The organism is Sphingobacterium multivorum (assembly GCF_039511225.1).
GTDB lineage: Bacteria > Bacteroidota > Bacteroidia > Sphingobacteriales > Sphingobacteriaceae > Sphingobacterium.
This window is the reverse complement of record NZ_CP154261.1, coordinates 2,189,078-2,246,748: the sequence shown is the minus strand read 5'-3', so window position 1 is coordinate 2,246,748 and position 57,671 is coordinate 2,189,078. Positions and strand designations below refer to the sequence as shown.

The 57,671-nt window shown below is 41.8% G+C and carries 50 protein-coding genes (2 of these 50 running past the window's edge); 20 read left to right on the top strand and 30 right to left on the bottom strand.

The window, feature by feature from the left end:
* Positions 1-2: a 2-nt sliver of an RluA family pseudouridine synthase gene (locus AAH582_RS09120; RefSeq protein ID WP_046675800.1), read on the bottom strand. Its footprint begins 1,045 nt before the window's first position; a 2-nt sliver of its 1,047-nt coding sequence is all that appears in the window; only part of the start codon is in view: it crosses the left edge, with 2 bases visible at positions 1-2; its stop codon lies off the left edge, out of view.
* Between the two features lie 18 nt (positions 3-20).
* On the opposite strand from AAH582_RS09120, the gene AAH582_RS09115 reads away from it, so the two are divergent.
* The 7 genes from AAH582_RS09115 to AAH582_RS09085 all read left to right on the top strand — a co-directional run bounded on the left by AAH582_RS09115 (position 21) and on the right by AAH582_RS09085 (position 6,780).
* Complete coding sequence (locus AAH582_RS09115) at positions 21-968, top strand: 1-aminocyclopropane-1-carboxylate deaminase/D-cysteine desulfhydrase (RefSeq protein WP_343321900.1); 948 nt, start codon at positions 21-23, stop codon at positions 966-968.
* Between the two features lie 188 nt (positions 969-1,156).
* Complete coding sequence (locus AAH582_RS09110; protein ID WP_075991933.1) at positions 1,157-1,720, top strand: NADPH-dependent FMN reductase; 564 nt, start codon at positions 1,157-1,159, stop codon at positions 1,718-1,720.
* Positions 1,721-1,798: 78 nt separating this feature from the next.
* Entirely contained in the window at positions 1,799-2,377 is a 579-nt protein-coding gene (locus tag AAH582_RS09105) for a DJ-1/PfpI family protein (RefSeq protein WP_312741862.1), read from the top strand.
* Between the two features lie 10 nt (positions 2,378-2,387).
* The gene (locus tag AAH582_RS09100; RefSeq protein WP_046675797.1) at positions 2,388-2,765 is read left to right on the top strand and encodes a hypothetical protein; all 378 of its coding nucleotides are present in this window, start codon (positions 2,388-2,390) and stop codon (positions 2,763-2,765) included.
* A 247-nt stretch (positions 2,766-3,012) separates the two neighbouring features.
* Positions 3,013-5,082 (top strand): polyphosphate kinase 1, encoded by a 2,070-nt coding sequence (ppk1, locus tag AAH582_RS09095; protein WP_343321899.1) that lies wholly within the window; start codon positions 3,013-3,015, stop codon positions 5,080-5,082.
* A gap of 124 nt (positions 5,083-5,206) precedes the next feature.
* Positions 5,207-5,887 (top strand): M15 family metallopeptidase, encoded by a 681-nt coding sequence (locus AAH582_RS09090; RefSeq protein WP_201303506.1) that lies wholly within the window; start codon positions 5,207-5,209, stop codon positions 5,885-5,887.
* Positions 5,888-5,889: 2 nt separating this feature from the next.
* Positions 5,890-6,780, top strand: a complete 891-nt coding sequence (locus AAH582_RS09085) for a helix-turn-helix domain-containing protein (RefSeq protein WP_053003926.1) — start codon at positions 5,890-5,892, stop codon at positions 6,778-6,780.
* On the opposite strand, the gene AAH582_RS09080 is transcribed toward AAH582_RS09085, so the two are convergent.
* The 6 genes from AAH582_RS09080 to AAH582_RS09055 form a co-directional block, all read right to left on the bottom strand.
* On the bottom strand, positions 6,763-7,470 hold the full coding sequence (locus AAH582_RS09080; RefSeq protein ID WP_343321898.1) for an HAD family hydrolase: 708 nt from the start codon (positions 7,468-7,470) through the stop codon (positions 6,763-6,765). The two genes, AAH582_RS09085 and AAH582_RS09080, sit on opposite strands and share 18 nt — an antisense overlap.
* 1 nt (position 7,471) lies before the next feature.
* Complete coding sequence (locus AAH582_RS09075; RefSeq protein ID WP_046675793.1) at positions 7,472-8,461, bottom strand: lysylphosphatidylglycerol synthase transmembrane domain-containing protein; 990 nt, start codon at positions 8,459-8,461, stop codon at positions 7,472-7,474.
* The gene (locus tag AAH582_RS09070; protein ID WP_046675792.1) at positions 8,454-9,404 is read right to left on the bottom strand and encodes a CDP-alcohol phosphatidyltransferase family protein; all 951 of its coding nucleotides are present in this window, start codon (positions 9,402-9,404) and stop codon (positions 8,454-8,456) included. Before AAH582_RS09070 ends, AAH582_RS09075 begins: the two co-directional genes overlap by 8 nt.
* The gene (locus AAH582_RS09065; protein ID WP_343321897.1) at positions 9,385-10,269 is read right to left on the bottom strand and encodes a hypothetical protein; all 885 of its coding nucleotides are present in this window, start codon (positions 10,267-10,269) and stop codon (positions 9,385-9,387) included. Before AAH582_RS09065 ends, AAH582_RS09070 begins: the two co-directional genes overlap by 20 nt.
* A gap of 13 nt (positions 10,270-10,282) precedes the next feature.
* On the bottom strand, positions 10,283-11,008 hold the full coding sequence (locus tag AAH582_RS09060) for a nucleotidyltransferase family protein (RefSeq protein WP_343321896.1): 726 nt from the start codon (positions 11,006-11,008) through the stop codon (positions 10,283-10,285).
* A gap of 168 nt (positions 11,009-11,176) precedes the next feature.
* The gene (locus AAH582_RS09055) at positions 11,177-12,505 is read right to left on the bottom strand and encodes an inositol-3-phosphate synthase (protein WP_046675789.1); all 1,329 of its coding nucleotides are present in this window, start codon (positions 12,503-12,505) and stop codon (positions 11,177-11,179) included.
* A gap of 637 nt (positions 12,506-13,142) precedes the next feature.
* Here AAH582_RS09055 and AAH582_RS09050 point away from each other — a divergent pair.
* Positions 13,143-15,002 carry a CocE/NonD family hydrolase gene (locus AAH582_RS09050; RefSeq protein WP_343321895.1) on the top strand — a complete coding sequence of 620 codons (1,860 nt, stop codon included), beginning with the start codon at positions 13,143-13,145 and terminating at the stop codon, positions 15,000-15,002.
* A gap of 84 nt (positions 15,003-15,086) precedes the next feature.
* On the opposite strand, the gene AAH582_RS09045 is transcribed toward AAH582_RS09050, so the two are convergent.
* Complete coding sequence (locus tag AAH582_RS09045) at positions 15,087-16,298, bottom strand: CynX/NimT family MFS transporter (RefSeq protein ID WP_343321894.1); 1,212 nt, start codon at positions 16,296-16,298, stop codon at positions 15,087-15,089.
* 104 nt (positions 16,299-16,402) lie between these two features.
* On the opposite strand from AAH582_RS09045, the gene AAH582_RS09040 reads away from it, so the two are divergent.
* On the top strand, positions 16,403-17,197 hold the full coding sequence (locus AAH582_RS09040; RefSeq protein WP_343321893.1) for an AraC family transcriptional regulator: 795 nt from the start codon (positions 16,403-16,405) through the stop codon (positions 17,195-17,197).
* A gap of 411 nt (positions 17,198-17,608) precedes the next feature.
* On the top strand, positions 17,609-18,922 hold the full coding sequence (locus AAH582_RS09035; protein ID WP_343321892.1) for an NYN domain-containing protein: 1,314 nt from the start codon (positions 17,609-17,611) through the stop codon (positions 18,920-18,922).
* 206 nt (positions 18,923-19,128) lie between these two features.
* Here AAH582_RS09035 and AAH582_RS09030 read toward each other — a convergent pair whose 3' ends face one another.
* Positions 19,129-19,794, bottom strand: coding sequence for a DUF2625 domain-containing protein (locus AAH582_RS09030; RefSeq protein WP_046675785.1), 666 nt, complete (start codon positions 19,792-19,794; stop codon positions 19,129-19,131).
* Between the two features lie 201 nt (positions 19,795-19,995).
* On the opposite strand from AAH582_RS09030, the gene AAH582_RS09025 reads away from it, so the two are divergent.
* Positions 19,996-20,526, top strand: coding sequence for a YfiT family bacillithiol transferase (locus tag AAH582_RS09025; protein WP_046675784.1), 531 nt, complete (start codon positions 19,996-19,998; stop codon positions 20,524-20,526).
* A gap of 80 nt (positions 20,527-20,606) precedes the next feature.
* Here the strand turns inward: AAH582_RS09025 and AAH582_RS09020 are convergent, their stop codons facing one another.
* The 3 genes from AAH582_RS09020 to AAH582_RS09010 are packed head-to-tail and all read right to left on the bottom strand — an operon-like array spanning position 20,607 to position 25,878.
* Positions 20,607-20,831: a hypothetical protein gene (locus tag AAH582_RS09020; RefSeq protein ID WP_046675783.1), complete on the bottom strand. Its 225-nt coding sequence runs from the start codon at positions 20,829-20,831 to the stop codon at positions 20,607-20,609.
* A gap of 3 nt (positions 20,832-20,834) precedes the next feature.
* Entirely contained in the window at positions 20,835-23,381 is a 2,547-nt protein-coding gene (locus AAH582_RS09015; RefSeq protein ID WP_343321891.1) for an SEL1-like repeat protein, read from the bottom strand.
* 19 nt (positions 23,382-23,400) lie between these two features.
* Complete coding sequence (locus AAH582_RS09010; protein ID WP_343321890.1) at positions 23,401-25,878, bottom strand: SEL1-like repeat protein; 2,478 nt, start codon at positions 25,876-25,878, stop codon at positions 23,401-23,403.
* Positions 25,879-26,052: 174 nt separating this feature from the next.
* Here AAH582_RS09010 and AAH582_RS09005 point away from each other — a divergent pair, with 174 nt between their 5' ends.
* Positions 26,053-26,610: a hypothetical protein gene (locus tag AAH582_RS09005; RefSeq protein ID WP_343321889.1), complete on the top strand. Its 558-nt coding sequence runs from the start codon at positions 26,053-26,055 to the stop codon at positions 26,608-26,610.
* A 60-nt stretch (positions 26,611-26,670) separates the two neighbouring features.
* A complete protein-coding gene (locus AAH582_RS09000) occupies positions 26,671-27,231 on the top strand; it encodes a hypothetical protein (RefSeq protein WP_343321888.1) in 561 nt (186 codons plus the stop codon).
* Positions 27,232-27,368: 137 nt separating this feature from the next.
* Here AAH582_RS09000 and AAH582_RS08995 read toward each other — a convergent pair whose 3' ends face one another.
* The 5 genes from AAH582_RS08995 to AAH582_RS08975 form a co-directional block, all read right to left on the bottom strand.
* A complete protein-coding gene (locus AAH582_RS08995; protein ID WP_343321887.1) occupies positions 27,369-28,073 on the bottom strand; it encodes an NUDIX hydrolase in 705 nt (234 codons plus the stop codon).
* A gap of 3 nt (positions 28,074-28,076) precedes the next feature.
* On the bottom strand, positions 28,077-29,003 hold the full coding sequence (locus tag AAH582_RS08990; protein ID WP_197084137.1) for a hypothetical protein: 927 nt from the start codon (positions 29,001-29,003) through the stop codon (positions 28,077-28,079).
* 153 nt (positions 29,004-29,156) lie between these two features.
* Positions 29,157-29,939, bottom strand: coding sequence for an NAD(+) synthase (nadE, locus tag AAH582_RS08985; protein ID WP_343321886.1), 783 nt, complete (start codon positions 29,937-29,939; stop codon positions 29,157-29,159).
* Positions 29,929-31,425 (bottom strand): nicotinate phosphoribosyltransferase, encoded by a 1,497-nt coding sequence (locus AAH582_RS08980; RefSeq protein ID WP_343321885.1) that lies wholly within the window; start codon positions 31,423-31,425, stop codon positions 29,929-29,931. Before AAH582_RS08980 ends, nadE begins: the two co-directional genes overlap by 11 nt.
* A gap of 4 nt (positions 31,426-31,429) precedes the next feature.
* On the bottom strand, positions 31,430-32,242 hold the full coding sequence (locus AAH582_RS08975) for a hypothetical protein (RefSeq protein WP_286754385.1): 813 nt from the start codon (positions 32,240-32,242) through the stop codon (positions 31,430-31,432).
* Between the two features lie 688 nt (positions 32,243-32,930).
* Between AAH582_RS08975 and AAH582_RS08970 the strand changes: the two genes are divergently transcribed.
* Genes AAH582_RS08970 through AAH582_RS08960 form a run of 3 tightly spaced genes read left to right on the top strand, consistent with a single transcriptional unit; the run spans position 32,931 to position 35,074 of the window.
* Positions 32,931-33,422: a hypothetical protein gene (locus tag AAH582_RS08970; RefSeq protein WP_046675775.1), complete on the top strand. Its 492-nt coding sequence runs from the start codon at positions 32,931-32,933 to the stop codon at positions 33,420-33,422.
* A gap of 2 nt (positions 33,423-33,424) precedes the next feature.
* Complete coding sequence (locus AAH582_RS08965) at positions 33,425-34,381, top strand: hypothetical protein (RefSeq protein ID WP_343321884.1); 957 nt, start codon at positions 33,425-33,427, stop codon at positions 34,379-34,381.
* Positions 34,382-34,396: 15 nt separating this feature from the next.
* Positions 34,397-35,074 (top strand): YiiX family permuted papain-like enzyme, encoded by a 678-nt coding sequence (locus AAH582_RS08960; RefSeq protein ID WP_343321883.1) that lies wholly within the window; start codon positions 34,397-34,399, stop codon positions 35,072-35,074.
* A gap of 18 nt (positions 35,075-35,092) precedes the next feature.
* On the opposite strand, the gene AAH582_RS08955 is transcribed toward AAH582_RS08960, so the two are convergent.
* Genes AAH582_RS08955 through AAH582_RS08925 form a run of 7 tightly spaced genes read right to left on the bottom strand, consistent with a single transcriptional unit; the run spans position 35,093 to position 43,544 of the window.
* Positions 35,093-36,064, bottom strand: coding sequence for a Gfo/Idh/MocA family protein (locus AAH582_RS08955; RefSeq protein WP_343321882.1), 972 nt, complete (start codon positions 36,062-36,064; stop codon positions 35,093-35,095).
* Positions 36,057-37,268 carry a M20 metallopeptidase family protein gene (locus tag AAH582_RS08950; protein WP_343321881.1) on the bottom strand — a complete coding sequence of 404 codons (1,212 nt, stop codon included), beginning with the start codon at positions 37,266-37,268 and terminating at the stop codon, positions 36,057-36,059. Before AAH582_RS08950 ends, AAH582_RS08955 begins: the two co-directional genes overlap by 8 nt.
* 40 nt (positions 37,269-37,308) lie before the next feature.
* Positions 37,309-38,874, bottom strand: a complete 1,566-nt coding sequence (locus tag AAH582_RS08945) for an SLC5 family protein (protein WP_046675770.1) — start codon at positions 38,872-38,874, stop codon at positions 37,309-37,311.
* A complete protein-coding gene (locus AAH582_RS08940; protein ID WP_343321880.1) occupies positions 38,855-40,246 on the bottom strand; it encodes a hypothetical protein in 1,392 nt (463 codons plus the stop codon). The genes AAH582_RS08945 and AAH582_RS08940 overlap by 20 nt, the downstream gene beginning before the upstream one ends.
* Positions 40,247-40,249: 3 nt before the next feature.
* On the bottom strand, positions 40,250-41,017 hold the full coding sequence (locus AAH582_RS08935; protein WP_343321879.1) for an SDR family NAD(P)-dependent oxidoreductase: 768 nt from the start codon (positions 41,015-41,017) through the stop codon (positions 40,250-40,252).
* A gap of 16 nt (positions 41,018-41,033) precedes the next feature.
* A complete protein-coding gene (gene dgoD / locus AAH582_RS08930; protein ID WP_046675767.1) occupies positions 41,034-42,212 on the bottom strand; it encodes a galactonate dehydratase in 1,179 nt (392 codons plus the stop codon).
* Between the two features lie 9 nt (positions 42,213-42,221).
* The gene (locus AAH582_RS08925) at positions 42,222-43,544 is read right to left on the bottom strand and encodes an aspartate aminotransferase family protein (protein WP_343321878.1); all 1,323 of its coding nucleotides are present in this window, start codon (positions 43,542-43,544) and stop codon (positions 42,222-42,224) included.
* Between the two features lie 160 nt (positions 43,545-43,704).
* Here AAH582_RS08925 and AAH582_RS08920 point away from each other — a divergent pair, with 160 nt between their 5' ends.
* Positions 43,705-44,502 (top strand): SMP-30/gluconolactonase/LRE family protein, encoded by a 798-nt coding sequence (locus AAH582_RS08920; protein ID WP_343321877.1) that lies wholly within the window; start codon positions 43,705-43,707, stop codon positions 44,500-44,502.
* A 32-nt stretch (positions 44,503-44,534) separates the two neighbouring features.
* On the opposite strand, the gene AAH582_RS08915 is transcribed toward AAH582_RS08920, so the two are convergent.
* The 6 genes from AAH582_RS08915 to AAH582_RS08890 form a co-directional block, all read right to left on the bottom strand.
* Positions 44,535-45,173, bottom strand: a complete 639-nt coding sequence (locus tag AAH582_RS08915; RefSeq protein ID WP_046675764.1) for a GntR family transcriptional regulator — start codon at positions 45,171-45,173, stop codon at positions 44,535-44,537.
* Positions 45,174-45,239: 66 nt separating this feature from the next.
* Positions 45,240-47,888, bottom strand: a complete 2,649-nt coding sequence (locus AAH582_RS08910; RefSeq protein WP_343321876.1) for a hypothetical protein — start codon at positions 47,886-47,888, stop codon at positions 45,240-45,242.
* 4 nt (positions 47,889-47,892) lie between these two features.
* Positions 47,893-48,885, bottom strand: coding sequence for a DUF4466 family protein (locus AAH582_RS08905; protein ID WP_343321875.1), 993 nt, complete (start codon positions 48,883-48,885; stop codon positions 47,893-47,895).
* Between the two features lie 8 nt (positions 48,886-48,893).
* Entirely contained in the window at positions 48,894-49,289 is a 396-nt protein-coding gene (locus AAH582_RS08900; protein ID WP_046676362.1) for a hypothetical protein, read from the bottom strand.
* A gap of 25 nt (positions 49,290-49,314) precedes the next feature.
* Positions 49,315-51,147: a RagB/SusD family nutrient uptake outer membrane protein gene (locus AAH582_RS08895; RefSeq protein WP_046675762.1), complete on the bottom strand. Its 1,833-nt coding sequence runs from the start codon at positions 51,145-51,147 to the stop codon at positions 49,315-49,317.
* An 11-nt stretch (positions 51,148-51,158) separates the two neighbouring features.
* Positions 51,159-54,344: a SusC/RagA family TonB-linked outer membrane protein gene (locus AAH582_RS08890; protein WP_343321874.1), complete on the bottom strand. Its 3,186-nt coding sequence runs from the start codon at positions 54,342-54,344 to the stop codon at positions 51,159-51,161.
* A gap of 376 nt (positions 54,345-54,720) precedes the next feature.
* Between AAH582_RS08890 and AAH582_RS08885 the strand changes: the two genes are divergently transcribed.
* The 3 genes in view from AAH582_RS08885 to AAH582_RS08875 are tightly spaced (at most 7 nt apart) and all read left to right on the top strand, a layout consistent with a single transcriptional unit that may run on beyond the window.
* Positions 54,721-56,241 carry a PQQ-dependent sugar dehydrogenase gene (locus tag AAH582_RS08885; protein WP_343321873.1) on the top strand — a complete coding sequence of 507 codons (1,521 nt, stop codon included), beginning with the start codon at positions 54,721-54,723 and terminating at the stop codon, positions 56,239-56,241.
* Positions 56,242-56,246: 5 nt separating this feature from the next.
* Positions 56,247-57,479: an Nramp family divalent metal transporter gene (locus tag AAH582_RS08880; RefSeq protein ID WP_343321872.1), complete on the top strand. Its 1,233-nt coding sequence runs from the start codon at positions 56,247-56,249 to the stop codon at positions 57,477-57,479.
* 7 nt (positions 57,480-57,486) lie between these two features.
* Positions 57,487-57,671: the beginning of an NAD-dependent epimerase/dehydratase family protein gene (locus AAH582_RS08875; RefSeq protein ID WP_115048011.1), read on the top strand. The gene runs 838 nt beyond the window's last position; 185 of the gene's 1,023 nt are visible here — the first part of the coding sequence; its start codon is at positions 57,487-57,489; the stop codon falls past the right edge of the window.

Below are 57,671 nucleotides of genomic sequence, written 5' to 3'. Positions count from 1 at the left end.
ATGCTACAAAAATAAACCAAATGAAACAATTTTCGTTAAATTTGTTTTCATTTAATGTTATGTTGCCGTTCAAAATCCATAGTCCCGAAACTGAATTGTGCCTTCCGGCCTGGGAGAAGAAGCATATTAAAGTAACGCTTAAGCGGGATGACCTCATACATCCGTTTATTTCGGGCAATAAGTGGCGAAAATTAAAATATAATCTGGAAGAAGCAGTGCAGCTAGGGAAAAGCCATCTGGTTACTTTTGGCGGGGCATGGAGCAACCATCTTTTGGCTACTGCTTGCGCCGGCGCTACCTTCAAATTTAAAACAACTGCTTTTGTTAGAGGTGAAGAAGGGGTTAACAACCCTGTTTTAACGATGTGTCGTCTTTTTGGGATGCAGCTTATTTACGTCGACCGCGAATCTTACCGAAATAAAGAAAATTTATACGAGCGTTATTTTGGTCAGGATCCAACGACATTCTATATACATGAAGGCGGTTACGGTACGCTTGGAGCGAAAGGTTGCGCCGAAATCGTTGACGAACTCCAACATGAATATCAGCATATTTTTACAGCCTGTGGTACAGGAACAACATTAGCGGGAATAGGTAATGCTGTAGAAAAACGGGATCTATTTACCCATGTACATGGCGTTCCTGTTTTAAAAAATGGTGGCTTTATTCAAACGGAAGTCGATCAACTTTACCCCAACATCCCCCCGCCTATTTTACATCTTGATTATCATTTTGGTGGTTATGCCAAATCCAACGCCGACTTGCTCGCCTTCGTTCAACATTTTATAGCATCCACAGGAATAATGATTGAGCCTACTTATACCGGCAAATTGCTCTATGCCGTGGATGACCTGATCAAAAAGGACTACTTTACCCCCGCCGATCAGGTACTCGTAATACATACCGGCGGACTTACAGGCCTACTTGGCATGTACGAACGTTTTAATTTTCTTGATCTACATCAATAAATAGGCTAGAATGCTACACAGCGACATTTGATTGACAATTTTTCAGCAATTATATTGTAAGTTTGACCCGATTTAAAAATAAATCAAATCGAAAACATGCGAAAACCATGATTTTCCAAAGGTAACAGCGAGGCCAGTATGGGGTATTTTTAACCCTATGCAGCACCTCATAAATTAATGATATAAAGATGAAAATATTAGCATTTGCAGGCACAAGCAACAAAAACTCAATCAACAAAACATTTGTCACAAGTACTTCAAAATACTACAAGGAAGCAGACGACATCATCGAATTGCTAGACTTAAACCATTTTGAAATGCCGATCTATTCTTACGACAAAGAAGTCGAGTTGGGCATTCCACAATTAGCGCATGACTTTGCAGCTAAAATGGATGCCGCAGATTTCCTGTTGATTTCTTTGGCAGAACACAATGGATCCTATACCACAGCTTACAAAAATATCGTTGACTGGGTTTCACGGATCCCTAACCGTAAATTATTCAATGGCAAACCTGTTTTCTTATTGGCTACTGCCCCTGGTCCAATGGGAGGTGCCACAGTTTTGAACACTGCTGTCAATCGAATCACTTGGGACGGTGCCGATATATTAGATTCCTTTTCTCTTCCCGAATTCCACAAAAACTTTGAAGAAGGTAAAGGTATTATCGACCCGACTTTAAGAAGTCAATTAGAAGCTAAAGTACGTAAAACAAAACGTGCACTCGCCGAAAAATTATCCGTTCAGGGTTAACAAAAGATTAACAAATAATCATTGTAAAAACCTCTTTTAATATGTAAATTGAAAACCTATTAAAAGAGGTTTTTTGATATGGCAAAAAAAATATTACTACTTGTAGGAGACTTTGTAGAAGACTACGAAGCAATGGTTCCATTTCAGGCAATGGGTTCTATAGGGATAACGGTAGATGCAATTGCTCCAGACCGCAAAAGCGGGGATGTAGTTCCCACAGCAGTACATGATTTCACTGGTGATCAGACCTATAAAGAATTGCGCGGGCATAATTTCGCAATCAATAAAGATTTCGACCAGGTAAATGTCGAAGATTATGACGGACTATATATTGCTGGCGGACGATCGGCAGAATATATCCGACTCAACAATCGTGTTTTGGAGATTACGAAACACTTCTTTGAGCACAACAAACCTGTGGCAGCTATATGTCATGGTATCCAGGTGTTAACAGCTGCAAAAGTGCTCGCAGGTCGTACATTGACAGCCTATGTTGCTGTAGGTCCCGACATCGAACTAGCGGGCGGCACATGGAAAAATATCCCTGCCGATCAAGCGGTCGTAGACGGAAATTTGGTCACCTCTCCTGCTTGGCCAGGACATCAGGCAATTTTAAAAGAGTTTTATAAGTTATTAGGTATTACTATTACAATTTAAGTGTTTTTTAATGAAGAAGAATAAAAGGTTATGGCTTTTGGTCATACCGATTTTAGTGCTGCTGGGTTTTATTTTAAAAGATAGCTTCAATCAGAAAAGTATTGAAGATTTACCGGGAGGTTTTAAGGAAGTCGCTTTCGTCAGAAATGAACAAAATAAAGGCGGTATCATACGCATCTATGCCGTTACAGTAGGTGACCTGTTGAACGCAGATTATACAGGCTGTCTTGACTTGATGCCAGTTAATGATTACGGAAGTACAACAACCGTATATTTCTTCGATCGAAGTGCACCTTATCCAACAAGCTTGTCAATTGACACACCACATTTTGACACGACGAAATACAAAGCTATTCAAATTTCCAAAAAGTACGGAAAGAAGAAGTAGACGAAACCAAACATAATGACGTATCCCTCAAAGGCTGAATAGACCTTTGGGGGATTTTTTTTTGCCATGCTATGCTCTACCTTGTAGCGGTTATTTCTAGGGAAGAAGAATGACGGCAAAAATGCACCTTAAAACGATGCTCGAAATACATGAACAAAAAATAACTTAATAATTCTTTAACACAAAAAAGTTCGATTATCCCCTGCAGAGCTATAGTTTTGCTTTTTAAATTTACGTATATTTAGCTATGGCGAAAAAATTTATCCCTAGAGACGTTAGTTGGTTGAGCTTTAATGGCAGAGTACTTCAGGAAGCTGCGGATGAGACTGTCCCTTTACCCTTAAGAATCAAATTTTTAGGTATATTTTCCAATAACCTCGATGAATTTTTCCGTGTGCGTGTTGCTGGTCTAAAACGGGCTATTGACCTCAAAGATAAAAGTGCCAATCAATCCTTCTATGAAGATCCTCAGCTTATCCTAGAAGAGCTCAATATCCGGGTCATCAAGCAGCAAAAGAAATTTGACAGTACCTGGAATCGTATCCAAAAAGATATGGCCAAACAAAATGTCTATATTAAGACCAGTGAGGAACTCAACCCCGAACAACAGAAGTTTGTGAGCGACTATTATCAGGATGATGTGGAGTCGAACGTCATTCCGCTGATATTGGACGATGTGCGGCCTATGCCCTATATTCGGGATAAGAGCCTTTATTTGGGCATTGCGATGGGAAAACAGGAATGGCAGTACGAAACCAAATTTGCACTCATCGAAATCCCGACCAGTCAAAATGGACGCTTCGTCCAGTTGCCTTCGCCAAAAGATGAAAAACACATCATACTTTTGGAGGATGTTATCAAGTTTAATCTTCCTTTGATATTCTCCTATTTCGGTTTTGATGTATTCAATGCACATGTATTTAAAGTCACAAAAGACGCCGAATTTGACATTGACAATGACATCAACACGACGCTGGTCGAGAAGATAAGCAAAGGGGTAAAAAACAGAAGAAAAGGTAAACCTACCCGATTTATTTTTGATCAAGAGATGGACCATAAATTGGTAGAATTCCTGATCAAGAAACTTAACCTTTCAAAAAAAGACAGCATCATTCCAGGACAAAAAATACACAACTTCAAACACTTCATGGATTTCCCCAATGTGTTTAAATCCTACAATCAGCCCTTGGAACGGACGTCCTTTCCACACCCCTATTTCAAGAACTACGAACGTGTAACGGATACTGTATTGAAAAAAGATGTGCTGCTCTCCTTCCCCTATCATGAGTTTAGACCGATCATTGATCTACTTCGTGAAGCAGCGATGGATCCAGATGTGAAAACCATCCAGATTACGGCATACCGCTTAGCCTCGAATTCAAAAATTGCAAATGCCCTGATTAACGCGGCCCGCAATGGAAAGGAAGTCACCGTGATGCTTGAACTTCGGGCAAGATTTGATGAAGAAAACAATTTGGACTGGAAAGAGAAACTTGAACTGGAAGGCATCAAGGTATTGACCGGTATCCCAAATAAAAAGGTCCATGCAAAACTATGCGTCATCAAAAAACGTATCGGAATGAAAACGATCCAGTATGGTTTTGTCAGCACAGGAAATATCAACGAAAAAACGGCTAAATTATACGGAGATTACTGCCTGTTAACGAGTAATAGGGATGTTATTGCCGATATAAATAAGGTTTTCAATTACCTGAGACGTCCTAAGTCAAATCCGGCTGAAATTATCAAAAATTGCAAAAGTCTGTTGATATGCCCAACGGATATGCGCAGGGAACTTCTACACTACATCGATCAGGAGATTGCCGAAGCCAAGGCTGGTCGAAAAGCATATATTATTGTCAAGGTAAACTCACTGAGCGATAAAGAAATGATTAAAAAGCTCTATGATGCCGCAACAGCTGGTGTCAAAATAGACCTTATCATCCGGGGAATCTACTGTGCAACAAATCAAAAAACCTTTAAATTGCAAATGAATGCCATTTCAATCGTCGATGAGTATTTGGAACATGCACGTGTGATGTATTTCTACAACGCTGGCCGAGAGCAGCTATTTATTTCCTCGGCAGATTGGATGACAAGAAACTTGGATCATCGCATCGAAGCAGCGGTCAAAATAACAAGTAAAAAAATCAAGGAAGATTTAAAAGAAATGCTTCAGATCCAGCTCAATGATAATGTCAAGGCCCGTATACTCAACAATTCACTGAGCAATCATTACGTTGAGAATAAAAAGGCGCCATGCCGTTCGCAGATTGAAATATACAATTATCTGAGAAAAAAATTAGCGGATCATTAGTGGGCTGTTGATCAATATGAGCGCAAATTGGTCAATAAGCTGAATTCAAGATCGTTCTTGTCATTACGAACGAGAATAACGTTTTATATTATATTAATTAAGACACAAGTTGTATCTTCATTCCATGAAATTTAACTTGTGTCTTATATTTGCCTTAAGCCTTTCCACGCTTTCTCTCAGTGCGCAGGAAAAGACCATGCCTTCAGATTTTGTATACGTCAAGGACATTATTCCAACAATAAGTTTAGAAATGCGTTATTTTGGTAGCCACAACTTCACCGGAAGGCCAATTCAAGGTTATGAAAAACCAGTCGCTATTTTAACGAAGCGCGCAGCGCTAGCACTGCAACAGGTCGAGAACCATTTAAATAAAAAAGGTCTTGGCCTGAAAATATTCGATGCCTACCGTCCGCAACGTGCTGTTGACAACTTTAAAACATGGTCCTTAAACACCAATGATACTATCGCAAAAAGAGAATTCTACCCGCTTATCAATAAGAAGAACTTGTTCAATCTAGGCTTTATTGCCTCCAAATCAGGCCACAGCCGTGGCAGTACAGTCGATCTAACGCTCATTAGCTTAAAAGATCATAAGGAGATTGATATGGGTGGACCTTTTGATTTTTTCGGTGCGGTCTCCCATCATCACTATGCGCATCTGACCGTCCAACAGAAAGAAAACCGAAAGATTTTAAAAGAAGCGATGGCCAAATTCGGCTTCAAAGCTTATGATAAGGAATGGTGGCATTACACTTTGCAAGATGAACCCTATCGTAAAACCTATTTTGATTTTATCGTAAAATAATCATGTCTGTAAAGGAAACTCCCATCAAAAACAAGGGTTTTTATGTCTTTCATTTTAAGGGCAACAAATCGAAACCTGTATTTAGTTCCGAGCAGCAGCAGATTTTAACAAAAGGTGACCTCTATTCGCTCTGTTTAATAAAAAAAGGTGAAACTTCGTTCATGATTAATAATGAAAGGGTACAGGTTGCTCAAAATCACCTATTGTTAACCAATCCATCCTCCCGAGTGAATGGCTCTTCAGTCGTCAAATCTTGGGACTGTGAGGTATATTTGATTTTCTTTACGCTGGATTTTAGTTTCAAATTGGATTTTCAAGAAGATTTCTTTGAGGTCACCAAAAAGTCGCTTGCCTTAAGTGACAGTTACATCTGGTCGCTATCGAACCAAGATTCGACCAACTTATCCAACTTATTTAAACAGTTTATTCATTACGATCGACAAGAGTCTAGCTATCTTTTCAAGCATCAGATTATAAAGTCATTAACGGAAATATTATTTTGTGAAATAGCCCGTCTAGGAAGCCAAAATATGCGAAATACACCCGCTATTCCCTCCCGGAAAAGAGAGATTCTGGCCAATTTTCATTTGCTACTAAAAAAATCGTTTCATAAAGAACACATGGTGCAATTTTATGCGATGGAACTAGGCATCACAGCGAAACACCTATCGGTGATTACCAAGGAACTAACTGGAAAATCAGCAATAGAACTTATTCAGAACGTCTTGGTAGAGGAAGCAAAATCATTACTTTGCCAGGGCCTTCCCATCGGAGAAATTGCGGTGAAATTACATTTCTCGGATCAATCTTTTTTTGGTAAATTCTTTAAGCGAAATGTTGGAATCTCGCCTAAAGAATTTCGTCAGAATCTCTACTTAAACAAAGTCGATTAAATCGAAGATGCTTGTAAATTGCTGGTCTGCAGCTCCAGTATCCTGCAATTTATCCTCGCCCCAAGTCTGCCCTTTCAACCATAAGGTTTGGCAGCCAACCGCTTTGGCAGGTACCATATCTTTACTATAGGAATCACCCACCACCAATACCTCTTGTGCAGGAAGTCCTATTTTAGTTACACCTAAGGCATAAATGGCAGGATCAGGTTTGCGCACACCGACGACAGCCGACTCCACAATATCCTGAAAATAAGATAGGATCCCAAAATCATCAAGGACCGACTTTAAGTTACCATAAAAATTGGAAACCATGACAATCGGATATTTTTCATGGAGTGAATTTAACAGTGGTTTTACCTGTTCAACCGTATTCTCCGCCAGTGAATAACCGTCAAAGGCTATTCTATGCGCTAATGATCGGTCTAAGTCATACCCTGCAGCAATAAGATAATCAAATTGCACCTTGAGCTTTGCCTGAAGAACTTCCAAAAAATTAAACTGCGGTTTAATAATAGGTTGTAAGGCCATCTGCCGTTCCGCGTAGGTATAGGCTTCCTGAAAAGCGTTCAAATTTACAGGAACCTGATATTTTTCATAACCCGACCAGATAACAGCTCCCCAGTGGCCCCCATTGGTGTCTAAGGTTCCACCATAATCAAAAATAATCCCTTTAATATTAAACTTATTCATGTTATTTCTTTTTTACTAAACTCATCCACCCCAAACCGATCATAATCCACACAATTTCCCTAATTCGTGTCACAACACCCATAAAAATACCGACTTTCGCAGGCAATCCTATACTCATTACAGCCATTGCCAATCCACCTTCCCGGGTTCCCAACTGCATTGGAAAGAAAAAAACAAGATTGGCAAACAGGGAAGATCCTGAGCTAATGATCATAGCATCAATAAAATCAATATTGATATCTAAGGCCAAACCAATAAAATAAATCTCAAAACAGCCTACAACGCGTGCTACAAATTCCCAAAAAAGGGCCGTATAGAAACGACCGCGGCGATTTTGAAAAAGGTTTTTCACCTGTTGATCGACGTCATTCAAAGTTTCATATTTCGTCTCCAGTAAATTACCGACTTTCTTACCTACCAAGGGTAACTTAGATAAAGCTTTCAAGAGTGAAATTGTAATTCCCTTCTTATAAAACTTCGTAAATAGCCAAGTACAGATGATAGCCATCACAAAAATCGCAGCACAGGCCACATTGACCATCGTGCTAGCAGGCACAAACCAAAGAATTAGAAAAACAGAAGCGACCCAAAATAAAATATGCGATAGGATGTGCATGACACCGTATAACAGCACAGATGAACCTGCCTTCGAACCACCGACATAGTTTTTAAGCTCCATAATACGATAAGGCTCCCCTCCTAACGCAACAAATGGTGTTATATAATTGATGGCATACCCCGATATTGTCAATTGTAAGACCTTCCAAAAAGGGACGTTTGTCTGTGGCAATTCCGGTTCCTGAATAATTGCCTTAAATGCCATAGCATTCATCCAGTAGAGTACTGCCCAGCTACCAAGTACAGGCAGAAACCACCAGCCAATATTTTCAAGGTTGTTCCAAATCTCATCAATTCCCATTGCATGAATCATATAGGCCAGTGTACCTATACCGATCAGCATAAAGAGCACTTTATAGATTTTGCTACCCATAGGTTGGATCATTTGTTAATTTATCAACAAAATAGCCACTTACCTTTTCTTGTCGGTTACACATATAGATCAATATCGGATTTAGGACAAACATGTCAAAGAAAAAGTAAATCCAAGGTTGGCCGATAAACAACCAAACAAATAGGAAAATCACCCTTGTATTGAACTGTACAATATTTGTATACTTCATCAATGGTTTATTTTGAGTCCTAAAGTCGACCATTAATTGTTTTGGCAATTCGTCTTTATAGCGACTTTTCACTAGGTGCAGTAGCTTTTGCAGTTTTGGCGAAAGCTTTTCCTGGTTTCGTGTATAGCCCATATAGCCATTTAACACAAATTTGCTGAAAAAATTCTTGCGCCAGGACAAGGCATCGTAGTCAACTTTCAAATCACGAGTATTGTCCAGCTCACTTCCAGCTTTACCTTTTATAAAATACAAATGCACATTACGGTAATAATCAGCCATTGCTGACTGAAGCATATGCGATACACCTGCAAGCACACAAAATACCCACAGCCATTGTGGCCATCCTTCATTAATACTGCGTAAACAGATCGCAATATGAATAGAAGCAAACCAAAAATCGCCAGCAAAACCATCCAAGATACGACCAAAGCGACTTTTATTGTCCGTCATTCTGGCCAGCTGTCCATCGGCACTATCTAGAGAATTGGCAAAAACTAATAAAAGCATGCCGATCACATTAATCCATAACGCCGGGTAATAGAATAAAATACCCGCCGCAACGCCAAAGAAAATACTAATAATGGTTACAGCGTTGGGTGTAATACCAATTTTTGCACAGACTTGCGCAATGCGATAACCTATAGGTCGATAAAACCAAATATCAATTCGTTCCTCGGTATCATTAGATTTTAAAGATTGTTCGAATGCACTCAAATTATCTTCTTCGATTACATTAACTTGTTCTTTCTGCATTGTGGTTCTTTTCAGTAAATTTATGGTAAACCATTTGAGCAATGGCCTCTGCAGCCTCTGCCCGACAAGGCGCAAAACTTGGCCAGTCGTTTAAGTCAATAATATGGAAGTCTCCATTTGCATCAATAATCACATCGCCGCCATAGATATGTACATCCAGTACTTCTGCCGCACGATTGGCGACTTCTTTTAGCTTGTCGAGATCAAAAGGAAAGTGTACGACCTCATCATTAATTTGTTCATACAAATCATATTTGTGATGATTGTGTTCATAGGGGTAAAAATAAAAAAAGAAATCCGTTCCCCGCACCGCATAAAATTTTAGTAGGTCTCCGGCAAGATGTTCAGAAATCACCGCCTCTTTAATCCCGCGGAGCGCATATTCATTCAAGATATGTTGCGCTTCTTTCAGACTAGCGGCAAAAGTAACATCTTCTTTATGAATGGCGTGAAAGTCGCCACGTTTGATCCACACACCCTTTCCTTTCAGTTTCTCAAAAATAGATTGTATATCGGCAACCGTAGAGATCACGATACTTTTCGGATAAGGAACTCCACCTTCCAAAAGCTTAAGGGTCATATTTTTCCGAAAGCAATTTTCAATTCCAAATCCTGAATTCAAAACATTGACCCCATTATTTTGAAGAGATTGCAACTTTTTCACTAAAGTCTTTGTTCTCCCCATGGTCAGAATATTGTCCTGCTTCAAGGATGCTGAAGACAAAAATTCATCTTCATTACAAAGCTCTACCGAGGCACCTTTTTCAGTCAGTTTTAAAACTACTTCATTGAATATGGCGGCATCATTCCCCACATGGTTGGGTGAAAAGCGATTTTTTCGAGTTACGCCTAAAATAGAAATCATATCGCTCATTTTACTAACTAACCTCCTCACTCAAAAATTGTTCTGCAACAACACGATCTTTTAAATGATCAATATCGACCACCTTTTCAAATACAAACGCCTCTACTTGTAAATCGTTTTCCAATAGAGCACGCTGAAAATTACGCATTCTGGAATTACCTGCTTCGACGGAGCTTAACGCACAGTTCATCGCCGCCTGACGAAAGCAGTAAATTCCCCCAGAAACGTACTTCGTTTTGGCGGTTGCCGTATCCAAAAAAGCTTCCACCCGAAGCTGCGAATTGGTGTTCACATAGAGCGGACTCTCATCGTCAACAAAAGGAGTTACAGCCATAAAAGCATCGGCCTGTTGATGTTGCTGAAATGCTTCTAAATAGGCATGAAATTCATGTGGCCTAAAAACCGTATCTGTTGTGGTCAGACAACAGGACGACCAATTGGGGTTGTTTTTGACAAGCAAGGCAAAACTATGCAATGAACTTGCTGTATCCTCTTCTATCAGCACAATAGGTAATTCAAACGTCGTTGTTTCCAAAAACAATTTCAGTTCTGGAGATTGTTTATTGATAATAACATGAACACTTTGCGCCCCTTCTTTAACAAACACGCGAATCAATCGTTCAATTAATGGAACTCCATGTAATGGTAGCAAGGGTTTCGGTAAATTGAATCCCTCTTTTCGCAATCGAGAACCTTCTCCCGCCGCTATAATTGCAAATTCCATTTCTTCTAATTGCAAAATAAAATCATTTATAAAAAAAGCAAAACCCCCGTCACTATCTCAGCGTTCGTAAGCGCAAAAGTCTACAGAGGGTTATATCACAAATCTTCAATATCGTAAATATCTTGAAGAAAAAGGGGAAAAATTGCTTTTAAACAATTGTTTCCCCGCTCTTATAAAGGTAACTTATTGAATACTATCTACGAGCTCCTGGTAATAATCCAATCCCAAGTGTGTGATTAAATCTTCACCCATAATGTGGCGCAATGTATTTTGCAATTTCATCAATTGTTTGAAGATATCGTGTTCAGGAGGCAATCCTGGAGCTGTTTGAGGCGACTTCAAGTAGAATGACAACCACTCTTGAATACCCGACATACCTGCACGTTGAGCCAAATCAATGAACAACGCCAAATCCAAGGCAACCGGTGCAGCTAAAATTGAATCGCGACACAAGAAATTGATCTTAATCTGCATTTTGTAGCCTAACCAACCAAAGATATCAATGTTGTCCCAAGATTCTTTATTATCACCGTGTGGAGGATAATAGTTGATACGTACTTTATGGTAAAGGTCACCGTATAACTCAGGATTCTTTTTCGCATCTAAAATTTCTTCCAATACCGATAATTTAGATACTTCTTTTGTTTTGAAATTTTCAGGATCATCCAATACTAATCCGTCACGGTTACCTAAGATATTCGTCGAAAACCAACCTTCAACACCCAAAGCTCTCGCTTGAAGACCAGGTGCCACAATTGTCTTCATCAATGTTTGACCTGTTTTAAAATCTTTACCTGCAATTGCTACACCATTTTCATGCGCCAACTCAACAATCGCTGGAACGTCACATGTCAAATTCGGTGCACCATTGACATACGGAGCGCCCTCTTTCAATGCCGCATAACAATAGATCATACTTGGTGGAATACGTTGATCATCATTATCTAATGCTTCCTCTAATTTAGCTAAGGTTGAAAAAGCTTCGTTTGTTTCAATATAACGCTCCGTAGATCCACACCATACCAATACAACACGATCCAATCCGTTTTTCTCTTTGAATTCACGAATATCACGTTGTACAGCATCTGCCAATTCACGGCGAGTTTTTTCAGATTTGATGTGCGTTCCGTCTAAATTTTTCACAAAATTACGGTCAAACACAGCTTTCATTGGTTGGATAGCTTCCAATTCAGCCTTCACAGCATCCAATTGACCTTGCTCCAATACCTGTGCTTTTGATGCAGCCTCATATACGTTATCTTCGTATACATCCCAGCCACCAAAAACAACATCTTCCAGTTTTGCTAAAGGGACGAAATCTTTAATTAATGGATTTCTGTTCTCAGTGCGTTTACCCAGACGGATTCTGCTCAATTGAGAAACAGATCCGATTGGTTTTGAAAAACCTTTGTTTATAGATGCCACACCAGCGATTAATGTTGTAGCCACAGCACCTAATCCCGGAATAAGAATACCCAATTTTCCATTGGCATCTTTCACTTGTTGTCCCATATTAATTCTATATACTTAATTTGTTATTTAATTGATGTATTATGATAAAATAATTCTTAAAATTAGCTTAAAAAAACATATTTCATACCACCCCGCACTTAATTTATAAAATCGTGACAAATAGCGATACGAAGCCCTTTCGAAACCTTAAGAAATAATCCGAAAATGAATTATTATTTAGTATTCTACTAGTCCATCTAACTGGAATTTAACGTTTTTAGCTAAAGTTGTTAACCCAAAAAACAATTGTCCTTAATTTTACTCAATATATCAAGATTCGAAAACTAATCCAAATTCAATCCAAAAAAAGTTTTTCTTTCTTAAAAATTGGTCAATTTTTCTTTTTCTATTTCCCATAAATATGACAATAAAATTGGAAAATGGTTTTAGTAGCACTAACTTTAGCCTAGAATCTAAATACAGGCAATGAGTCTATCGTTCAATTTATAAACCAACAGCATTTGACCTGCGCATTGTTATTGGATAAATGCTCTGCCAATCGGTAGCGCGATGACAAATTTAACGGTATTCCCTATAGCCTAAGGTGCATAAGAGTATCCATAACATTGCAACGAACGAAACCAAGTGTAAAGTAGAGTTTTACACCAAAGAATGTACTGAACAAATAATTATCTGAATGAAAAATACAATTTCGTACCTAACTTTGGCGCTGTTAAGCGCAAGCCAGTTACATGCTCAAACCGCTGCCGACTCGGCTTATGTTAGAGATCATTATGAAAAGACCGAAGTAGCAATCCCCATGCGAGATGGGAAAAAATTATTCACTGCGATCTACAGTCCAAAAGACAAATCCAAGAAATATCCGGTTTTGCTCAATAGAACGCCATACACTGTCTCGCCTTATGGTCAAAACGAATACAAAAAAAGCCTGGGCAACTTTCCGGGAATGATGCGTGAAGGCTATATTTTCGTTTACCAGGATGTCCGTGGTAAATGGATGAGCGAAGGTAATTTTGAAGATATACGTCCGACCACCTACAGCAAAGATAAAAAAGCATTCGATGAAAGTACAGATACCTATGATGCGCTTGAATGGCTACAGAAAAATCTCAAAAACTATAATGGCAAAGCCGGACTCTATGGGATCTCCTATCCGGGCTTCTATTCTACCGTTGGATTGGTCAAAACGCACCCGAGCTTGAAAGCCGTCTCCCCACAAGCTCCGGTAACAGACTGGTATATCGGCGATGACTTCCACCATAATGGCGTACTGTTTCTTCAGGATGCATTCACCTTTATGTCAACCTTTGGTGTCCCGCGTCCAAAACCCATCACGCCAGATCAATTCAAGAGCAAAATTCAGATCAAAGAAGCCGATAAATACAACTTCTTTTTAGAAGCCGGAACAGCGCGGGAACTAAAGGAAAAGTATTTTGGTGACTCCGTACAGTTTTGGAATGATCTGTTTAAACATCCCGACTATGATGATTTTTGGAAATCGCGTGTGATCACCAATTCTTTACAGGAGGTAAAACCAGCTGTGATGGTGGTCGGTGGTTTCTTTGACGCGGAAGACGCTTATGGAACATTTAAGACCTATCAATCGATTGAGGATAAAAGCAAAAAAAACAACTCGATTTTAGTCGCAGGACCTTGGTATCATGGCGGCTGGGTTCGTGCAGAAGGAAACTATTTAGGTGATATCCAATTTGAGAAAAAAACCAGCGTTACCTATCAGGAACAATTTGAACAACCATTTTTCAAATATTATCTAAAAGATGAAGGGAACTTCGCACCATCGGAAGCGAACATTTTTGTCTCTGGAAGCAATGAATGGAAACATTTCGAACAATGGCCACCCAAAAATGTAGAAATAAAAAAACTATACTTCCAACCTCAGGGGAAACTTGGATTTGACAAAGTTCAACGTACAGATTCTTGGGATGAATATGTCACTGACCCCAATAAACCGGTTCCGCACCAGGGTGGGCTAATCCAAAACCGAACGCGGGAGTATATGGTAGATGATCAGCGTTTCGCCGCTAGTCGCCCTGATGTCATGGTTTATCAAACGGAACCGTTGACAGAAGATCTGACTATAGTTGGCCCCATCAAAAATTTCCTTAAGGTTTCTTCAACAGGTACAGATGCAGATTATGTTGTCAAACTGATTGATGTTTACCCGAACGATGCAGCAAGTTATCAAGGAAAAACAATGGCTGGATACCAGATGATGGTACGTGGTGAGATCATGGCCGGGAAATACCGAAATGGTTTTGAAAAAGCGCAGGCCCTGACTCCAGGAATGGTCGAAAAGGTGAATTTTGAAATGCCAGATGTTGCGCATACGTTCAAAAAAGGACATCGCATTATGGTTCAGGTACAAAACTCCTGGTTTCCGCTGGCAGAACGAAATCCGCAGGTGTTTTTAGCGCCTTATACAGCTACCAAAGCTGATTTCCGTAAAGCTACCCAACGTATTTTTCACGATGTGAACAATGCCACATACATCGAATTTTCTGTCCTCAAAGATTAACAGTAAAATTTGAATAATAGCGTTTAAGAACGAATTCAATAAGGCTACATCAGCTAAACAGCTGTGCCTGATGTAGCCTTATCTTTAATCTTCCGCTACATACTTATCTTCCCCGGCCTTCCATCCTGCAAACAATAAAAGTACGATACTGCCCGCTAAAAAATAGAAGGAGTAATTCCAGGTAGCATCTATTTCGTGCAGCTTACCGAATACCGGCGGACCAAAAGCTGCAATCAGATAACCAACAGACTGGGCCATGCCCGATATTTTAATCGCATTCGCTGTTGACCTCGCCCGCAGGGTAAAGAAAAGAATAGACAAACTGAAAGACAATCCATTGGAAAGTCCCAACAATATGGCGGCAACATAAATTCCCTGAAGTTTGTAATGCCAAAATATAAAGATGCTTCCAAGCATGCCTATCGCAACAGCCGCTGCCATTAGACGCTGATCCTTCATCCGATGTGCCAAAATAGGCCCAATAAACATTATGGGAAGCATGGCAATTTGGATCAAAAAAAGCAACCAGCCCGTATCCTCCGCTGGCATACCATAATCGACCAATACTTTAGGTAGCCAAGAAATCAAACTGTAGTAAATTAAGGACTGAATACCCATAAATAAGCTGATATACCAAGCTAATCTTGACCTAAAGATATGTCCGAGTCCACTTATCGCCGGTCTATTTTCAGTGATACCCTGTGCTTTCTTTCGGCTTAAAGCATCAAAGAAAGCAACGATAAGAGATAACAGGGCTAAAATCACCCAAACGCCCAAGGAACCCTGCCACCCGAGACCAGTCCATTCGCCCAATCGTAAACTAAAGCCCGAAGCAAAAGCTGCGGTCAGATTCATTGCTACTGCAAAAATGCCTGTCATCAGTCCAATCTGCTTTGGAAAATTTGTTTTTATATAACCGGGCGTAACGACATTGCCCACACAGATCCCAAGCCCGATTAAAAAAGATCCCACAAACAGCGTTGGCGTATTACCCCAAACCCGAAGCACAATTCCTACACTCAACGTCATTAAACCGAGTAATAAAAAACGGTGCATGCCCAGTTTATGTGAATATCGGCTCACTGCTACAGAACAGCTCGCAAACATAAAAAGAGGTATTGCCGTCAATAGACTGCTTTGAAAACTATTTAATTGCAAATCTTCACTGATTTGCCCCAGTACAGGGCCAACGGCTGTGATTGGTGACCGCAGATTGGTTGAGACTAATACGACAACCAATATGGATAACCAGGTCCAAGAAACAGCTGCGGATATTTTTATATTTTCTTTCATCATAAAACCACATTATACATGTAAACCAAGTTATACACGTAATGAATGCTTGCAAAGGTATGTCTGGAATTTTAATTAAATTTGCCATTTATTTAATTTAAAACGACATGGATCGGACAAATCATACGTTGACAATTGAAGGCATCCAGAAATCAACCTTTGTCTGGTTTGAAGAAAACTGGATACACGACGACGAATTACACAGTCATCGGAAAGGTCAGTTGATCTATGTCGAGCAGGGTTTTCAATACCTTACCGTTGCAGGAAAAATGTATCTACTCCCCCAAAATCACGTTGCCTGGATTCCCTCAGGTGCATTACATAAGACCAACTCCCACTCGGAACGCATTAAGCTTATGGTTCTTTTTTTTGATCCCCCACAATTCGACGGCTCACAAGAGCATTTGTTTTTCAATCAGGTACAGCTATTTTCTGCTCCTAAAGTATTAAGGGAAATGATTTTATATTGTGAAAAATGGTCGAAATCGATGGGAGAAAATCAACAGGAGAAAGTTTTTCTAGGCGCATTATTAAATGAACTCCCCTATTTTTGCTCACAATTACTCCACTTAGAAATTACGCTTCCGCATGAAAGTAGGCTTCAAACCGTCTTAAATCACCTGCATGACCATTACACAGAAGCCATCACATTAGATGAGATCGCCATACTGTCCAATCTTTCGCTCCGAACTATTGAGCGCCTTTTTAAAAAAGAAACCGGCATGACACTTGCAAAATATCAGCAGCTACTCCGTATTATCAAAAGCTTGGAGCTTCTGAGCACAAAGCAATTCACCATCTCCCAAATTGCGTATAAAGTCGGTTATAAAAGCGTCCAAGCATTCACCAATAGCTTTTATGCGGTGATGAAGTATAGGCCTTCAAACTTCATGGTGGACTAGTTTTGCCCCAGTCACAAACGGTTTGTAGCTGTTTAGCTACAAAATTCAGGGTATTAAAAAAAATAGTAAAGAATATTTGCACAGGTGTAATATTTACACTATCTTTGTGTCATCATAATTTAGGTTTATAATTGGTTATTTAAGGTTTTCATTCTCCCCGTTTGAAAACCTTTTTTTATTTATTTTTCACCATGCCTCAATTCATTTCGTCGCTTCGCAAACGTAATTAAATCCCTCCTACGCTAAAACAAAAACTGCTGATCTCCTGTTCTCAAAAGTAGCGCTCAAATTAATTCTCAAAAAATTCAAGAATATCTTTAACAATACTGTATTTTTAACAAATAAATCGGATGTGAAAAGATCATACGAACAAAATAGGTTTTAAATATTGAAAAAATAAGCTAAACATATATGGCAGAACATGGGGATTTGCAAATCGCAATACTAATCGATGCGGATAATGTATCTTATCGCAAGATCGAAGAGATTTTGAATGAAGTCAAAAGATATGGAATTCCGACCATCAAACGCATCTACGGAGATTGGACCAACCCATATGTTGAAAAATGGAAAGACAAACTCCTTACCCACGCAATAACGCCCATACAACAATACAGTTATACGCAAGGCAAAAATTCAACCGATTCTGCGTTAATTATTGACGCCATGGATATTCTGCATTCAGACCGCGTTGACGGGTTTTGTATTGTATCCAGCGACAGCGATTTTACCCGATTGGCGACACGTCTACGGGAGTCAGGCAAACTGGTCATCGGTATCGGTGAGAAAAAGACACCCAAACCCTTTATAGCCTCCTGCGATAAGTTCATTTATGTCGAGATTTTTGAAAAAAATCAAAAGAAAGAAACAGTAACAAAGAAAAAACAACAAAATCAGCCCAAGCCTGCTCCCGTCGACAATCCGACAAGTATTGCCGTATTGGATGAGGAGACTTTGGAACTTTTGAAGGACACGGTGGATGATACTGCAGATGAAAATGGCTGGGCATTCTTGGGTGAGATCGGGAGTCTTTTCAACAAAAGAAAGCCTGATTTTGATGCGCGCAACTATGGATACGATAAGATGTCTCATCTTTTCAAAGCCTACAAAGAAGATTTTGAAATTGAGGAGCGAAACACCGACAAATCACGGATAAAACACTATTATATCCGGAACATCATTAAGCGTCCTCTATCTGCTGTTACAGCTACTCCCTCTTTAGATACAACGCATACAGCTATTCCGACTACTGTAGTAACACCGACAGAAAAAACAGAAAAACCAGCGAATCAAAACAGCAGAAAAAAAGGAAGACCAAAGAAACGTCAGGATAAAGGGGCTCTCGAAACAACGCAAAAAGAAATCACACAAAGTCCAGCGAAACAGGAACAAAAAGAAATATCAACCGCTCCAACCATAGACATTTTGCCCGGGAGTATGTTGTTCCCTTCGGAAGGAAACATAATTACGGCAGATGACGTGAAAAAGTCGCAAATACGGATCACAAAAGAATTCAAACCCCTGTTTCCGACCAAATCCCAAAAATTGAGAATTATGATTGATGCTGGAGAATATGAATGTAATTTCACTTATCGGGGCCGTGGATTTCATGTGCTTAAATTGGGAAAAGAAGCTGCAACCAAGCTCGATCTAAGCGAGGGAATCCAACTACAACTAGTCAAACTTAACGAGGTTAGCTTTAGTTTGCAAAATAAATCAGTTTAAGTAAGGGTCAGGACACGATCACCAAGCTATTTAGGCGATAGGACCATGTATTATTGTCTTGTCGCCTATAAAGGCTGATAGATCCCAATTTCTTGCCGTTGGTTCGCCGAGCAGATTTTGGATAAAAAAAAGGCCAGGAGAACGCTCCTTGGCCGGGATATTTGTCTTATTCTTAAGTGAGTCGCCTTATCGTATTGAAATAACAACTAGCGTCCACCAGCAAATTCCATCGTAAAGTGGTAGTTCTCATCGATGGCCATTGGCTTACGATCCACTTTACGAAAATCACGTGCTTCTTCAGTCCACAAAAACGGGTAAAACGAAAAAACTTGATTACCGTTCAGCAATTTAACCTCTTCCCGCCAGTCTTTCCATTTAAATGTTTCATAAAACTGCCTAATATCGCCTTTCAATGCCCAAAAAACAAAATCTGAATAACCACATTCCAAACTTTCCCATTGTAAGGTATCTTGCGCGAAATAATAGACCTGTCCAATAGCATCTCCCAGCGCACCGGCATTAATAGCGAAATAACCGCCCAAGACATCGTCGGCAATCAGCAGAAAACCACCCTTTTCACCCTCCTTGTCAAAGCTTTTACCCTTATTCCACTCCATAATCCCTCGGTCCAACTGCGACGAGCCAGAGCCTAAAATACGTAACCAGCCCCCATCGATTAAAATACCACCTGTTTGATGAATAATGGCTCCCATAGGAGATTTGGTGGTAATTTGGGCTCTTAAAAGTTCCTCATCAGCCCGCTTAGGGTTTCGAGGAAGCAGTTCATATGAATTTGTCGCTTCCTTCATCCAACCTTCTACCAATTTCCATCCTGAATTGCTTGTATCAATCAGTTCTTTTAGACTTTTCATTTCCTATATGTTTTATGCAGCGACCAACTAGTCTACCGGTCGAATCGGAGCGGTATCCAGCTATTCATTGTGCCGAAATTACCACAATTCTTAATCGCATCCAAATTACAACAGCCCCAAGAGCAAATCGAAGAAAATATTCTTCGAAAACATACACCTAAAGATTAGGAACCTTGTGTCTATTTTAACTAATTTTAAGTTATGCAACATGAATTAGAAAAACTCAGATACCCTATAGGTCGCTTTGCGATACCCGATGTCATCGACAAATCCCTGTTGAATGACTGGATCAAAACAATTGCCGACTTTCCGGCCCGGTTAAAATCCGAAGTCGGCGATTTAACCGACGACCTACTGGAAAAACGCTACCGTCCCGAAGGCTGGACGATTCGTCAGGTCGTTCATCACTGCGCCGACAGCCACATGAACAGCTTTGTCCGTTTTAAATTAGCCCTCACAGAAGAAGACCCAACCATCAAATTATATGAGGAGAAATTGTGGGCCGAGCTTCCCGACGCAAAAAATATTCCAATAGAAAGCTCAATCAAATTGCTCGAAGGCTTACATGAGCGCTGGGTTATTTTGTTGAAAAGCTTAACTGGCGAACAGCTTGAAAGAGGTTTTATTCATCCTGCGACCAAAAGGTTGATTTCTTTAAAGATCAATATTGGCCTCTATGCCTGGCATTGCAATCACCACCTGATGCACATTGTCAACGCTAAAAACCATTGATGGGAATCACATATCGCAATGATCATTTCACTTAAAGTCAAAGATCATTGCGATAAATTCACTTTATTGCCGTCACTTTATTATAATGACATCGCCCATATAAAGGCCAGCAATCCGGCGGCAACCAGTCCAATAACACCCGATACCACAAAGGACAGGAAATAATATCCTACCGTCCGTGTCTGCTTCTTTACACGATGAACAATGCCTGCAGATAACGTATAAAGTGTTCCAAATCCAAAAAAAACAATCAGGATCAAGTCGATCAGAATGCCACTAAAATCTATATTTGCTGATGATAACATATTTTACTTTTTCTTTTTAAATAGTTTGCCAAAAAAGGACGAGCTAGCACCTGAATCTTCAGACTGATTATCCCATTGCAATAAATCCAGTTCGATATCCAGTTCATTTTTTTTTGCAAAATCAAGCCACTGGACATATTTTTCCTGATTTCTAAATGTAGGATCATTCTTGTAATAATCCAATAACCGAGCAGTAGCACTTTCGTAAACGCCATAGTCGTTGGCTCGTTCAAAATAGTGGATCGCCTTTTTACTGTCCTTTTTAAATTTAAGTCCCTGATCATAGAGCAATCCATAATAAATATTGGAATAACTATTTTCTTTATCCCTTTTCAAATAAACCAATAGACGATCGTAATCCTCCAAACTGTAATAGATAGAAGCTATATTGCTATTGTTCTCAACTAATTTTAATTCAGCTTTCTGATAATAGCTGAGGGCTTTTTCCAGATCTTCTTCGACATAGGTTCCACTTGAATAAAAGTAGCCTAAATTGGACAAAGCATAGCCATTACCCAACTCTGCTCCTTTCATGTAGGCATTAAATGACTTTTCCAGGTCCTTTTTATAGCCGATACCATACTGAAAGAGGTAGCCAATTGCATTCCATGCAGCGGCATAATCCTTTTGGGCCGCTTGTTCATAATATTGAATTCCTTTGTCCAAATCTAAAAAAGGATTGTCTTCGCTATCGGTATCCGTATAGATATTCCCCAATTCATGCATGCTGCTTTGATTACCCTGGTCGGCAGAAAAGGTAAAATAGCGTATCGCCATTTCGACATCGCCTTGTCGGCAACAGTCCAAAGCCATATGATATAGCGTATAACTATCATAACTGGACTCAAAATTATCGCCCTTCGCAGCCTTCCACCCTTCAAAAAAACGATTACATATTTCAAAATCTTCCCCAGACAATTGATCCAGCTTCTTCAGAAACTGACCATATTGATCTTCCCGAATTATTTCCACGTCGCCGTAGCCTTTTTTATACAGCAGCTCGCCTTGCAGCAACATCAAATCCTGATAATGATCAACACTTGCGCAGATATAATCGTAAGCGGAACTGAGCGCCCTTTGAACAACGTCAAAATAGTAATATCTCCCCGCATGGTCTTTCAGAATAAAATAATCCATCACCGCATAAACAATTTTTACATAGTGCGTTGAGAGCGGTACCAGCCAGCCCTTTTCAGCAACCTGATAGATTCCCTTCCCGGTTGCTGTTTCGATAATATAGCAATCCCAGGCGCCATTACCAAAATCAGTCCCCCCTTGAATGGACCGAATTCCCAAGTCTTGCAATACAAAGGCGCGGGCTTCCAGGTCATACAAACGGATACCGCCGGAATCAGCAAAGAATACTGCGCATCGCCCATTTCCGGCATTGAGTAAATCAACATCTTTGACCAAGATAGTTCCGTCGGGAGACAAAACTGATTTTTTCTTTTTATTATTCAAATTGACTGCATAAAAATCAAACAGCAATTCGCTCAGTGCACCGCTGGCAAAAGCACCAAGCAAAATACCGCTATTGGAATAATAATGACGCAGTTTATTACCCCCAATCTCTTGATAAATAAATCCATCATAATCAATTTCAAACGGTTTGTCCGCACCGCCAACATTGAAGAGCTGACCCTGGGCATCAATGATATAATATTGCTGATCTTTCTTCCCTTGATAATAACCGTAAGCAAAGTCTTCGAGTTCATCATATTCAAGTGGTATGATTATTTCTCCGTTCCCGACGTTGACTAATCCATATTTTTTAGCTAAGCTCACCTTACCAACCGTTGATCCCGCTCCATATTGGGCTGGCGCCGCCGATGAATAAACACAGGAAATAGTTTCTTCTCCACCCCTATTCAAATAACCGAACAGCTCATTTTTCTGTATGACTGCGATACCTTCACACTCAAAATTACCAATTTCCTGATAGCTAGCTTCGACCTTCACCTCCCCTTTTGCATTGCGTATCCCCCAAAGCCCCTGATCTTCAAAAAACTGATTATCTACACTATCAATCGCGTCTCTATTCCACCAGCCTAAGCCATAGTTGCTCCATTCCAGTTCGAGCATCGCTAAAAAAGAAGTATAACCAGCGGACACCAAAATAAACTCAAGCTCAGCTAAGGATTGTTTTTCGATTGCTTTTTCATAGAGCACATTCTTCTCAAAGATTTCAATTGCAAAATCTTTGGCCTGTTGGCTATGTTTAACATCGCTCATGTTAAATACATCACTTGCGTTCAGCTGGAAATAATTGAAGGGTAAACCGTCCAAAAAATCGAACAGTTTCCCGATAGCTGCCATGGCCTGCGCATCGGAATTTAACCCATATTCATGAATGAGCAAATCATAAAACGCACGAAGCTTGCTGATTCCCGGTTTCTTTTCGGAGTAAATTAAGGTACCTTTTGCCTTCGAATTAGCAGCAAATAGCGGTAAAAAAAAGGGTGGAATCACATAGTTCCATTCCCCTAAATAATGAGGAAAGTAATCTTGATCCTTCTTATCTGTATTGTAAATATATATGCGATGAGCCATTTTTTATGCAATTCTCTTACTATTGATCAATTTCAACAGCATTTTCTTGAGCAAAATTTAACCAAAATCCGTATTTATCCGCGTCTGAAGCTGCTCCATGTGCTCCATAGAGTTGTAACAAACGATTAACGGCATAGGCGTACACGCTATTTTCATTGGCTTTTTCATAATAGCGGATTGCTTTTTGCAAGCTTTGTTTTACACCAAAGCCTTCCTCATATAGAATCCCATAATAAATAGCAGAAAATAGATTGTTGGGATCCTTTTTCAAATAACGCAATAAGTTCGCATAATCTTGCCCTTGATAGTAGATTTCTGCGATTTGAGCATCATTATAAATCCCCGCTTTTTCCGCTTGTTTAAAATAATCCAGGGCCAAGGCATAATCTTGTTCCACATATTCACCCTCATAATACCAGTTACCCAGGTTGCTCATAGCCTGCGCTTCACCTAGCGCAGCAGACTTTTGATAGGCCTTTAAGGCTTTGGATACATCAAATGCTACACCATGGCCTGTGGCATATAAAAATCCCCAATTATTCCATGCCTGCGCATGATCCTGAGCCATGGCTTTTTCATAAAAAGACTTTCCTTTTTCGATATCCATCCCCTCGTAGTCATCATCCGTAAAGATGTTTCCAAGCAGATATTGACAGTCTGCACTACCCCGATCTGCTCCGATGCTGAACAATCGAATGGCATCTGAAATTTTTCCCTCCGCTTCCAGCTTCTTACCATTTTCCAACAGCGTTTCATTGTCAAAATACTGTTCGTAGCCGTCGCCCTTACGCTTGATCCATGCCTGATAGAACTGTACAAAATAGCTTTGATCGCGCCCCCGGAGCTGGTATCGCTCGGAATACAAATAGCCATATGCTGTTTCGGGAATCTCGACAACATTTCGATTTAAATCCAAATTAAACAACTTATCCCCTTTGAATAAAAGCAACAGTTCACCTTCCGCCGCTTCTGGTCTTGGGTAATGAAAAGGCGAACAGATATAATCATACAGCGCGCTACGGACGTTAAGCTTCGTATCGAAGCAGTACATACCCTGTGCACAGTGTATGCGCATAAAATCCAAAAAGCAATGTTCGATTTTTTGATAGGTAATAGCAGGTTCAAGTAACCATTCCCCTCGATGAGCGTCGTAAATCCCCTGCCCTTGAGCACAGCCGACGACAAAAATATCTTTACGGTACTGTTGTATATGATCGACTAGAACCTTATCAATCGTTAAATCAGCCAATCGGAATAAGCCTAGTTCAAGCGAATAGATCTGCCATCTTTTATTTTTGAGATACGCAATACTTCGATAGTCGTCCAACACTATAATCCGGTCAATTCCTTCATCCAAAATATTACCATCGGGTTGAATGACGGCAATTTTTGACTGTAGCTTATTGGGTTTAATCCAAAAATAGCGATTGGCTAGCGGCTCCAGGCTACCTTCCAAAAAAGTCCCTAAAAACTGACCATCCATTAGGTAATACTTCCTTTTTATCGTTCCTTTTTGCCGGCTATAGAACAACTTGTTATAGTCATACATAAACGACTCGGGTGCGGGATCTGAAATAATCAATCGTCCTTCAGCCGAAAGGAGTATGTGGCTATCCCCCTGTCTTGCATTTAAAAAGCCATAGGCGATCCAGTCGAGTTCATCATATAATGCAGGTATGCTCAGCTGTTTGGTATCAATATGCAGTACCCCACGTTTCCCTGCCACTTCCACTTCAGCGTAATTGTTCCCGTTGATATGCCGGGCATCAAAGGCCTCCACATATTGACATGGAATTAGTATAGTGCCACTCGTATCAATATAACCAAAAAGGCCATCGCGTTCAACAACGGCGATCCCCTGTTCATTGAATTCGAATATTTCATCATAAATCGCCTCAACCAAAATATCCCCCTTGGCATTTTTTAATCCCTGCTTTCCTCCTGCTTCAAAAATCTCAGGCTCTGGCCCTTTCAGAACTTCTTCTTCCCATAAACCCAATCCATAATCAATCCAATCGGTTTGAAGGGCATCTAAAAAAGAAGTATAACCAGACGCTTTCACAAGCGGGTCCAGCGGATCTAAGGACTGCTCATCGACAGCTTGTTCATACAATAAGGCTTGCATTTTAATTTCTTCCACCCAATCTTTGGCTTGCTCCACATCTTTTTCCGCATTCATGGTAAAAACATCGCGTCCATCGATCTGCAAGGTATCAAAAGGTAGCGCTTCCAAAAATTCAAACATGTTGTTGACAGGCTCATAATAGCTTTTTTTATAATGCAATTGATACCTATCAGCCAACAACGCATAAAAATAGCGAAGTCTTGCGATCCCATCTTCCTTGTTGGCATAAAGCTGAGAACCTTTGGAACGGATATTGGCGGAAAATAATGGCAGCATGAGGATGGGAATTTCATAATTCCATTCGGCCAGGTAAGTGGGATATGTTTCTTTGGTCCTGAGATTTACATTATAAATATAAATACGATGCGCCATACTTTATTTCTTCTGTTTTTTGTTGTATCACATTGATCCGTTCCATACGACAAGAATCATGCGAATGCCGTAAAAATACCGTATTTATCGATTTCTTCGATTAGCGGAAAACAGGGATTTTTTTCTCCCCCTATTTTCTGCAACTTTGGATTGGATTTTGTAACAGAAAGAACAATGAATCATTTCAAATACAGTTATTATAGCAGTGCATTAGCACTCCTCTCGTTACAAATCGCTTGTCAGGAAAAACCGAAACAAGTCGAAGCACCTGTAAGCTCAAGCAAAGCCATGGAAAAAGCTGCCGAGAATACTGCTTCAAAAGAAAGTATATCGTTAAAAACTTCCAAACTGGATAGCATTGACCAAGCAAATGCACAAAGCGTACTGGAATCTGACGAAATCACCAAAGCTTATGTAAACTTAAGTGCTCGAGACAGTATGATACGCTTACATGCCAATATACGTATCGATCATCGCTTCTTTGGATACGAAGAGGCAGATAAACAGGCTACGAAGTTGCTTTTGTTTTCCATCTTTACCAATGATGTGGAACACAATCCATTTCAACTCAAATTAGGCGCATACTATGATACCTCCGACTTAGAAAGTAAAGGTTTAAAACTAAAATATGCTGGCCTAAAGGGCGACTTTGTAGCAGCGAAAATCATAGACGCGACCGATACACCGGTAGGCACCGTCTACTTCGAAAGAAAATGGGTTGAGATTGAATAACAAAAACCGTTTCTCAATCTATATGTTTATGAGTAACAACAATAATTGCGAAAAATAACGATGAAGGTAATCTTAAAGACTATGTTTCTGCCCTGCATGGTATTGTTTTTCAGCTGCCAGCAAAAGAATGAAGCTAAAAAATCAGCTGCCGCATTCAGCAGCACCGCCAGCATAGACTCCATAAAGAAACAAAAAGAGCTAACATCCATATCCGATGATAACCTTTCGCTCTTTAAGCAGCTGTATCCTATTGCTATTCTTCGACCGGAAAGCAACGATAGTTTTAAGAAGTATGGCATCGAATTCTCAGGAATATGTTATGCATGTGATCTTGCAGAAATCAAAATGAATAAAAAACAACTGCTTTTGGTCAATGTCTGTGATTCCAATGAAATCTATCAAATCAAAGATTTCACCTATAATTTTCGTGACAGCGGCCTCACGATTAAGACTAAAAATAATGAGTTTTACTTCAAGAAAATAGAGAAAGAGCCCATTTTCGAATTAAAAATTAAGGGGGATTCTCTTTTGTTAAAAAATAAACGTATCGCAAAATACTATACACAGAAAGCTTTAGTCGATCAGTTCGAAGTCCATGATTGTGGTGATTTTCAGGGTTAGCCCAAACGCGACTCAGCTCGAATTAGTGCATTAAGATAGCGCTGCACCGGACATTCACGTAAGATCTTAAAAAAGACCAGACAGCAATGAAAGCAGGCAGGAGCCAATATCATGGTTGCCTGCTCCGTTGGTTAGACCTATACTTCAAAATAAAACCCCGATTCAGTCAGTTCTTTATATTTTACCCTGTCAAAACTATAAATCTTTGCAGCCCTGGCACGCCGGTTTTTTTGCTTATCGCTGTGGTCGATCAATAAACCCATGCTGAGAATTTTTTTACGAAAGTTTCCCCGATCAATTGACCGCTGCAGAACAGTTTCATACAAATTGTGTAAATCGGGCAAGGTAAACTGTTCGGGCAAGAGCTCAAAACCGATCGGTTGATAACGAATTTTACCCCTGAGCCGTTGTATGGCGGTATTCAAGATCTGTTTATGGTCAAAAGCGAGATCCATCTTTTCGTCAATACCAAACCATTGCACCGCATCGATATCAACCCCTGCTTCCAACGTATAAGCATCGGGCCTGACAAGTGCATAGTAAGCAATACTAATGACTCTTCCGCGCGGATCTCGAGCTAAGTCTGAAAATGTATAAAGCTGTTCGAGGAAAATATCTTTGAGACCGGCCTCCTCCTGCAGTTTACGAAGCGCACAGTCGTCGGCGTTTTCATCTTCCTGAATAAAACCGCCAGGAAATGCCCATTTTCCCACAAAAGGCTCTATTGCCCGTTTGGTCAATAATACCTTAAGCTGGTTTTTATCAAAGCCGAAGATTACACAGTCAACCGTAACAGCAGGCCTTGGGTAATCATATGTGTATTTTTTTTCGGAGGCTGTCATCTGCTACAAAGTTACTTCGGTTGACAATTTGATCTGGATTCCATACTTCTCCTTTAAAGCCTCAAACTGCTGTAAAGTCTGCGCTTCAAATCCAGCGATGGGCGACATACAGTCGATCAATAAGGTGATTCGTGACGTAATCGCTCGGTCTTGTTCAAAATATTCCAAAATCTGCACGGCCGATGCTAAAACACAATGACTGGAAGCTTGACCGGCGATGTATATCGCATCGTAATCGCGAATTGCATCGAGCACAGCATGATTTACGAATTTATTATCGTCATATTCCGCTTTGATAATACCGTACATTTCCGTATTTGGATCTTGCCCCTTATAAACCAATATCGGTTTGACCTGACGCGCTGCACTGTGAAAATAAAGCATATTGGTGAATTGACTCTCCAGCTGCGCCCCCGAAGTCCCTTCCAGACAATGGTATGGCCAGATACACAATTGTTTTTTTCCCTCAGCTTCCAAATGCTGGAGATAATCCAGCGCTAAGGCTGTATGGCCATTCACAGCACGCCAGATACCGTCGCGGACATCAGCATAGCGAATAATGGTAAATGGCTCCGGATGATTTCCCGCACTGTCAAGCCACCAAGCGGGATGGAAAATCTGCCTTATCGAGTGACAATCGAGACTACACATGACTTGCGTTAAGGCCTCAATATTACGATACATCCACTGCGTCAGACGTTGTACATCGGCCTTTGAGCCATTGACCGCAAGGCTACCGATGGATTCCATAAAATCATTTTGGACGTCGATCGCCAAGAGCAAGGTGCGTCTTTTGTCCGAGGCTGCTGGAGGGATAACTTCGTCCTTGGCCAAGGTCAATATGTCCGCTACATTATCCTTTTTGCCGCTGGCAATCTGTTGGACATCTACAATCTGATCAAATTGTGTTTTTATGTTATTCAGTTTCATAACATCTATATTTATTTCAACGCAGCCTTCATTTCGCAGAACGATGAAGCCATTAAAGCCTTCTTCCAGTGAAAATCATCTTCACTATAGTACTTTTTTGTCCCTTGTTGCCTGTTATGAAGTGCCTGCGTCGACTTCTCGAACCATTTAAAATTAACCTTTGAATGTAGGCACCGCTGCAAACTTGTGGGCAGATTGTTGTATACGTTTACGAATAATTTCGTCTATAACCGGATCGCCCGATGTACCTTTTAAAATAAACCCATCGATTTGCGCATAGGTCATACCCAATTCCTCTTCATCGGTCTGCCCCTCCCAAAGACCAGCAGATGGACTTTTATACTGAATAGATTCGGGCACACCCAAATATTTGGCTAAGGTATACACTTCCTGTTTGGTAACCATTGCCAGCGGGTTCAGATCATAGGCACCATCACCCCATTTCGTAAAATAACCTACAGTAGCTTCGGCCATATTCCCCGTACCAATAACAAATCTACTACCCAATTGTGCAAATTGATACAAATACGTCATACGAACACGTGGACGAATATTGGCAAGGCTCAAAGCGCGGTTAGTGCCGGTAGCTTCTGCGATAAACTGTTCTTGATGAATGGCCAACGCATCCACCGCGGGTTGAATGTCAAATACATGAAATGGAAAATCAAATTTCTGAATAAGCTCCATGGCATGTTGATGGCTTTTACTTTTGTTCATATCACTGCCATATGGCATCAACACCAAGTGGACATCCACCTGTGCCAGCCGGCATAGGCAAGCGACAACACTGCAGTCTATCCCACCACTCATACCCAATACAAGTCCTTTGCGGTCGGCCGATTTCACCTGTTGGGCAATCCAGGATGCCATCAATTGTGCATACTGTGCAACGTTTTCATCCTGGATGAAAAACGGTTTGTTTACGCTATTTTCCATATACTCGAATTGTTTCAGTTCTTAATCTATTCCTTATTTCTTCAAAACGCGTTGTGCGTACAAATTCGCCATTCAGATAACATGTTTCCAGCAGATTTCGTTCACCCAGATCGGCGACCGTTTGCGGTGTAAGATCGTCTATCAAACGAAAATCGTCTTTTTCAAAGACTACTGCGACCATGCCCTTTTGCGATTTTTTAAAGTTGCCAGTATCTGTGGCGGGACGTTTCTGTATCGCTTTAAACTCACCATTGACAATCTCGGCCGTTCCTTTTAACGCAAAGCCAAAGGTATCCCGTGTCACATACTGATAGGTATACGAACCTATGCCCAATATGGTATTCGTCGAGGCAAAACCCTTATCCAGCAAACCTTGACAGATCTTATCCGCTCGATCGACTGTAATGGAATCACCGTACACTACGCCAATATGGGGATCCAGCTCCTTAAAGCCTTTGCTGTTGGTCGTACCACCAAAAAGTTCAAACAAACGTTCGACGATACCTTTCTGCACAGTACTGCGATCAGATGCAGCATCGCCACAGATAATCTTCACAGGATCGCCACTATCGGGACGAATAACAACCTTCCCCTCCCTAGCCATAATAAGATCTTTCAATTGCGGCAATACGTTGTCAACTACATTCCAGAGGTCGTAGGTATCCGATACGATGGAGATATTTCCACTTGGATACACCGTTGTGATTAAATGTCGAAATGCTTCTACCTCGTCCTCTCCGTACGAACACATTACACTGTGCTCCGTCGATGGGGTGTACATCATTACATCACTTTTTGCATGATAGTAGGATTTCAGATACTCCCGAACAGACAATGTAGCAGAGACACCGAAGCTCAACAGATGTCCCCCAGCCGTACGATAAGCCGTTTCAGGAGACCCCATACCACGCATGGAAAAATCTCCGGCCTGCGTAAAGACTTTATTGACGTCGCCCGTCCTCTCGGCAAACCCCGTCAATAACCTTTTATAGCGATCTGCGATTGTCGCTGCAGTCATCGGTGACCAGATAAAAGCCGATAATTGAGTTTCCAGATAACCCGGAAGCCAGAAAAAATCGGGATGTGTATTTTCAATCGTAAACATTGGTACGCCGACAGGAACCAAGCTTCCTTCCTGCAACGCATTTACCTTGATTGGAAGATACCCCAGCCGATGTAAGTCGCGAATATGTTTCGAATCATGCGTCGCCGCAAACTTCGCGTTTGTATTTTCAAAAACAGTTGCAATTGCCTCTTCGTAAGCCGCCACGACCTCTTCTTCCGGTTGAGCAAAAAAGTTTGCATCAAATGAATTGGTGATTTCGGCCAAGGCTCCCTGTAATCCAAAAAATACAACATGACTAATACCTTCTATGCGAGACATGCGTGGCGTCCAAGTCTCATAAACCCATTCCGTATGTGCTGGATATTGATCCTTATGACACAATTTATAACCATCTGTCCAAAGTATTGGATTCTTGCTCATTGATTTAAACATAACTTTCAGTCGTTAAGTTGATGTAATTTATTTTTGGGTGCTCGGTATCCATCATGGAATTGGTGGTAAAGACGCTGGTTATCGGTGAATCATCATCCAGCAGGGTCCCTTTAAAAATTCGGGCTTCACAATGTGTGACCAAAAGATAAACTGCACTGGCTCCCATTTCTTTCAATATTTTCCCGGCCCAAAGAAATGTGCCACCTGCAGAACAGAGGTCATCGACAATAATACATTTTGCGCCGAGCGGAATATCTCCAGCCTTAAGTTCCATCCCTTCGATCCGGCCTGTTTGTGGATTCCGCTTTTTCTCAAAAACACAGCTATTTTCATAGCCGCTGTTGATGTAACGTGCCGCCGCTCCTTTATCCGGGAAAACAATCCGATCATTGTCCGAAAAATCAAGCTTTTCCATCAACTGTGGCAACCAGTCCAATGCCGGATAAACCCCAACACTGTTCACTAAAAGTTCCAGGGTAACGTGGGAATGCGGTTCGACCACAAACACCTGATCAAATTGCAAACTATTGATAAACTCCGCCACATAGTTCAATGTGAATAAATCACCTTCTATTTTGCGATCCATACGGCTATAGGGCATATAACGGATCAATAACCGACAAGTTTCAGCTTCGGTTTCATCCAACCGCTTCTTGACAAAAAGCAAGCGGATTAAGTCTCCATCTTCTTGATAGGTAAATTCGACAAGGTTGTCTTTTAAGATCAACTGATCAAAATCTTTCACTTTTGTTTCCCCATTTGGAAATTGCTCTGTGACTACCTGTTGCTTATTTAATACGATCATAGCTTTAATTTCACGTTATACTATTGAGTATTTTTTACTCAACAAATATGAAGATTAAATTTAAGCGTGCAAAATATATTGAGTACTTTTTACTCATAAAATCAAAAAAACACCATAAAATACTAACAATCAATAGAATAATTTAAGTAAGATTAGTTTACTTAAAATTCATCGCCCATTTCTAACTATTGGTCCTAAATCTGATTTCTGATTAACCGATGTTAAACCGACACATACGTATACCAAGTCGTATCTCATAACAATTTTTAAACACTATTTAGACAGTGATCAGTCATTAATTATACAGTCCGCACTGAGTCATCACTGAACAAGCACTGAACGATCACTGAACAAGCACTGAACAAACAATGTTAAAAGGTAGAATTTGATAGCTCGCTCATCCCCGTTTGGCTACACGGCATTCCGCTCTCCGTTTGATTGACGGGCAGAAAGAAAAATACGTGCGACAAGACAGAAAAATGCGATGGAAATATGGACGCCACACGCCCTATAGGAGATGTTCAGGTGATAAAAAACTGCTGCGGGACAGTTTTAATAAAAATTAGCTGATTATAGGGATTGAAATTTTGCGATAAAACAAGATCTTTGTCTATACCAAAGTCGCGAAATTCTTTGTCAGCAAATTTGTGAGCCGGCGAGGGACTTTAGATTACTTTAAGCATAAAGCATGGAAATAGCCAATCTTATCAAACAGGATATTGAGTCAATCTTACAGATTGAATCTCAAGACATCAAACAGTTGGTCGAGGACTATCGTGAAGACTTAATGGATTCGGAAACCTATGACGCCATTGATGCGTATAATATGCTCTATTCGAATATTTATGAAATGTCCGAGGAAGAATACCTCGATGCTTTTCGCACGTTGGGAGAAGCCTATCCAAACTTTGGCAAGGCCGATGAAAATGACATCCAAAAATCAATCGCTGAATTGGAACGATTAAAACATGCATTTAATGAACTTCAACTCCATACAACAGAAGGAAAACAGCTTCTCGCATTACAATTAGCCGTTTTGGAACTAGATATTCAGGTCTATCGAAAACTTACCTTGTCGCCGACTACAATGGAGATACAAGCTGAGATCAATTTATTGGAAACCGAATCGTTTGGGTTAACCAATCAGATCAATCAGTTTTTAGAATTATACCAGGATTAGTCATGTTATCATTTTATCCGATGGATCGCTTAGGGGTAAAATCAGGTCTTTGCCTTCTTTACCTATTAGCCGGTCTTGCAACATCGTTGTTTGCCTACCAAAACAAGATCGTTTTTCAGGCACAGCAGCAGACAGGAAACAGACTACCCTCTTACATCACGGACCAAGGGACGCTTTGTTATAATTTGCCTGTAGACAGAATGGGCATATACGCCATACAGGTCGATCTCAACAGGCTTTTTCCCACCGCAACGGCGGAGCATCTTCGTTCAAAACATTATGAACTTTCAGACAGCACAATAACAATAATCAACTATGCCGAACCGGCTATCTCTATCAGCTATAAGATTATTGACAACACCTTTGTAATAGCCAAATCCTCCAATCTGCTCGGGGACTATCGACCCGAATTTCAATTCATCGCTTTGGACAGCCTCAGACACATGGAGAACTTATTCGACACGAACGATTTGAGCGGCCTCATGCAACTGGAGATAGCCAAGCTCCCTTTTGAAAATATACTTTTATTTTTTAGTCAGCTGCATGGATTTTCCACAGTAGAGGAATTTAGCAGCAATGCCATTCATCGGATTTTAGAAAAGGGACAGTACGCTATCGCCAAACAGTTTTACCATTTATTTCTAGCTAAAAACAGACAATTCAATGATTTCGAAATCCTGAAGATGGCAATAGAAAAAAACGACATGGATTTTATCCGTAAAACTTCTTTAAATAGCCTGAACCGACTGGGTATTGATGAAATTAAAGCTGATTATAGCTTTACACAATGCACATTACTTGGAAAAGCTATCTTAATAAAAAACAAAATAATCGTAGATTATCTTTTGCAGAACGGTGCAAACACGGAGAAAGTATACCAATATGAATCCGACGTATTATCTGCTTTTCAACTTGCCGAAAGGACCAAGTCAAAGAAAATCATGAAACTATTTCAATAAATCATCAATAAAACAATGAAAAAGACACTTATATACCTGCTATCGCTGATTAGCTTGATGTTAGTCACACTGATCTTTGCTGAGCCAATACATGCTCAACCAAAAAAAGTGGCCCCCAAACACGCAAAAGATAATGCAAAATTGCCCCCACTCAAAGATGGTGATATGATCTTTCAGTCTTCCATTTCACCGCAATGTAAAGCGATCCAATTAGCAACGCGTTCTCCGTATTCCCATTGTGGGATTATTTTTTATGAGAACAGTAAACCTTATGTACTGGAAGCCGTACAGCCCGTAACTGTAACTAAGTTAGAACACTGGATTGCGCGAGGGGAAAAGCAGCATTACGCGGTCAAGCGCCTCAAAAATGCAGATCAGGTACTGACCAATTCGACGCTGGCCAAAATGAGAGCGATCGGCAAAGATTTTCTCGGAAAAAACTATGATGCTACATTCGAATGGTCGGACGATAAAATATATTGCTCAGAATTGATCTGGAAAATATACCAACGTGGAGCAGGCATCGAAGTTGGGAAGCTGGAAAAGCTGAAAGATTTTGACTTAAACAGCCCTGAAGTAAAAGCTAAATTGAAAGAGCGTTACGGTAACAGCGTCCCGCTGAATGAAACGGTCATATCACCGGCCTCAATTTTTAATAGTCCGTTGTTGATCACGGTTGTGAATACGTATTAAGCATACCTACACAGTTTTTTATTTTTGAAGCAGAACCGTCTTGCCGCCGTTTAATTTACTTTCTTCGGCGGCGTCTATAAATGCGCATATTGCCAAGGTTTCCTTTTCGTCAACCGGACTTACACCCGTTTCGAAAAATGGAAGGATCTTATCCAACAAGGGGCCGTATCCCATAAATTGCCCCAAATGGACAATCTGATCTTTCAAAAAAACTGTTCCACCAAAATCATCCTTCCCTTCACGAATGCCCCGAAGTGAGGCAATTCTTCCATCCGCCCACTCCCCAACATAAAACGAAGTTCCCTGTTCCTGAATAGTCTTTACCGAGCGGCATCCCGGTCCCATCAATGCAAATAACATTTCGACCCCATGGATGCCATACCAATACAGATCCTTATGTGAAGGTTCCGTTACTGCCGGACAATAGACATCTGCTCCGATTACCTTAGTCCTATCCAATTCCTGAAGACCGGTAATATAACGCAAGGAGCTTGACGAAAAAATAGGGCAACCATACTTTCTTGCAGCTTCAAAAATTTTGAAAGCGTCCGCATAGGAATTCGCTATTGGTTTGTCAATAAATAAAGGTTTCTTTGCTTTAATCACTTGAAGTGCCTGTTCCAAATGAAGATTTCCATCATTTGTCTCCAAAAGTACATAATCTACTTTCTTCAATAGTTCGGCAATACTTGATACGATCGAAACCCCGAGCTGTTGCACTTCCGCTGTAATTTTCGGAATACGCTCGATACTTAAAGGGATTGTTTTGCTTCCATAGGGGTAAGCCGCAATAACCCTGAATTTTCCATAGGGATGATTGCTGGCAGCCGTATTAACCGCTCTTGTAAAAGCAATAGCGTGCGTAATATCCAGTCCAATGATCCCTATTTTTTTTACGTTCTCTTGCTTCGAGAACAGCTTGTTATTCGCATGAAGGGCATAGGATAGTCCAAATGCAAAAGAGGACATCAAGAATTTCTTTCTATTCATTTGATTCATTCAAAAGAGAAATAGCTGCATTGACCAAAACAGCCATGGATGTTTCGAAAGCCTTTTCATCCAGATTGAACTGTGGATTGTGAAGGCCATATTGCGTGGTGGAATCGTCGTTATTTGTCCCAATCAACATGAACAATGCCGGATAACGATAAGAATAATAGGCAAAATCCTCGGCTGCCATCCAGATTTCGAGATCTTGTGGCACACTATTCCCCATCGTTTCCGCAATAATTGTTTTGACTTTTTGCGTTAATGCGGGATCGTTATAAAGTGCGGGGTAACCATGCCGTACTTCAACTTCCACCTTTGCACCCAGCGATACGGGAAGCGTTGCCGCTATTTCAGCAACCATTTCCAGCGCCTCCTTGCGCCATACCTCATCCATGGTACGAAATGTTCCGGCTAATTTAACTTCCTCGGGAATAACATTGGCAGCACCATCCCCAATGAAACGACCAAAGGTCAATACAGACGGTACATCAGGGTTGGCTTTCCGGCTGACAACTTGCTGTAAGGTGGTGAGTAACTGCGCGCCGATCATAATGGGATCAACAGCCCGATGTGGCTCAGCAGCATGGCCACCACGTCCCTTAATGGTGAAATAGAACTCGTCGCTCGAGGCCATAAATCGTCCCGAACGTAAACCGACTTTTCCTACAGAAACACGGGGACTTACATGTAAACCCAGCACGGCTTTAATCGTTCCATCAAAAGATTCCAGAATCCCGGATTCCAAAACCTGAATCGCTCCGCCCGGAATCTTTTCCTCGGCAGGCTGAAATAACAGTATAATTTTACCAGAAAACTCCGTTTTATAATCATTTAATAGGGACGCCGCCCCCAAGAGATTAGCCGTATGAAAATCATGGCCACAAGCATGCATGACACCGCTATTCCTCGATTTATAGTCCACATCATTTTGCTCATGTATCGGCAAAGCATCAATATCAGCCCGTAATACCACAATATCATCGCTCGCCGATTTTTGTCCGGTCAGTACAGCCACAACACCTGTCTGAGCGACAAGCTCGAATGGTATACCCAGTTCGCGAAGTTGTTGCTGAATATAGGCACTTGTCTCGTATTCTTGAAAAGACAATTCAGGATGCTGATGGATATGTCGGCGCATTGCAACGATTTTTGGAAAAACAGTCGCTATCTTGGCATTTAATTCTTTCAATATTGGGTCGATCATGTGGATAAGTTTTAAGAGTATAACAGGTCAGCAAGTTAAGCTAAAAATAACGTACATAAAAATAGAGCACCAACACCGTTATAATAATCCACCATAAGGTCGGATTTCGAAAACCACGGTAAGCGGCTTTATCCTGATCCGGTACCTGAAAAGAATCGCCCGCCAACACCAGATTTTTTAATCTTGCTTCGGAGACCGCTGGTGTCAACAAACTGACCACAGCACAAGCAAGCATACAAGTCCAGAATACAATGCCTGTTCTATTAAAAAACGGCATTTCAGGTAAGGTGTATTCCAAAAGTAAAGAAAGGGGAATTGTCAATAAACCGGCGGTCAAGGCACCCTGCGATGTGGTTCTTTTCCAAAATACCCCCATTAAAAACATGGTTGCAATGCCTGGTGTGAAAAGACCATACAGATTCATCAAATAAAGGAAAACCGGCTTATCCGAATAACTGATCAGTACAACCGCACTCATGATCCCGAGTACGATAATAGCAACTCCGGCGCGCTTACCAAAACGGACCGCTTCGTAGTCGCTTGCATTTTTATTAATATACTGGCTATAGATATCCACGGTCAGAATTGTTGTACAGGAGTTGATCGCTCCTGAAATGTGGGACATGATCGCCGAAATTAATCCGGCCATCACCAACCCTACCAGACCTTTGGGCAATAAGGTTTCCACGAGTGTTGCAAACAGCAAATCGGGCTGATCGAGATGCGGCAGGAATTTTGGAGCCACCAATGCCGGAATAGTAATAATCAATGGAACCAAAAATTTAAGATAGTCACCAAAGATAACCCCCATACGCCCATGCCATTCATTTTTTGCCGCTAATACGCGCTGCACAATAAACTGGTTTGTCGCACAATAAAACACACTGATACACAACAATCCGCCTAAGTACATGGTCCAGGGAAAATCAGGATCAGAAGCAGGATAAAACATTTTCCAATCTTTGGATGAGTCTATGACCGACTGAAATCCCCCTGCAGCATCAATGGTGGCAAAAGTTAGTACAATTCCCCCCAACACCAAAATGACAAGCTGCACCATCTCTGTCCATATCACCGCTTTTAGCCCACCTAATACGGTATATAAACCGGTCAGAATTGCCATTCCAAAAATGCTGTATAAAATAGGAATGCCGAATAAAGCGTGCAGCGACAGACCGCCCAAATAAAGAACTGCCCCAATCTCCACAAACACATAAGTAAACAAGATCAAAATAGCGTACAACACGCGGGTAGCGTTGCCGTATCTTTTTTCGAGGTATTCAGGTATCGTATAGAAACCGTTGCGGATATAAAAAGGGAGAAATATCCACAATAATGCATTAAAACCGATTAGAATCGCGCCCCACTCCAGGGTAATGGCTACAAAACCACGACTATAAGCGGCGCCCATAGCGCCAACGAGATGATGACTGCTGATATTTGCTGCGATGATACTACCCCCGATCATCCACCAGGGCAGCTTATCGCCTGCAAGAAAATAGTCCCGCTTCGAAGCGGAGTTTTTTTTCGAAGCATATAAGCCCAATACCACTATACCAATAATATATACGGCAAAAATAATGACATCAATCCAATCGAGTTTCATCGGTCAATAATGTTTGAATTCCTAATTTAGTTTGTTCAATAAGTATTTCAAGACCGCCGCTGGCATAGGGGCTTTGCCACACGGCATAAATATCCTTATCATAAAGCTCTTTCGGTGCAAGGTACCCCACATACCCATTCGCAATATTGATAAAAACGATTGTATGATCTGGAAATTCAGCTCTTACTTCCATTTGATAACAGGAATAAGCTTCGTTGGCCTGCGCCACCAACACAGCATCCCCCATTTTCCAGATCCACACCGGAATAATAGCATCCTGTTGATCTCCAATGGATTTACGGGTATTATATTTCCGCCAAAGGCGATCTTTCATAACACGGTCCGTACAGCCTTCATATTCACTCAAAATTGCTTCGGGACTCGGTAGCTTTTTGTAAGGTACTTTGATCGATAATACCCTTTGCTTAAAATCGGTTGAAGCGCGCTGTTCCCGAAATCCCCAACAGGCCAGTGGCGCCCCCGAGATCAAAGATTCCTTAAAAACCCAATTTTTATGACTACGCTGTTCCTGGGCCAGCGTCGCGAGCACCGCATAGCCCAACTGCTTCCCGTTGGCTTCGACCAGTGCCGGATCTTTTACATACTGTCTCCGTGGAGCCAAATCACCGGATGCACCCTGTAAAAAAAGACAAGGCACGGATAAAGAGCGCTCTACTGTATTCCGCATTTCGCCAACAAAATCGGGCGAGAGCAAATCATTCTCGTGGGCAAAGCTGGTTGGGTGGCAGGCATAATTACAAATAACTGCTTTTAAGCTTTCAGTTTCATCATACAACCGCCCGACCAACAAGGTTGTATCCGCTTCTTTCAATGGATTGTAACCAATCAGATAATGATCATCGACTTTCAGATCGCGGTTGCTGGCCAAATCGCATACACCATAATTCCAGGTTAGGCTGCCGTTAAACAGCCCACTTAGTGCCGTTTCGATGCAATATATCGCCTGTTGTTTGAGGAATTCAAGGTAGGGCGAAATCAGTTCACCTCCAGGTTGTGCTGCATCTGTCGAACAGATGCTTGGCCCGGCATGGGTATGCGACAGCGCAAAAATCAGCTGCGATTCAGCCAGATTAAAATGACTGAGCAGTGCTAATCGCAAATTCTGTTCATCAGCAGCATTTTTCCACCAGCCCAAATCGGCGGTTAGCAGAATTGCGGGCAAGCTATCGCAGGATTGCATAGCTAAACAATGCATCATCAGAGGTTGGTGAACAGCGGTTGCCTGGTCAAATGCAGCTGCCCCCCAATTACGGGAATAGATGCCGACCGGTGGAGTAATATCACACTCACCAAGTCCAAATCGTGCGCACAAGCTACCGGTCGTTTCTTTCAAGACGTCTTTCTGTTTCATACATTAGGGTCTAATCAAGGACAGTCCACCATCCATCACAATTGCGGTACCAGTCATATGTTTACAATTGTCCGAACAGATCCAAAGTACCTGTTTTGCAACCTCTTCAGCTTCTATAATCTGACCAAGTGGCACCACAGCCTTTGCTTTCATTTGAAGTTCGGCATTTGATGACCAGACCACTTTGCTCAAGCCCGCATTGACATAGCCTGGTGCAATCTCGTTGACACGAATTCCGTATGCTGCATATTCAAGGGCCATGGCCTGGCAAAGCATACGCAGGCCAGCCTTAGAGACACTATATGCCGGTAAATTTTGATGTACGGCGTGTGCCGCCCAGCTGCCCATAAAAACGATCGAACCTGCGATCTCATTCTCCACAAATGACTTTGCACAGGCATTCGCCAAGAAGAATGAACCGTCGAGATTAATGGCCATTTCATTCTTCCATTCCGCATTGCTTATCGTGCTGAAATCTTTAATCGTGACACATGCGGCATTCGCGATACAGATGGAAATTGCCCCCAGCTCCTGTCTTATCCGTGTCACCCAGGCGTCCACCTGCCCGGCATCCGCTACATCGACCTGATCATAAAATAGACGCGCTCCAGCGTCATCCAACAAGGGCCATCGCTCGCTAGCCACCTGTGGTTCAAACCGATCCGAGATACATACAATGGCCTGCTGGGTCAAAAATGCTTCAGCCATAGCCCTTCCGATATCGCCAAGTCCCCCACTGATCAAGACGACCTTATTCTTATATTCCTCCATTATCGCTATTTTTAGACTACCAATCCCCTACACTACCGTCTTTATAGAAGGTTCGCTGCAATATTTCCTGTTGAAAAGGGTGTTTCTTTACCTCTTCTTCATTGATTTCAATGCCCAAACCGGCGCGCTTATTCGGAAGGACAATCCGCCCCTTCTCTTGAACCGTAAACCCTTCGGTAACGACGTCCTGGCGCCATTCGACGTCCTTATGCACACTTTCACAAATAATATAGGATGGTGTTGCAAATCCCAGCTCAATGGAAGCAGCTGTACTTACGGGGCCCTGTGGATTATGTGGTGCCATAGATACACGATAAGCATCGGCCAAAGCTCCAATTTTACGCGCTTCAGTCAGACCGCCACAATGTGTAATATCAGGCTGTATAACACTTACGGCACGCTTTTCGAGCATATCCCGAAAGGCATGCACTCCGATCAAACGTTCGCCTGAAGCAATAGGTGTCGTCACCGCCCGTTGAATCAAGGCAATATCTTCCATGGTCTCTGGCCAGCATGGCTCTTCAAAGAAATACAGGCCATAAGGCTCCAATGCTTTCGCAAATTGCATCCCCATACGTGGGCTTGGCCGCGCATGGCAATCCACCATAATATCAATATCGTCGCCGACAGCGTCACGCATGGCCTTCACGCAAGCTTCAGCATATTTAATGGGACGAAGACCTTCCAACGACATCGTCTCTGGGACAGCCATCGATTTAAAAGCGGTAAAACCCTCATCAACAGCTTTCAGCGCCAGATCCCCAAATCGCTTGGCATCGTCCGGAGCAGTCTCGTAAAAATCCTCCATGCGACCTCCACCTAAATGACAATACAAACGGATATAGTCACGTACACGACCTCCCCACAGCTCATGACAAGGGACATTGTGAATTTTACCTAAGATATCCCATAAGGCGATATCGATACCACTGATGGCCGTACCGCGAACGATACCGTTTCCATGCCAGAAATGTTGCCTATACATCATCTGCCACAGGTATTCAATACGACGCGGATCTTCACCGATCAACAATTGAGAAATATCCTTGATAGCTCCGACCACACTTTGCGTATGCCACTCCAAGGTGGCTTCGCCCCATCCCCAAAGCCCGGGCTGGTCGGTCATAATTTTGACAAAAATCCAATTTCGCATGCGCGCATGGCATACAAAGGTTTCAATAGCGGTTATTTTCATAGTTAGGGTTTACAAACTTTTTATTACGCGTTCAGTTGCCTCCAACGTTCTGTCGATATCATCCTCCGTATGTGCAAAGGAGATACTTCCTTGTTTAATTGGTGCCGGGAAATTGAAAATCCCCTCTTTTATGAGCTTTTTTCGATATTGGGTATCCAGCTCAAAATTGTGGTTATCCAAAATATCATGAAAATTGACTGGCGCATGGTCCATAAAATATGTACAGAAGGCAGATCCTTGGCGTGCGACATAAAACGGTACGCCTAATTTAGGAAATATTTCCTTATATCCCTGCTCCAAACGCGCACCAAGCGCCTCTACATGTTCATAAACGCGATGCTCGGCGCTGCCTAATTTTTTCAGTGTCGCAATCGCCGCCGCCGTCGTTAAAGGAAAAGCATTAAATGTACCGGCAATCATAACGCGCTTCGACTTATCAGGATCCACAAAGTAATCCATATATTTTTTCTTTCCTGCAATAACACCCAATGGGTAACCGTTTGCAACCGCCTTTCCGAAGGTTGAAAGATCCGGCTGAATACCACAGATGGACTGATAGCCCCCCAGCGCATGTCTGAATCCGGTTTTTACTTCATCAAAGATCAACAGAAATCCATGCGCGTCGGCCATCTTGCGTAAACCTTCCAAATAACCTTCCTTCGGTTTCACAATCCCGATATTCTGCAGAATCGGTTCCAACAGAATACAGGCAACATCATATTTTTGAACCACATACAGCACACTTTCCAAATCGTTGTAGTTGACAATGTGTACCAAATCGCTGTGATTTTTGGGAACGCCAGCACTCAATGAATCGAATGGATATTCCCCCGGACTTTGATACGAACCCACATCGGCACGTTGACTGATCACATTGCAGGCCACATCGTTGTGCCAGCCATTGTAGCCCCCCTGCATAACAATCACATGATCGCGCCCCGTTACAGCACGGGCAATACGGATGGCATGGTAAGTCGCTTCCGATCCTGTCGTTGTGATCTGAACGCTCTCTACCGAAGGAACAGACTGACAAAAAAGCTCCGCAAACTCACCTTCGAGTAAGGTTGGCCCAGCCCCCATCAATACCTGCTGTTCCTGCAAGGTCTGTAACACTGCAGCGTTCACGTCAGGATCATTATGCCCCAGAAAGGATGCTGCAAATCCAGCCTGATAATCTATGTAGCTGTTCCCATCAATATCTTCGACCAGACTACCATTTCCTTTGACGAAGCAGATATTCGGATCTGACTTCCGATTTAACGATACCACTCCACCCGGTATCCATCTTGCATTCTCCCGCAGTATCGCGGCTGATTTTTCATTTTCTTGCATGCCTATTAAAAGTTTTGCTATTTGTTATTGTTATAATTGGACGATCACCGCCACACAGGTCGCAGTCATCAATAAGTTGTATTTAAATACACCTTATTTTATGTATACCAAATTACAATATTTTTGTATACATTTAAAATAAATTTTAAAATTTTTAAAAATGAATATTCTCATTGAAGGACTCCTTTTTCCAGAAGGCCCCGCTTTCGACCGGGAGGATGGTATATGGCTTGTGGAGAAAGAAGCAGGAAACTTGATCTATTACAAAGACAATCAGTATAGCAGAATAGCTGTGAATGGACATCCCAACGGCATTGCAATCGATAAAAACGGCATAATATGGTTTTGCGACTCACAACAAAATAGCATCCGTTGTTATGATCCCTTACACAAAACCTGCACAACAATAGCTACGAAAATCGCAGGAAAGCCATTAAAAATGCCCAACGACTTATGTTTTGATACCGAAGGGAACCTATTATTCTCCTGCCCGGGAAATGACCTGGACGATGGTACAGGCTACCTCTGCTGCCTAAATAAACAGGGTAATCTTTCCAAGGTCCACACGGGTCTATTTTACCCAAACGGATTGGCTTTCGCAGCAGACAACTGTACACTTTTTGTCGCCGAAACGGGTACAAAATGGATCTGGAAAATGCACTGGAACAGCTTGACACAACAGGTGGAGAACATCGAAAAATTCATCGAAACAGGTGGTCTTATTGGCCCAGATGGAATTGCCTTCGATCAGGATAACCAGCTTTATGCCGCTATCTATGGATCGCAACATATCCTATCCATTGATACCAAAAACAAGACGATCGAGAAAATACCTACGCCGGGAAAGAATCCGACAAATTGTGCTTTAGACCCAAAAGGCATTCAGGGACTTATGATTACAGAAGCTGAAAAAGGGCAATTGTTGCAGTGGGGCAGCACAAAAAAGGGTCTATTGTAAACAATAGACCCCCTATAAAAATCCAAAAAATATTAAACCAATTCCAAGGCTTCTTGCTCGCCGCGATCCAAATGATGAACCAGGGTTGTATAGGCTTTATTCCAGTCATCCGCTTTCAGCGCATCAACAATAGCGCGATGCTCCTTCTCCGTATCCAGGTAATCTTCCATCTGCCCCATAATAGCCCCGAGCTTCATATGAAATAAGGGAATGTTACTGTTCTTGTAAATAGAAATCAACCTTGAATTGCAAGTTCCCTCAATAATCCGCTCATGAAAACGAACATCCGCCTCGCAAGCACCACCATAATACCCCTTGCTGACCATCTCCGAAAAATCGTTACAGATCAGTTCCAAATCTTCGATAAGCTCTTTACTTTTCTTTGAAAACAGAATCTTTAATGCACCTATTTCCAACAACTCACGCAGCTCACGAATATCCTTCACATCTTCGACTGTCATTTTTTTCACAAAGCAGCCGCCTTTTTCACCAAACTCAACCAGACTCTCGCCTGCTAACCGCATAAAAGCCTCACGAACAGCCACTCGACTCACCGTCAACTTATCCGCCCAAGCACTCTCCACCAATCTTGCCCCTCCAGCCAGCTGACTGGACAAAATTTTCTTACGTACTTCTAAATAAACTTTATAGGCAAGCGAATCCTCTTTCATATTGTATACAATTTTATGCAAAAATAAGAATACAAAATCATTAAAAAAATTTAAACAACGTATTCTTTAATTAATCTTCCCCTCTTGGGCACCATACTGTCTCCCCGGCGATAAATAAATAGTTTCGGCTTTAGATTTCCAACTGGTTGTATGATTCCCTTTCAGGACATTTATATTAAAGCTACCATTTTTTAATGAACTTTTCATATTCCAGAAACCATCTTTCAAACCAACCACAACAACCTCATACGACTGATCTCCCGGTACCGCAAATTCAATGGATTCATTAAGATATTGATTTGGTTTGGCCACCACCAGTAAACGATCAGCCACCCTTATTAAATAATAATTCGCTTTTTCCTCAGCATACACCGGTAATTTTGAAGAACCACTCTCCGTCATCTGAAAAACCGAAGCATAACTGGCCTGATCACTTTCCTGTTTGGGCGAGACCATAATCCGTGTTCCTCTAGCCTCTGGCCAAGGAGACTTGACCTGATAAAGATCACCAAAAACAAAAGCAGTCGAATCGCCCGAATACAATTTCACCGCACAGTCTCTTAATTGCGGCTTCAGCAAATCAACATAGGTAGCACCAGCAACATTTTTAAATTGACTATGCAATACAAAACCTGTTTCACTTTGTAACGGCTTTTCAAGCGTATTGATCTGCCAGTAGGGCTCAAATTTCTGATCATTGGTCTTAAGCTCGTCCAATAGGACAATGACCGCAGGCACATCCTTCCGCTTCAAATTCAAAAACAGGAAACTTTTAGTATAGGATTTCACTTTAGCGGTATATGCAGCTGTTAGATCCACATTGAAATAGCTATAGCTCGGCTGAATGGGATCCTTACCAAATGCCGATGCCCTGATCTCTCCGGTATGGTACCAGGAGTCACTTAATACCTCCTCAACCGTACGTGGAAAACGCTGGCTAAACCGAGTACCACCATCGTTTGTTTTGGTCCTGAACAACAGCGGCTCAGCAGGATCACGCACCAAAAGCATACTATGCGCAACCGACCGCTTATTAAAGTTAAAATCATAAGGGGAGCCATAGGAAAGATACAGGCCAAGATCACCAACCTGAATACCATGATGATAGATTTGCAGCGCACCTGCATCGGCATGCTGATGATTGCCGAAATGATAACCACCACCCTTAATTTCTGCAACCACATCGGAACTTCCGTTCTCTTCGCTCCAGCCTGTCCGGGCAACCATAGACCCTAAGATGGGTCCAAAATCCTTTGTCAACGGCATTTTCTCACGGTCAAAATCCGGCTTCAATTTTGGATCATCCAAGAGGAGAAACAAGATTGGATTGTCGGGCAAACCGCCCTGCTTGACAAACTCGGCCTTGATTACCGGATTGCCTGAATAGGCATAACAAAGCAACATGGTCTGCGGATTTTTCCAATAAAAATCGGCACTGCTGTTGTACTTTACATTAAACATATCCCCGTCGCGTAACATTTTTCCGTCAGGCGTGCGCATATACAGCCAGTAATACGGCATATCCTTGATGTTATCGTCAAAAACCGGATAGCCAAGCATGCGATAATACAACCAGGCTCCATGCATTTCCCACCCAAAACGATAGCCACCGTAATCAACACCTTGATTATGGCGCGGAGACTGATACTCAAACTTGCGCATGGGCACCAACTCTTCCAAAATAGCATACGAAGTATACTTGTACGGTACAGGATCCTCGTCATATAAAGCAATACTCATTGCCAGCAGATCGCGCGACACCTGCGCCTCATTCCCATGCCCATTGATAATACTTTCGATACCAAAAAAGGGAGGCCAGCCAATTTCCATATCTTGCGCCAGACGCATCATATTTTTATGCAGGTTGGCCTTAACGCGTACATCCAATAAGGAGTAGCACCAGTCGTACACCAGTGCACCCGTATAAATTGCACGTCCCAGCTCACGTGTAATATCACCATAGGATACATTCCCGAACTCCAACATCGTCAAGTACTGATCCGCCAGTCTGACCGCCTCTTGACCTATTTTTTCGTCACCGGACATGAGGTAATAAAACGCTTTTGATTCAATAGCACGCTCGAGCTTTTCATCGTAAAACATTTCCTTATTCGGATCGAAAATAAATTGAACAGGTTGCTGCGCAAGTGTTTTCACTTTTCCCCAAGCTTCCAGATGCTCCGCCTCTTCCAGCCGCCCTTTAACAAGCGGCAAAGATTCTTTGTTAACCCATAATCTGGGATGACCTGCAGGTGGAACAATCTTTGGTTTATAATTTTCCGCTGCAGCTGGTGCAACTGGAGGCACAAAGGCATTGATCGAAACAGCTTTAATTTTAAAATTAGCTGGCAATTGCATGCCGACCGTCTGCTTCCCTTTCCCAAAATAAAATTTACCAAGATCTTGCTTCGCACCTTTAAAGCTGTCGAATACGATCCGTTTGGTCGATCGGGCGGCGCGAACATCAATCATCGCATACAGCGTCATCATACCTGTTTTATCCGCAGCCTTAATTTTATCCAAATCGGTAACCTCACCTTCTGAAACCAAGGTATAGACACCAGCGGTCGGAACGTCTACCTGCACCTGCAACCTCTGCCCATTTCCCTTTATCGAAGTAATCTTTGCCTGCTGCCCATAGGACACTCCAAGGATCGCCATAAAAGCGACCCCTAGCATAGTACCTTTAACTTTAAGCCATATCCTTGCACCCATATCCTTATTTTACTTGCAACCTTTTTACACTGATCTTCATTTCTTTCGTGGTATTATTTACGCTATTGACAAATACATAAGCATTGTATTTACCATCTGCCGTTTGCAGCCATAGTCCTGATTCAGCTTTTAAATTAATGGCAAAATCTGGCGCATCGATAAACGATTTGTCTTTCAAATCCACATCGTCCACAAATACACTGTATTGCAATCGTGCCAATTGTTGATCCCGCACGGTCCAAGCCTTCACGATCTTCGTTTTATTTGTCAGCCCGACAGGTAAGGTGAAGCTCGGCAAATAACTGGCATCCGTCGTGGGAGCAACCAATGAATGTGCATAAGTCACCGTTGGCAATGGCCGGTACAAATAGATCAAATCAATTTTATCCGGGTTTGCTGCAGCTTCCGTTGCTGTATACCATTTTAGATCTGCTACAGAAAAAAAGCAGGCAGCCCCATCTTTCCCGATCAAGTCTAAGGCCATATCCATATTACGAATCGCATACGCTTCGGTCTTCAACGCAATTTCCTGCCCATTACTGGACCTCGCCCTGAATGTAAACGTAACCGATTTACCTTTTGCTGCTGCCGGTATTTTGTAGCTATAACGCAGCGTTGAAGCCGAGGTGTCTTTTGTAAATTTCACCTCCGTCCTATTCCCATTTACTGTCGCAGGGTCGCCAACGACAACACCTACGTCTGCCCCGGTACTACTGGTGTAGTACGATTTGTTTTCAAGCACAGTACCCTCATCACCCGCAATGCTGGCTTCCACAGCGATCGATGTGAGCTTCCCCTGATCTGGTAATATCGCCGCCGCATAAGCAAAGTCTATGGTAGCACCAACCACATTTGGCCCTAAAGAGCGCTTAATGATGTCGTTTTGCAAACCATCTTTTGCTTTTGGAATTTCATAAGCTTCTTCTTTACAAGAACCTAACAGCAAGAGCCCAAATCCGATGGACAGTAGCCCTATTTTTAAATAATTTGTTTTCATCAGCTTACTTATTTTTGTACTGTCAAATAAACTTTATACGTCTTACGAACCTTTCTATTTCCAGACACGACAGTCCATTCACGTGGCGTATCCAAATTGGAAAAATCTTGTTTTCCTAAAATCTTAGGATCTAATACCGCATCGGTGACCAATGAAAACTGTGGGTATAGATTTTTCAAATCCGTACCAAAGAGCACCTCCACTTTTATGGTTTGCTCAACGGTATCTACCAAGGCAGCTTTGGTCCGTACTGTCTGAAAATCGGCGCCCAACAGTTCAAAACTACTGACATAACATTCCGACCTGGTCGTGATCAACAAACCATCCTCATCCATTGGATAATCATCCTTACAACCGGACAAGCTAACGAACAGCATGCCGATTAAAAATAATGTATATTTCATCTTATTACAGTCAAGTGTTACCATCTTATTTCCAAGGTATATTTTGTGTTAAATTCGGATTCCGCGAACGTTCTGTTTCCGGGATTTGATAGATATAACACTTTTGATAAGTCAACTCAGACTCATTGAAGAAAAAGCGCTCCCAATTATTCCCAAAACTATCCTGGAACCATTTTCCATCACCATAAGGCTTACCAAATACGGTTTCCAGTTTACGCCATCTCCGCAGGTCAAAGGCACGCTGTCCTTCACCAAACAACTCTACGATCCTTTCCTGTTCTATAGCATCAAAAAAAGCATCACGAGAAGCGGTTTTAGCCCCCGCAAGCGCGGGCAAGTTACCACGGCGCCTGACCTTATTAACCAAATCAATCGCATCCGCCTGTGGACCACCAATCTCATTGGTCGCTTCAGCATACATCAGATACACGTCTGCAATGCGCATCAAAGGCCAATTGTAATTTCCATCACTACGTGCCACACCACCATAATTGCGCACAAATTTACGCGATTGTAATCCCGAGAGATTTGTGGTATTATCGGTGAAGGAAGTTTTGTAAGATACACCGTTAACCGTCACCGCAGCACCCCAAGTTTTGTAGACAAAAGGAATATAACCTGTCGTCTCCGTAGGGCTCATACCCATAATCAATTCATAATCCCACAACAAAGTCGCTTTCATGCGATAATCGCGATTACGGTACGACTCAGGGTTCACCGCTGAATTTGCTGTTGTACGTGCTGCCGGATTTTTCACTGGATCTAGCTGAACCATCTTGGGCAAGAAATCTCCCGTAATGGTAGATTGATAACGGTCGGCCAATTCATAACGCGGAATAGCTTGGTTCTGCCCTAAAGACACCAATGGCCCAGTCCACACACGTTGATATTCCTCACTCTGTTTTGTACCCACACCGCCATGGGTAAGCACCATGACCATTTCCTCATCTTGACTCAAGTTGCCCGTAGAAGGTATAAACATGTAGTAATAATTTGGGAGCACATCTGCCTTCCCCAATTCACCCCATGAACCTGGGTCACCATTTCTAAACATTTTGATACCAAAATCATTGATCACACGCTTAAAATCCGCAGCTGCCGCCGTATAGGCCGACTTAGCGTCGGCAGCAGATTGCACAAATCCATCCAATTCGGGCCATCCATTTTTCTTCCACGAACCCCAGTACAATTGAAACTTACCACGGAAGGCCAACGCGGCAGGCTTACCGGCACGACCAATTGCAGCCCCCTTATTCGGCAATTTGTCCACAGCGTAATTTAAATCAGCCATAATGGAATCTTTCAGCTGCGCAATAGGCATTCTACGCACCGTATCAGCCTCTGCAGGCGCCGGTGCCGATTTATAAAAATAAGGTACATCGCCCCATAAGGAAATCAGTCTAAAGTAGGCAATGGCACGCAGCAATTTGGCTTCCGCCACGATTGTTTCCAAGGTCTGTTTTACAGCATCAGTTTTTGCTACGGGCAGCAAGCGCGCATTGGTATTTTCGATCACAAAGTTGGAACTGAATATAGATCCATACAATGCTCTATACATTGCCGACGCACCGGAACCATAATTCATCGGACTATTCACCGTTAATGAAATAGGCGCCGCACCGGTATTGTACACCTTCAGGTAATCACCATGACCATCAAAATGATAGTCACGATCAAAACAAGGTCTAAATATCGAATAGTTCGCCATTAAGGCAGCAAGCGCGTCATTTTCGTCCACCCAGAACGTTTCAGAGCTTGGCGTTGTTGTTGGATTTTGATTTAACAAATCTTTGCGGCACGCGGATAAACCAAGAAGCAACAAAGAAGAAATAAACACGATGTTATATATCGATTTCATAAGTTCAAATATTATAAGTCTACATTCAGTCCAACCACAAAACTCTTCGTCATCGGATAGGCATCATTGGTATAGGTACTTTTCTCCGGATCTAAGCCTTTAAAACTCGTCAAAACCGCCAAGTTATCTACAGAACCGAATACACGTAACTTCTGGATCCCCAGCTTCATCAGTAATTCTTTCTTAAAAGTATAGCCAAGCTGCAGATTTTTAACCCTTAAATAAGACATGTTTTGCAACCAAAATGTACTCAAGTATGCATTTGGACTCGTTGATCCCAATGTACTTGGAAGCAATTTAGGATAATCGGCATCGCGATTGTCCAGGCTCCACATATTATTCCACTGATCTTCCGTAATCGCCTGATTTGCCGTCCCTAAAAAATTTGAATTCGCTTTGTTCATCCAAAATTCTTTTCGTCCGGTAGCAGCCTGCAACAGGAAAGAGAAATCAAAACCTTTGTAGTCAACAGAACCTCTAAATCCGTAATTTACCTTTGGCCTACCCAATTGGTAAGCGGGATATGCCACGCGGTCATTCGCATCCAATTTGCCGTCACCATTGACATCTTTCAACAAAATATCTCCCGGAGAAGCCCCCTGAGGAACTGCATTATAGACATCCTGCCAAGACTGCGCAATGCCCAACGATTCGAAAGCATAGATAAAATTATAAGGCATATCAATAAATACCGAACCTCTTTGCAACTGCTCATTCCAAGACAATAGCTTGTTCTTGTTGTAGCCCACATTAAAGTTCAGCATGTAACCCACATCACCTTTTCTATCATTCCAGGTCACATTTGCTTCCAGCCCTTTATTCATCATATCGCCGATATTGCGTCGCGGAGCAGCAAATAAACCCGTCAGATGCATCGATACATCCGAAGGTCTGTTCATACCGATCGTCTTTCTTTCGTAGTAATCCAACTCGGCCGTCAGTTTATTTTTAAAGAACCCAAGGTCCAAGCCCAAATTAAACACACGTGTCTTTTCCCAGGTAAGGTCATAGTTGATCAGTTTTTTATTGATCAACCCCTTGACAACAGACCCTGTTCCTGTACTATTGTCAATCAGATAGTAGGGACTGGACACCAAAGATTGTTTCTGCTCATACAAGCCTACACCACTATTATTACCCAATGAACCATAAGAAGCTCTAAATTTAGCCGAACTCAGGCTAATCTTCTCCTTAAATGCCGACATAAACGCCTCATCTGAGATCCGCCACCCCACTGCCGCGGAAGGAAAAAAACCATATTGATCGCCCGGCAAGAAACGCGAAGAACCATCTACCCGGAAGTTCCCTTCAAACATATACTTTCCAAAGGCTGTATAATTTAATCGTCCGATATAAGAACGTAAACCTTCCGCCGATGATGATCCCGACACATTTTGTACATCTTCAGATGCACCATCGATTTCATGTAAACTAGGATGCAAACGATCTAAGCGACTACCCGCCAAAACACGATTGTTCCAATATTCTTCGGAATACACGGCCAAAGCAGAGAAATCATGATTAGCGCCGAACTTATGATCATAACTCAACTTGAAGTTCAGCTGTGTTTTGTAATTGTTCCGGTCTGTATTATAGATCCCATCATTTGTTGGCACAAGATCCCGGATAGACAATCCTGTCCGGATGTTATACAATTTTGTCGGCATATCTGCCTTCCATTGAAAACGCGTGTCATAATTTAGGGCATAATCCACTTTAGCCTCAAACCCTTTGAACGGCTTCCAGTTTAAATAACCATTCACCAGAGCCTGCTTTTGATTCATGTGGTTCTGGTTGCGCGTCATGTAATCCGCATAAATATTATTGGCCTGCGGGCTTTCATTGTAAGACATTGCTCCACCATAAAAACCGGTCATAGGATCATAAGGCAATATACCTGCTGGCGAGGTAAACAAATCCATTCCACTTGTTGAGTTGGCAGTCATACCATCCTCGTAGTTATACCGGTAATCGGACCAATTTCCGGAGAACCGGACCCCAGCACCGATGGTATTGGTTACTTTTGTTTCGAAGTTAAATGCAGCATTATAACGTTTAAAATCATTATTGATCTGTATCCCCTTCTCATCCAGCATACCCACAGACAAATAGTAATTGTTATTTTCAGTCCCCCCATTAATGGAAACATTATAATTCCCACTTTGACCATTGCGAAGAATAACATCCCACCAATCGGTACTTGGATACAATCTCGGGTCGATCATACTTAAAGCCAACCATTCGTCGATCGTTCCATTTTTAAAATTGAATGCAGATGCAGCGGTATTATAAGCCTGGGCCCTTTGCGTAGCCGTCATTGCTTTTGCATAATTATTAACAAAATCAAAAGAGCGGGTAGGTTTCACCAGCGATTTGTTGGCACTAAAGGAAATAACCGTCCTACTGTTTCTTTTACCAGACTTTGTCGTAATCAATACAACCCCGTTGGCCGCTCTGGAACCGTATACAGCAGCGGAAGAAGCATCTTTTAGCACGGTCACACTTTCAATATCATTCACATTCACACGGTTCATATTGACATCGGGCATCCCGTCGACCACGATCAGCGGTCCAGCACTATTGACCGTCCCCAGCCCCCGGATCAAAAGATCCGCTGCATTATTTCCGGCCATCCCTGAGTTTTGACTTACGGCCAAACCGGGAATAACACCCTGTAAGGCCTGCGAGGCATTGGAAAGCCCCCGGCTTGAAGTAGATTGGTCAAAATTGACACTGGCCACAGCACCAGTCAAGTTGCCTTTTTTCTGCTTACCATACCCCACCACAACCACTTCATCCAGCGCATTTTCGCTCGCATCAAGCACCAAAGCCTGCACGTCTTTCCCCGACACCACTTTTGTATTAAAACCGATTAACCGAAATTGAATCTGATCTGAAACCGAACCCGTTAATTTAAAACGGCCTTCTTGATCCGTAACGGTAACAGTAGCATTTTTAAGGTTACGCACTTCCACACCGGACAGTGGCTGCCCTTTAGCGTCCAGCACCTGCCCGACAAGCTGCTGCTGAAATTTAGCTAAACCCGGCGAAGGATTTAGAACATCCGAGATCGGAATCTTTCCATTATTAGGGGAAGAAGGTACATTTGCCAATGCAGCCATCGAAATAAAAGGTAGCCCTACCAACAGGCAACTCCTGTTTATTACATCCCGGATTTTAATCTGCTTTAGTATCATGAATACTCAGGTTAAAGTGGTTAAATAAATGATTTATAAGCTCTTTAGTTTATTGGTATTTTTTAAGAAAAATAATTTTCGACCCCTATGCGATCGCAATTCCTCTTCTTTACTTTATCATAGTGAATACAATAATATATATTTTTTGTATACAATTCAATATTTTTTTCACTTTTTTACAAAAATAGCCCTGCTAACAAGTTCGTGACAAATCTATAATACCACATTTTTGCCCACCAGATTATAAACTAAATCGTATTTACCTTAGCCCGATAAAATATTTTTGTATACAATTTAACTTATTTTTTGTATATTTATTTTTATTCAACTACATTTGACTAACCACATAAATCAAAGGAATAACCGTAGATCCTATATGAAAAAACAAACCTATATTTGGCTTGTATCGCTGATCCCGCTGCTTTCTTCCTGTTCTTCCGAGACAGAAAGAGAACGTAAACCCATAAATAACATCCAACTGGAGTACAGCATACTATCGCTAACCAAAGAAGCTACAAAACTCCATGTGCCCTGGGATTTACAATATGACCGGGTCAATAACGCCATTCTGTTTTCTGAAATCGGAGGAAGTATACGAAGACTGGATACAAAAACAAAAGTTGTTACTTTGGTGGACAGCCTGACCGACGTATACCATCAGCGCACCCTGGGACTCTTGGGAATGGCGCTCTATCAGCCGGAACAGCAGCAAGCTTATCTTTACCTTTCTTACACCAGCAAAAAAGATAGCCTTATTTTTTCCAACCTATATCGCTACGATTATAATACGGCAGGCAAGTTGTCAAACCCAAAATTGCTTTTACAGATCCCCGGAAATACGGGACATAACGGCTCCCGAGTTATTGTTTCGACAGACAAAAAAGTATATTGGGCTACAGGAGATGCCGCAAGTGATACCTTCGCACAAGACAGCACCTCATTAAACGGTAAAATCTTACGCCTCAATCTCGACGGGAGCATTCCAAAAGACAATCCAATTAAAAACAGCTATGTATATGCCTGGGGATTTCGAAACATGCAAGGACTTACCCATGATGCAAAAGGCTTAATTTACACCTCTGAACATGGCGATGCCATCGAAGATGAAATCAACCTGATCCAACCGCTAAAAAATTATGGCTGGCCACAGATCGAAGGCATGATTGACACGGAAAAGGAAAAAGCTATCGCCAAAAGCTCGCCAAGACAGGAACCTATTAAATCGTGGACTCCAGTCGTTGCACCATCTGGTATGGCCTATTACGGTTCCAACGTTATCCCTGAATGGCAACATAGCTTATTGCTTGCAACGTTAAAAAATCAGTCTCTACGTATCCTAAAATTATCTGCCGATGGGCAGCAGATCGTCGATGAGAAGATCCTATTCAAAGATCAACTTGGCCGGCTAAGATCCGTATTGACCTTACCCAATGGGGACATTTATTTCTGTTCAAGCAACCGGGACTGGAATCCACAAAAGGGATTTCCAAAACCCGATGACGACGTGATCTACCGACTCCGCATTGCCGATAAGGCCGTTGCGCCAATGATTAAGCCCGTTGCAGCCAACGCCGTCAGCTCCCCGGCCAAAAGTGGTCAAGCCTTATACGAAGCGTATTGTGCGTCTTGTCATAAAGCAGATGGAAAGGGACTTATAAACACCTTCCCCCCATTAGCCAATTCATCTCTTGTCAAAGGCGACCCAGCACCTTTATTGCGGGTTATCCTCCACGGACTGAAAGACAAAACAATAGCCAAGGTCAAATACGAGAGCGCAATGCCATCTTTTTCATTCCTGAAAAATGAAGAGGTCATTGAAATTACCAATTATATCCGTACACACTTTGGGAATTCTGCACCTAAAATCAACCAACAGCATTTAACCTCATTACGATAAATCTCATGGAAAACAACCTCGAGCCAAAACCCTCTTTGTTTAAAAATTGGCTATCCATCTTAGGTCCCGGCATCATTACCGCCGCCCTGGTTTTCGGGCCCAGCAAAATGACCATCACATCAAAAATGGGTGCAGATTATGGCTTCGCCCTATTATGGGTTGTCGTCGTCGCGATCTTTTTTATGATGGTTTTCACCAATATGGCGGCACGTATCGGCATTGCGAGAGACGAATCTTTACTTACCTTGATTCGCCAGAAATTTGGTAAAACAACCGCCATCGTCATTGGCCTCGGAATCTTCCTTGTCGCAACCTGTTTTCAATCCGGAAATGCCACAGGGGTCTCCATTTCTGTTTCGGAAGCAACGGGGACAAACCCCAAAATATGGATCATCGTTTTTAATGTCATTGGCATTTTACTGTTGTTCTTCAAGTCTTTCTATGCGCTACTGGAAAAACTGATGCTAGCACTTATTATCCTTATGCTATTTGCTTTTTTATCCACAGCCATAATGACAAAGACGCCTGCACAGGAATTTTTCTTAGGTTTTATTCCAAGCCTCCCGCCTTTATCAATGGGTTTAATTATTGCTTTCACGGCGTCTTGCTTTTCGATTGTGGGTGCGTTTTATCAAAGTTATCTTGTGCAGTCAAGAAGAAAACTGTCGTCCAACAAGCAGACTTCGGAACGGCAAATAGTCGGGAGCAGAATCGGCATCATTATACTCGGGATCATGAGTGCTGCCGTGATGGTCTGCGCTGCAAATACCCTTCATCCGCAAGGCATCAAATTGAGTTCTGCCGCTGAGATGGGCCGTGCATTGGAACCGCTTTTGGGAAGCTACGCCTCACACCTCTTTTTTATCGGTCTTTTCGGCGCCTCCTTTTCTTCCTTGATCGGCAATGCTGTATTAGGCGGTTCATTACTGGGCGATACCTTTGGCTTCGGCAACAATCTCAATCACCCCAAAGTGAAACTCTTTATTTCTTTGGTCATGATTTTTGGATCTGCCATCGCACTGATCTTCGGAAATCTCCCCTTGGAGCTTATTGTTTTTGCCCAAAGCATCACCATTTTTCTTGTTCCCTTTATTGGCATTATCCTCTTTCTGATCGCAAACGACAAAGAAATTATGGGTGCGCTCAGAAACAGCCCACTAACAAGGTTATGGGGAATCCTCGGACTTCTCTTACTCGTTTTTCTTGCTTTTAGTAATTTCTATAATTTAATCAAATAATTCAGACATGGACCATAACAATTTAGCGGAATTGGAACAGCAAATACTTGCACCATCATTAGATCTAATTGAAGATATAAAAAAGATACAAGGTGATATTCTTTTCCTAGGTATTGGCGGAAAAATGGGGCCAAGCATGGCAAAACTAGCCATGAGGGCTATTCAAGCTGCAGGAATAGACAAAAAGGTCAT

What these genes read in the sequence shown, in the direction of transcription:
- AAH582_RS08920 (WP_343321877.1), top strand. Translation starts at nt 43,705, where the DNA reads ATGAATATTCTCATTGAAGGACTCCTTTTTCCAGAAGGCCCCGCTTTC.
- AAH582_RS08895 (WP_046675762.1), bottom strand. Translation starts at nt 51,147, where the DNA reads ATGAAATCGATATATAACATCGTGTTTATTTCTTCTTTGTTGCTTCTT.
- AAH582_RS09030 (WP_046675785.1), bottom strand. Translation starts at nt 19,794, where the DNA reads ATGAAAAGTCTAAAAGAACTGATTGATACAAGCAATTCAGGATGGAAA.
- AAH582_RS09025 (WP_046675784.1), top strand. Translation starts at nt 19,996, where the DNA reads ATGCAACATGAATTAGAAAAACTCAGATACCCTATAGGTCGCTTTGCG.
- AAH582_RS09065 (WP_343321897.1), bottom strand. Translation starts at nt 10,269, where the DNA reads ATGATTTCTATTTTAGGCGTAACTCGAAAAAATCGCTTTTCACCCAAC.
- AAH582_RS09075 (WP_046675793.1), bottom strand. Translation starts at nt 8,461, where the DNA reads ATGGGTAGCAAAATCTATAAAGTGCTCTTTATGCTGATCGGTATAGGT.
- AAH582_RS09040 (WP_343321893.1), top strand. Translation starts at nt 16,403, where the DNA reads ATGGATCGGACAAATCATACGTTGACAATTGAAGGCATCCAGAAATCA.
- AAH582_RS09050 (WP_343321895.1), top strand. Translation starts at nt 13,143, where the DNA reads ATGAAAAATACAATTTCGTACCTAACTTTGGCGCTGTTAAGCGCAAGC.
- AAH582_RS08975 (WP_286754385.1), bottom strand. Translation starts at nt 32,242, where the DNA reads ATGATCGTATTAAATAAGCAACAGGTAGTCACAGAGCAATTTCCAAAT.
- AAH582_RS09080 (WP_343321898.1), bottom strand. Translation starts at nt 7,470, where the DNA reads ATGAATAAGTTTAATATTAAAGGGATTATTTTTGATTATGGTGGAACC.
- nadE (WP_343321886.1), bottom strand. Translation starts at nt 29,939, where the DNA reads ATGGAAAATAGCGTAAACAAACCGTTTTTCATCCAGGATGAAAACGTT.
- AAH582_RS08925 (WP_343321878.1), bottom strand. Translation starts at nt 43,544, where the DNA reads ATGCAAGAAAATGAAAAATCAGCCGCGATACTGCGGGAGAATGCAAGA.
- AAH582_RS08880 (WP_343321872.1), top strand. Translation starts at nt 56,247, where the DNA reads ATGGAAAACAACCTCGAGCCAAAACCCTCTTTGTTTAAAAATTGGCTA.
- AAH582_RS09005 (WP_343321889.1), top strand. Translation starts at nt 26,053, where the DNA reads ATGAATCATTTCAAATACAGTTATTATAGCAGTGCATTAGCACTCCTC.
- ppk1 (WP_343321899.1), top strand. Translation starts at nt 3,013, where the DNA reads ATGGCGAAAAAATTTATCCCTAGAGACGTTAGTTGGTTGAGCTTTAAT.
- AAH582_RS08965 (WP_343321884.1), top strand. Translation starts at nt 33,425, where the DNA reads ATGTTATCATTTTATCCGATGGATCGCTTAGGGGTAAAATCAGGTCTT.
- AAH582_RS09035 (WP_343321892.1), top strand. Translation starts at nt 17,609, where the DNA reads ATGGCAGAACATGGGGATTTGCAAATCGCAATACTAATCGATGCGGAT.
- AAH582_RS08915 (WP_046675764.1), bottom strand. Translation starts at nt 45,173, where the DNA reads ATGAAAGAGGATTCGCTTGCCTATAAAGTTTATTTAGAAGTACGTAAG.
- AAH582_RS09010 (WP_343321890.1), bottom strand. Translation starts at nt 25,878, where the DNA reads ATGGCGCATCGTATTTATATTTATAATGTAAATCTCAGGACCAAAGAA.
- AAH582_RS08935 (WP_343321879.1), bottom strand. Translation starts at nt 41,017, where the DNA reads ATGGAGGAATATAAGAATAAGGTCGTCTTGATCAGTGGGGGACTTGGC.
- AAH582_RS09110 (WP_075991933.1), top strand. Translation starts at nt 1,157, where the DNA reads ATGAAAATATTAGCATTTGCAGGCACAAGCAACAAAAACTCAATCAAC.
- AAH582_RS08960 (WP_343321883.1), top strand. Translation starts at nt 34,397, where the DNA reads ATGAAAAAGACACTTATATACCTGCTATCGCTGATTAGCTTGATGTTA.
- AAH582_RS08990 (WP_197084137.1), bottom strand. Translation starts at nt 29,003, where the DNA reads ATGAAACTGAATAACATAAAAACACAATTTGATCAGATTGTAGATGTC.
- AAH582_RS08900 (WP_046676362.1), bottom strand. Translation starts at nt 49,289, where the DNA reads ATGAAATATACATTATTTTTAATCGGCATGCTGTTCGTTAGCTTGTCC.
- AAH582_RS09000 (WP_343321888.1), top strand. Translation starts at nt 26,671, where the DNA reads ATGAAGGTAATCTTAAAGACTATGTTTCTGCCCTGCATGGTATTGTTT.
- AAH582_RS09105 (WP_312741862.1), top strand. Translation starts at nt 1,799, where the DNA reads ATGGCAAAAAAAATATTACTACTTGTAGGAGACTTTGTAGAAGACTAC.
- AAH582_RS09100 (WP_046675797.1), top strand. Translation starts at nt 2,388, where the DNA reads ATGAAGAAGAATAAAAGGTTATGGCTTTTGGTCATACCGATTTTAGTG.
- AAH582_RS09055 (WP_046675789.1), bottom strand. Translation starts at nt 12,505, where the DNA reads ATGGGACAACAAGTGAAAGATGCCAATGGAAAATTGGGTATTCTTATT.
- AAH582_RS08955 (WP_343321882.1), bottom strand. Translation starts at nt 36,064, where the DNA reads ATGAATAGAAAGAAATTCTTGATGTCCTCTTTTGCATTTGGACTATCC.
- dgoD (WP_046675767.1), bottom strand. Translation starts at nt 42,212, where the DNA reads ATGAAAATAACCGCTATTGAAACCTTTGTATGCCATGCGCGCATGCGA.
- AAH582_RS08970 (WP_046675775.1), top strand. Translation starts at nt 32,931, where the DNA reads ATGGAAATAGCCAATCTTATCAAACAGGATATTGAGTCAATCTTACAG.
- AAH582_RS09090 (WP_201303506.1), top strand. Translation starts at nt 5,207, where the DNA reads ATGAAATTTAACTTGTGTCTTATATTTGCCTTAAGCCTTTCCACGCTT.
- AAH582_RS08905 (WP_343321875.1), bottom strand. Translation starts at nt 48,885, where the DNA reads ATGAAAACAAATTATTTAAAAATAGGGCTACTGTCCATCGGATTTGGG.
- AAH582_RS09115 (WP_343321900.1), top strand. Translation starts at nt 21, where the DNA reads ATGAAACAATTTTCGTTAAATTTGTTTTCATTTAATGTTATGTTGCCG.
- AAH582_RS08885 (WP_343321873.1), top strand. Translation starts at nt 54,721, where the DNA reads ATGAAAAAACAAACCTATATTTGGCTTGTATCGCTGATCCCGCTGCTT.
- AAH582_RS08945 (WP_046675770.1), bottom strand. Translation starts at nt 38,874, where the DNA reads ATGAAACTCGATTGGATTGATGTCATTATTTTTGCCGTATATATTATT.
- AAH582_RS08980 (WP_343321885.1), bottom strand. Translation starts at nt 31,425, where the DNA reads ATGAGCAAGAATCCAATACTTTGGACAGATGGTTATAAATTGTGTCAT.
- AAH582_RS08910 (WP_343321876.1), bottom strand. Translation starts at nt 47,888, where the DNA reads ATGGGTGCAAGGATATGGCTTAAAGTTAAAGGTACTATGCTAGGGGTC.
- AAH582_RS09045 (WP_343321894.1), bottom strand. Translation starts at nt 16,298, where the DNA reads ATGATGAAAGAAAATATAAAAATATCCGCAGCTGTTTCTTGGACCTGG.
- AAH582_RS08950 (WP_343321881.1), bottom strand. Translation starts at nt 37,268, where the DNA reads ATGATCGACCCAATATTGAAAGAATTAAATGCCAAGATAGCGACTGTT.
- AAH582_RS09070 (WP_046675792.1), bottom strand. Translation starts at nt 9,404, where the DNA reads ATGCAGAAAGAACAAGTTAATGTAATCGAAGAAGATAATTTGAGTGCA.
- AAH582_RS09085 (WP_053003926.1), top strand. Translation starts at nt 5,890, where the DNA reads ATGTCTGTAAAGGAAACTCCCATCAAAAACAAGGGTTTTTATGTCTTT.
- AAH582_RS09020 (WP_046675783.1), bottom strand. Translation starts at nt 20,831, where the DNA reads ATGTTATCATCAGCAAATATAGATTTTAGTGGCATTCTGATCGACTTG.
- AAH582_RS08995 (WP_343321887.1), bottom strand. Translation starts at nt 28,073, where the DNA reads ATGACAGCCTCCGAAAAAAAATACACATATGATTACCCAAGGCCTGCT.
- AAH582_RS08890 (WP_343321874.1), bottom strand. Translation starts at nt 54,344, where the DNA reads ATGATACTAAAGCAGATTAAAATCCGGGATGTAATAAACAGGAGTTGC.
- AAH582_RS09015 (WP_343321891.1), bottom strand. Translation starts at nt 23,381, where the DNA reads ATGGCTCATCGCATATATATTTACAATACAGATAAGAAGGATCAAGAT.
- AAH582_RS08940 (WP_343321880.1), bottom strand. Translation starts at nt 40,246, where the DNA reads ATGAAACAGAAAGACGTCTTGAAAGAAACGACCGGTAGCTTGTGCGCA.